Origin of the sequence: Bacteroides bouchesdurhonensis (assembly GCF_900155865.1) — a bacterium.
Lineage (GTDB): Bacteria > Bacteroidota > Bacteroidia > Bacteroidales > Bacteroidaceae > Bacteroides > Bacteroides bouchesdurhonensis.
Window position 1 is genome coordinate 5,024,494 of sequence record NZ_LT707006.1, and the last position, 57,671, is coordinate 5,082,164.

Annotated in this window: 48 protein-coding genes and 2 pseudogenes (2 of these 50 only partly in view); 31 read left to right on the top strand and 19 right to left on the bottom strand. The window is 38.5% G+C overall.

The features are described 5' to 3' along the window. The 3 genes from CZ225_RS21615 to radC all read right to left on the bottom strand — a co-directional run. Window positions 1-602: the 5' portion of a UDP-2,3-diacylglucosamine diphosphatase gene (locus tag CZ225_RS21615; RefSeq protein WP_073349188.1), read on the bottom strand. It extends 163 nt beyond the left edge of the window; 602 of the gene's 765 nt are visible here — the first part of the coding sequence; its start codon is at window positions 600-602; the stop codon falls past the left edge of the window. A gap of 94 nt (window positions 603-696) precedes the next feature. Next, the gene (locus CZ225_RS21620) at window positions 697-1,008 is read right to left on the bottom strand and encodes an iron-sulfur cluster assembly protein (RefSeq protein ID WP_025073955.1); all 312 of its coding nucleotides are present in this window, start codon (window positions 1,006-1,008) and stop codon (window positions 697-699) included. A 44-nt stretch (window positions 1,009-1,052) separates the two neighbouring features. After that, complete coding sequence (radC, locus tag CZ225_RS21625; RefSeq protein WP_025073956.1) at window positions 1,053-1,748, bottom strand: RadC family protein; 696 nt, start codon at window positions 1,746-1,748, stop codon at window positions 1,053-1,055. 221 nt (window positions 1,749-1,969) lie between these two features. Between radC and CZ225_RS21630 the strand changes: the two genes are divergently transcribed. Then, complete coding sequence (locus CZ225_RS21630; protein ID WP_129585845.1) at window positions 1,970-4,312, top strand: beta-N-acetylhexosaminidase; 2,343 nt, start codon at window positions 1,970-1,972, stop codon at window positions 4,310-4,312. Window positions 4,313-4,594: 282 nt separating this feature from the next. On the opposite strand, the gene CZ225_RS21635 is transcribed toward CZ225_RS21630, so the two are convergent. The 5 genes from CZ225_RS21635 to CZ225_RS21655 form a co-directional block, all read right to left on the bottom strand. Further along, window positions 4,595-5,584: a glycosyltransferase family 2 protein gene (locus CZ225_RS21635; RefSeq protein WP_077155454.1), complete on the bottom strand. Its 990-nt coding sequence runs from the start codon at window positions 5,582-5,584 to the stop codon at window positions 4,595-4,597. Window positions 5,585-5,707: 123 nt separating this feature from the next. Beyond that, window positions 5,708-7,828: an endonuclease/exonuclease/phosphatase family protein gene (locus CZ225_RS24915; RefSeq protein WP_077155455.1), complete on the bottom strand. Its 2,121-nt coding sequence runs from the start codon at window positions 7,826-7,828 to the stop codon at window positions 5,708-5,710. Window positions 7,829-7,831: 3 nt separating this feature from the next. Then, entirely contained in the window at window positions 7,832-8,662 is an 831-nt protein-coding gene (locus CZ225_RS21645; protein WP_129585931.1) for an HAD-IIA family hydrolase, read from the bottom strand. Between the two features lie 25 nt (window positions 8,663-8,687). Then, window positions 8,688-9,965, bottom strand: coding sequence for an MFS transporter (locus tag CZ225_RS21650; protein WP_077155456.1), 1,278 nt, complete (start codon window positions 9,963-9,965; stop codon window positions 8,688-8,690). A gap of 11 nt (window positions 9,966-9,976) precedes the next feature. Next, window positions 9,977-11,317, bottom strand: coding sequence for a sn-glycerol-1-phosphate dehydrogenase (locus CZ225_RS21655; RefSeq protein WP_077155941.1), 1,341 nt, complete (start codon window positions 11,315-11,317; stop codon window positions 9,977-9,979). A 335-nt stretch (window positions 11,318-11,652) separates the two neighbouring features. Between CZ225_RS21655 and CZ225_RS21660 the strand changes: the two genes are divergently transcribed. The 4 genes and pseudogenes from CZ225_RS21660 to CZ225_RS24920 form a co-directional block, all read left to right on the top strand. Next, window positions 11,653-12,417: a DeoR/GlpR family DNA-binding transcription regulator gene (locus tag CZ225_RS21660; protein WP_077155457.1), complete on the top strand. Its 765-nt coding sequence runs from the start codon at window positions 11,653-11,655 to the stop codon at window positions 12,415-12,417. A 27-nt stretch (window positions 12,418-12,444) separates the two neighbouring features. Next, on the top strand, window positions 12,445-14,352 hold the full coding sequence (locus tag CZ225_RS21665; protein WP_077155458.1) for a CocE/NonD family hydrolase: 1,908 nt from the start codon (window positions 12,445-12,447) through the stop codon (window positions 14,350-14,352). Between the two features lie 113 nt (window positions 14,353-14,465). After that, window positions 14,466-15,395, top strand: coding sequence for a sugar phosphate isomerase/epimerase family protein (locus CZ225_RS21670; protein WP_077155459.1), 930 nt, complete (start codon window positions 14,466-14,468; stop codon window positions 15,393-15,395). Window positions 15,396-15,564: 169 nt separating this feature from the next. Next, window positions 15,565-15,729: pseudogene (locus CZ225_RS24920) on the top strand (IS3 family transposase); the annotation flags it as partial. Window positions 15,730-15,765: 36 nt separating this feature from the next. Here CZ225_RS24920 and CZ225_RS21680 read toward each other — a convergent pair. Then, complete coding sequence (locus CZ225_RS21680; RefSeq protein WP_077155460.1) at window positions 15,766-16,965, bottom strand: acetate kinase; 1,200 nt, start codon at window positions 16,963-16,965, stop codon at window positions 15,766-15,768. A 24-nt stretch (window positions 16,966-16,989) separates the two neighbouring features. Next, window positions 16,990-18,009, bottom strand: coding sequence for a phosphate acetyltransferase (gene pta / locus CZ225_RS21685; protein WP_077155461.1), 1,020 nt, complete (start codon window positions 18,007-18,009; stop codon window positions 16,990-16,992). Window positions 18,010-18,199: 190 nt separating this feature from the next. Here pta and CZ225_RS21690 point away from each other — a divergent pair, with 190 nt between their 5' ends. The 3 genes from CZ225_RS21690 to CZ225_RS21700 are packed head-to-tail and all read left to right on the top strand — an operon-like array spanning window position 18,200 to window position 20,226. Then, window positions 18,200-18,562 (top strand): CidA/LrgA family protein, encoded by a 363-nt coding sequence (locus CZ225_RS21690; RefSeq protein WP_077155462.1) that lies wholly within the window; start codon window positions 18,200-18,202, stop codon window positions 18,560-18,562. After that, window positions 18,559-19,254: an LrgB family protein gene (locus CZ225_RS21695; RefSeq protein WP_077155463.1), complete on the top strand. Its 696-nt coding sequence runs from the start codon at window positions 18,559-18,561 to the stop codon at window positions 19,252-19,254. Before CZ225_RS21690 ends, CZ225_RS21695 begins: the two co-directional genes overlap by 4 nt. A gap of 54 nt (window positions 19,255-19,308) precedes the next feature. Then, entirely contained in the window at window positions 19,309-20,226 is a 918-nt protein-coding gene (locus CZ225_RS21700; protein ID WP_077155464.1) for a DUF2156 domain-containing protein, read from the top strand. A 75-nt stretch (window positions 20,227-20,301) separates the two neighbouring features. Here CZ225_RS21700 and CZ225_RS21705 read toward each other — a convergent pair whose 3' ends face one another. Further along, window positions 20,302-21,153 (bottom strand): TonB family protein, encoded by an 852-nt coding sequence (locus CZ225_RS21705; RefSeq protein WP_077155465.1) that lies wholly within the window; start codon window positions 21,151-21,153, stop codon window positions 20,302-20,304. A 178-nt stretch (window positions 21,154-21,331) separates the two neighbouring features. Here CZ225_RS21705 and CZ225_RS21710 point away from each other — a divergent pair, with 178 nt between their 5' ends. Continuing rightward, window positions 21,332-22,342, top strand: a complete 1,011-nt coding sequence (locus CZ225_RS21710) for a GNAT family N-acetyltransferase (RefSeq protein ID WP_077155466.1) — start codon at window positions 21,332-21,334, stop codon at window positions 22,340-22,342. Window positions 22,343-22,565: 223 nt separating this feature from the next. Here the strand turns inward: CZ225_RS21710 and CZ225_RS21715 are convergent, their stop codons facing one another. The 4 genes from CZ225_RS21715 to folP all read right to left on the bottom strand — a co-directional run bounded on the left by CZ225_RS21715 (window position 22,566) and on the right by folP (window position 26,820). Further along, the gene (locus CZ225_RS21715) at window positions 22,566-23,924 is read right to left on the bottom strand and encodes a transposase (RefSeq protein ID WP_077155210.1); all 1,359 of its coding nucleotides are present in this window, start codon (window positions 23,922-23,924) and stop codon (window positions 22,566-22,568) included. Window positions 23,925-24,156: 232 nt separating this feature from the next. Beyond that, the gene (locus CZ225_RS21720) at window positions 24,157-25,038 is read right to left on the bottom strand and encodes an endonuclease/exonuclease/phosphatase family protein (RefSeq protein ID WP_159441796.1); all 882 of its coding nucleotides are present in this window, start codon (window positions 25,036-25,038) and stop codon (window positions 24,157-24,159) included. 147 nt (window positions 25,039-25,185) lie between these two features. Further along, a complete protein-coding gene (gene cdaA, locus CZ225_RS21725; RefSeq protein ID WP_077155467.1) occupies window positions 25,186-25,950 on the bottom strand; it encodes a diadenylate cyclase CdaA in 765 nt (254 codons plus the stop codon). Window positions 25,951-25,968: 18 nt separating this feature from the next. Next, complete coding sequence (gene folP / locus CZ225_RS21730) at window positions 25,969-26,820, bottom strand: dihydropteroate synthase (RefSeq protein WP_200800558.1); 852 nt, start codon at window positions 26,818-26,820, stop codon at window positions 25,969-25,971. Window positions 26,821-26,941: 121 nt separating this feature from the next. Here folP and CZ225_RS21735 point away from each other — a divergent pair, with 121 nt between their 5' ends. Beyond that, window positions 26,942-28,240: a UDP-N-acetylmuramoyl-tripeptide--D-alanyl-D-alanine ligase gene (locus CZ225_RS21735; RefSeq protein WP_077155468.1), complete on the top strand. Its 1,299-nt coding sequence runs from the start codon at window positions 26,942-26,944 to the stop codon at window positions 28,238-28,240. A gap of 9 nt (window positions 28,241-28,249) precedes the next feature. Here CZ225_RS21735 and CZ225_RS21740 read toward each other — a convergent pair whose 3' ends face one another. Further along, window positions 28,250-28,639 carry a VanZ family protein gene (locus tag CZ225_RS21740; RefSeq protein ID WP_077155469.1) on the bottom strand — a complete coding sequence of 130 codons (390 nt, stop codon included), beginning with the start codon at window positions 28,637-28,639 and terminating at the stop codon, window positions 28,250-28,252. Between the two features lie 103 nt (window positions 28,640-28,742). Between CZ225_RS21740 and CZ225_RS21745 the strand changes: the two genes are divergently transcribed. Then, window positions 28,743-30,113 carry a sodium-dependent transporter gene (locus CZ225_RS21745; RefSeq protein ID WP_077155470.1) on the top strand — a complete coding sequence of 457 codons (1,371 nt, stop codon included), beginning with the start codon at window positions 28,743-28,745 and terminating at the stop codon, window positions 30,111-30,113. 2 nt (window positions 30,114-30,115) lie between these two features. Then, window positions 30,116-31,027 carry a ComEA family DNA-binding protein gene (locus CZ225_RS21750; protein WP_077155471.1) on the top strand — a complete coding sequence of 304 codons (912 nt, stop codon included), beginning with the start codon at window positions 30,116-30,118 and terminating at the stop codon, window positions 31,025-31,027. 181 nt (window positions 31,028-31,208) lie between these two features. Here CZ225_RS21750 and CZ225_RS21755 read toward each other — a convergent pair whose 3' ends face one another. Genes CZ225_RS21755 through CZ225_RS21765 form a run of 3 tightly spaced genes read right to left on the bottom strand, consistent with a single transcriptional unit; the run spans window position 31,209 to window position 34,720 of the window. Further along, on the bottom strand, window positions 31,209-31,865 hold the full coding sequence (locus CZ225_RS21755; protein WP_077155472.1) for an ABC transporter ATP-binding protein: 657 nt from the start codon (window positions 31,863-31,865) through the stop codon (window positions 31,209-31,211). A 9-nt stretch (window positions 31,866-31,874) separates the two neighbouring features. Next, window positions 31,875-32,606, bottom strand: a complete 732-nt coding sequence (locus CZ225_RS21760) for a tRNA threonylcarbamoyladenosine dehydratase (protein WP_077155473.1) — start codon at window positions 32,604-32,606, stop codon at window positions 31,875-31,877. After that, window positions 32,588-34,720 carry a cation:proton antiporter domain-containing protein gene (locus CZ225_RS21765; RefSeq protein WP_077155474.1) on the bottom strand — a complete coding sequence of 711 codons (2,133 nt, stop codon included), beginning with the start codon at window positions 34,718-34,720 and terminating at the stop codon, window positions 32,588-32,590. Before CZ225_RS21765 ends, CZ225_RS21760 begins: the two co-directional genes overlap by 19 nt. A gap of 199 nt (window positions 34,721-34,919) precedes the next feature. On the opposite strand from CZ225_RS21765, the gene CZ225_RS21770 reads away from it, so the two are divergent. The 19 genes and pseudogenes from CZ225_RS21770 to CZ225_RS21865 all read left to right on the top strand — a co-directional run. Continuing rightward, entirely contained in the window at window positions 34,920-35,927 is a 1,008-nt protein-coding gene (locus tag CZ225_RS21770) for an aspartate-semialdehyde dehydrogenase (RefSeq protein ID WP_077155475.1), read from the top strand. 404 nt (window positions 35,928-36,331) lie between these two features. Next, the gene (locus CZ225_RS21775) at window positions 36,332-37,060 is read left to right on the top strand and encodes a glycosyltransferase family 32 protein (RefSeq protein WP_077155476.1); all 729 of its coding nucleotides are present in this window, start codon (window positions 36,332-36,334) and stop codon (window positions 37,058-37,060) included. Between the two features lie 105 nt (window positions 37,061-37,165). Next, complete coding sequence (locus CZ225_RS21780; RefSeq protein WP_234983105.1) at window positions 37,166-37,372, top strand: TIGR04149 family rSAM-modified RiPP; 207 nt, start codon at window positions 37,166-37,168, stop codon at window positions 37,370-37,372. 85 nt (window positions 37,373-37,457) lie between these two features. Continuing rightward, entirely contained in the window at window positions 37,458-38,333 is an 876-nt protein-coding gene (locus CZ225_RS21785; protein ID WP_077155944.1) for a GLPGLI family protein, read from the top strand. Between the two features lie 244 nt (window positions 38,334-38,577). Further along, the gene (locus tag CZ225_RS21790; protein WP_077155478.1) at window positions 38,578-39,831 is read left to right on the top strand and encodes a radical SAM peptide maturase; all 1,254 of its coding nucleotides are present in this window, start codon (window positions 38,578-38,580) and stop codon (window positions 39,829-39,831) included. Further along, window positions 39,828-42,470: a peptidase associated/transthyretin-like domain-containing protein gene (locus tag CZ225_RS21795; RefSeq protein ID WP_077155479.1), complete on the top strand. Its 2,643-nt coding sequence runs from the start codon at window positions 39,828-39,830 to the stop codon at window positions 42,468-42,470. The genes CZ225_RS21790 and CZ225_RS21795 overlap by 4 nt, the downstream gene beginning before the upstream one ends. Before the next feature lie 12 nt (window positions 42,471-42,482). Next, window positions 42,483-43,724: a TIGR04150 pseudo-rSAM protein gene (locus tag CZ225_RS21800; RefSeq protein WP_077155480.1), complete on the top strand. Its 1,242-nt coding sequence runs from the start codon at window positions 42,483-42,485 to the stop codon at window positions 43,722-43,724. A gap of 289 nt (window positions 43,725-44,013) precedes the next feature. Then, a complete protein-coding gene (locus CZ225_RS21805) occupies window positions 44,014-44,235 on the top strand; it encodes a glycosyltransferase family 32 protein (RefSeq protein WP_077155481.1) in 222 nt (73 codons plus the stop codon). A 45-nt stretch (window positions 44,236-44,280) separates the two neighbouring features. Then, window positions 44,281-44,964 (top strand): annotated as a pseudogene (locus CZ225_RS23515) (cysteine peptidase family C39 domain-containing protein); the annotation flags it as partial. Between the two features lie 424 nt (window positions 44,965-45,388). After that, entirely contained in the window at window positions 45,389-45,622 is a 234-nt protein-coding gene (locus tag CZ225_RS21820; protein WP_129585846.1) for a hypothetical protein, read from the top strand. Window positions 45,623-45,798: 176 nt separating this feature from the next. Then, window positions 45,799-47,460 (top strand): IS1182 family transposase, encoded by a 1,662-nt coding sequence (locus CZ225_RS21825; RefSeq protein ID WP_077152662.1) that lies wholly within the window; start codon window positions 45,799-45,801, stop codon window positions 47,458-47,460. Window positions 47,461-47,649: 189 nt separating this feature from the next. Further along, window positions 47,650-48,054 (top strand): 6-bladed beta-propeller, encoded by a 405-nt coding sequence (locus CZ225_RS21830; RefSeq protein WP_077155485.1) that lies wholly within the window; start codon window positions 47,650-47,652, stop codon window positions 48,052-48,054. Then, entirely contained in the window at window positions 48,026-48,835 is an 810-nt protein-coding gene (locus tag CZ225_RS21835; protein WP_077155486.1) for a 6-bladed beta-propeller, read from the top strand. The genes CZ225_RS21830 and CZ225_RS21835 overlap by 29 nt, the downstream gene beginning before the upstream one ends. Window positions 48,836-48,839: 4 nt before the next feature. Beyond that, window positions 48,840-50,093: a radical SAM peptide maturase gene (locus CZ225_RS21840; RefSeq protein WP_077155487.1), complete on the top strand. Its 1,254-nt coding sequence runs from the start codon at window positions 48,840-48,842 to the stop codon at window positions 50,091-50,093. Window positions 50,094-50,100: 7 nt separating this feature from the next. Further along, a complete protein-coding gene (locus CZ225_RS21845; RefSeq protein ID WP_077155488.1) occupies window positions 50,101-51,330 on the top strand; it encodes a TIGR04150 pseudo-rSAM protein in 1,230 nt (409 codons plus the stop codon). Window positions 51,331-52,307: 977 nt separating this feature from the next. Then, complete coding sequence (locus CZ225_RS21850) at window positions 52,308-53,612, top strand: lamin tail domain-containing protein (protein WP_077155489.1); 1,305 nt, start codon at window positions 52,308-52,310, stop codon at window positions 53,610-53,612. A gap of 56 nt (window positions 53,613-53,668) precedes the next feature. Then, entirely contained in the window at window positions 53,669-55,150 is a 1,482-nt protein-coding gene (locus tag CZ225_RS21855; protein WP_077155490.1) for a sodium:solute symporter, read from the top strand. A 9-nt stretch (window positions 55,151-55,159) separates the two neighbouring features. After that, a complete protein-coding gene (locus tag CZ225_RS21860; RefSeq protein ID WP_077155491.1) occupies window positions 55,160-57,625 on the top strand; it encodes a DUF4922 domain-containing protein in 2,466 nt (821 codons plus the stop codon). Further along, window positions 57,622-57,671 carry the 5' end (the start) of a SpoIID/LytB domain-containing protein gene (locus CZ225_RS21865; RefSeq protein WP_077155492.1) on the top strand. It continues 1,261 nt past the right edge of the window, so only the first 50 of its 1,311 coding nucleotides appear in the window; its start codon is at window positions 57,622-57,624; the stop codon falls past the right edge of the window. The genes CZ225_RS21860 and CZ225_RS21865 overlap by 4 nt, the downstream gene beginning before the upstream one ends.

The following is a 57,671-nucleotide window of genomic DNA, read 5'->3' on the forward strand; positions in this document are numbered from 1 at the left end:
TTGATATTAGGATGACCTTTCAGATATTCTTTCGTGTAGAGCACCAAGAATTCCTTATTCTCTCCCATATATTCAGGCTCTTTCCCATCGATTCGTTTCTCACGACTATGTTTTGCCCAGTTCAATCCTAGTTCAACACTCCATCGAGGATGAATAGCGGAGAATAATGTTTGCAACGTTTGGCTGTGGAACATCCTGCGAAGGATTTTAAACTTCTTATCCGGATCGCCCAGACCATCGCCATGAGCCAGATAAAACTCTTTCCCATGAATTTCAGTAGTCAATGGTTCACGATGAATAATGACTCCACATTCTTTGGTTAAATAGTCACCACACCAGATATCATGATTACCAATAAAGTAGTGCACTTCCACACCCATATCTGTAAGTTCGGAGATTTTTCCAAGAAAACGGGTATATCCTTTGGGAACAACCAACTTGAACTCATACCAGAAATCGAACATATCTCCTAATAGATAGACAGCAGAAGCTTTATGCTTTATACTATCAAGAAAATTCACCAGACGTCGTTCCTGGGTGCGTCCATGAGCTATTGCCCGCGAACCAAGATGAGCATCGGAAAGGAAATAAACGTTCTTCATCAATTTTACAAATTACTAGTTACTAAACATCTAGAAGCTGCCGCTTCCTTATTACAATCAGCAAAAGGGATTACTCCTCAAAGATAATACTTATTTAGAGGAACCCAAGTTCCAATTTGGCTTCTTCACTCATCATGTCTTTATCCCATTCCGGTTCAAACACCAAATTAATGGTTGCAGAACGTACTCCTTCCACCGATTCCACCTTCTGACGGATATCTTCCATTATAAAATCAGCAGCCGGACAATTAGGAGCAGTCAGAGTCATATCAATTACAGTATCTTTGTCATCGGTTACATCAATTTTATAAATAAGACCGAGATCGTATACATTTACCGGAATCTCCGGGTCATATACAGTCTTCAGCATAGCCACGATCTTTTCTTCTATTTCAAATTTTTCCATAGGGCTTTCTTTTTAACACATTGCAAATATAAGAATAAATTTATTCAGAGCAGTCCTTCGTCAGCAAAACTATAGAACTTATCTTCACAAACAATAACATGGTCTATCAATCGAATGTTCATTGTATCGGCTGCCTTATGGATATATTCCGTCAAGGTTTTATCCGCTTGGCTTGGACGGGAATTGCCCGAAGGATGATTATGTACAACTGCTATTTGTGTAGCTCTTTGCAAAATAGCTTCCCGAAGAATAGTACGCACGTCCGCATAAGTTCCGTCGATCCCCCCTGTGCTAATACGTACCTTATCTATCACTTTGGTAGCCTGATTTAATAATAAAACCCAGAACTCTTCTTGCTCCAGGTCACACATGATAGGTTGAAAAATAGCATAAATGTCTTTTGAGCAGGTTATTCGAGTCCGCTCTTTGATATTCTGCAACTTCCGCCGTTTACCGAGCTCAAGAGCTGCCATTAAGGTCACACTCTTTGCCGGTCCCATCCCCTTAAAAAGTGAATAATCCTTCACTTCCCACTTTGCAAGCGAGTTCAGATTGTTATCACAAGAAAGCAACATTCGGCGCATCAGTTCGACAGCACTTTCATCAGTATTTCCGGAGCCTATCAATATAGCAAGTAGCTCGGCATCACTTAAGGCAGCTGCTCCCTTTTCCATCATTTTCTCGCGTGGGCGGTCCTCCAGTGCCCACTGATTGATGGATAGTTTGTGTTTAACTTCCATTCTTATAAAATTAAGTCTGCAAAGATAACCTTTATTATAGGAATATGTACTATAAAAGAAGAGTTGATACATAACTTTTTATTCTCTTTCGTTTAACGAATATAATACTATCCAAAAAGAAAAATAAAAGAGAATAATGTTTCATATTATTTTCTTTTTAGTATATTTGTGGCATAAACAGAAAGGAAACAAAATAAATACAATCATTAAAAGTTTAATATATGAAAAGTATAAGCAGGAAAAGTATACTATTATTTGTAATGTATTACTTATTGATCACTCCCTATGCCAATGCGCAAACCAAAGATAATCCGCTTCTCATCCCGGAATTGATGGATTTCACTTTAATGAGGTGTGACTTTAATACTAAAATAAAAGACAAGCAACAGATAGAAGATGCACTTCAAGCAGGTTTCAATGCTATCTATACTGCCAACAACCGTACATTGGTTGAGCAAGCAAACGATAAAGGGATAATCCCCCTGAGCAACTATACATTATCAAAATACAAATCAATCGTTCCCTATAAAAATCATCCAATCACTACCTTCGTATTTGCTCGTGAACGCAGCGATGGCTATACCCGCAACGCCATTATTGACCAATGCTTTGTTGAGTATGCCTGCGACACGCTTTATGGTAGTCCTCAATGGATAAAAAAGCTCATTGATAATTCTTTGGAAATACACTCCAGACTGATCAGCAACAATCATAAATTGATGGTCAGCATCACCAATAAAAGCAGTCTTCCATATACACTTTCCATCGAAAAAACAGACGGATTGCAAACCGAACAAAACACCCTGTCTTTGGACGGGAAGAAAGAAACAATCATCTACTTTACAGGAAATCCAATCGACCAATATGAATATTTGATTTCTACAAAAGTACAGAATACACGACTTACGGACGGCAAACAACTAACATACACTTTCCGGATACCCGGTACTCTTTATCTGGAAGGTACTATTCCTACAAATAGATTATCCATTATCCCCCAACCTAACTCAATTACCCCCATTAAAAATGAAGAATGGTTCACCATCGACAAACAAACACGTATTATCGTAAGAACCCCCAAAGCCAAAGAACCTCTTCATTTCCTCACTGACCGATTAGGAACAGTTGCCAACTTAACACTCCCCGTTGCCAAAACCACCAAAGATGATAATAATACCATCATCTTCAGTCGGACCAATGACCCCGGTCTTGGCAAAGAAGGTTATTCGCTTCGCGCTACCAAACGGAATATACAAATTGAAGCGAATGAACCATCCGGTTTTTTCTATGCCGTCCAAACCTTATTACAACTTCTCCCCAGTCAAATTTACTCTTCTCAACGGGAAGAGTGTAGTACCTGGGATGTTCCGGCCGTAGAGATTAAGGATGTACCCAGATTTGAATATCGCGGACTTCATTTGGATGTTGGTCGTCATCTGTATCCGGTAGAGTTTATCAAAAAGTATATTGATTTGCTTTCCATGCAGAAAATGAATCGTTTCCATTGGCATCTAACTGATGATCAGGGGTGGAGAATCGAAATAAAAAAATATCCTAAACTAACGGAAATCGGTTCGATAAGAAAAGAAACGATAAAGAACCGTTATACAGCTCAGGGTCCCCTCCTATTCGACAATACACCTTATGGAGGTTTCTATACCCAAAAGGAAATAAAAGAAATCGTTCAATACGCTAAAGAAAGGTATGTAACTGTTATTCCTGAGATCGATCTTCCGGGTCATATGCTTGCTGCACTGGCCACATACCCTGAATTGGGTTGTACAGGAGGTCCATACGAAGTAGGAACCCGATGGGGTATTTATGATGATGTTCTTTGTGCCGGAAACGAAAAGATATATCCGTTTATTGAGGATATATTAAAAGAGGTATTCGAACTGTTCCCTTGCGAGTATGTACATATCGGAGGCGATGAGTGCCCTAAAACCCGTTGGAAGGCATGCCCAAAATGTCAGGCTAAGATGAAAACGGAAAATTTGAAGGATGAACATGAACTGCAAAGTTATGTAATCAGAAGAGTGGAAAAATTCCTCAATGATAACGGAAAGAAACTGATTGGCTGGGACGAAATCTTAGAAGGTGGAATAGCACCGAATGCTACCCTGATGTCGTGGCGCGGCGTTGCAGCCGGTATCACAGCAGCCAAATCGGGTCATCCTGTGATAATGACTCCCAATACGCATGTATATCTGGATCATTATCAGACAAATATGGATATAGCTCCTTTAGGTAACGGCCGGGTAGCTTCTTTAGAATGGACATATAGTTACGACCCTATTCCGAATGAACTGACTCTTGAAGAGGCTTTACATATTAAAGGCATACAAGCCAATGTTTGGAGTGAATATCTCCGCACTACGGAGATGGTAGAATACATGACTTATCCTCGCGCCAATGCAGTGGCCGAGATTGGATGGACTTTCTTAGAAAACAGAAGTTGGGAAGATTATACCAAAAGGTTGCAACAACAGTTCGAAAGATGGAGATATTATAATCTGAATTATGCACCCCATTATAAACAACCGATTGGCGTTCATCATAAATAATATCCAATAGTATTAATAAGATAGAATTTCTCATTAACGGAAGAGGGGCACGTGAGGTGTCTCTCTTTTTTTAGGCACGTAGAACAAATAAACCGCTTATAGTATCGGTTTCATATAGTGAAACTTATAGTTTCAACCTATGGAACTATTAGTTTCAATAGAATGAAACTACTGGTTTCAAGGCATGAAACTATTGGTTTCACTATATAGAACACTTTGTTTCAAAGGATGAAACAAAAGGTTCCACAGTATGAAACTATCTTCAGATAGAAACAGTTGAACTTATTTGTAGAAGTTCTTACGGAAAGCCTCAACTTCATTTTTTCCTCGAATGCAACGCTGCCACCATGCATACCAAAATCCAGTGCCATAACCTATCAGCTGAATAAAGGCAGCAGCTATAGAGTATAGACCGATTTTAAAACTCTTGTTTTGAATGGTAGAGTCGACGCATACTAAGAATGCATAAAGCATAATCGGGGTAAAACTAAACAGACAAAAAGGAGTACCAAGCAATAATAGAGCCACACCTAATGTAAACACAGCCGGCAACAAATGCACTAGTTTCAGTGAATCAGGATATTTTTTATAAAGATTAATGCGGGCAATCCCTGAGTTGTAGACTTGCTTAAAGAATTTCTTCAGATCAGTACGACGTTTATGATATACCCAAGCATCGGGAAAGAGACGGCAAATGTATCCTCCTCGAAAGATTCGAATACTAAAGTCAATATCTTCACCAAAACGCATCTTAGAAAAGCCACCCAAAGTTTCGTACACTTCACGACGAACACCCATATTGAAACTACGAGGATAAAACTTATCCATTTTCTTTTTTCCACCACGAATACCACCCGTCGTGAAGAAAGAGGTCATCGAATAATTAATCGCTTTTTGAATATCCGTAAATGAATCGTGCGCACGATCGGGACCGCCAAACGCATCGGCAGGAGAAGTCTGGAGTTCCTTCTCCACTGCTTCGAAATACCCTTCAGGTAAAATAACGTCCGAATCTAATATAATAAGATAATCGCCTTCACTATGCCCCGCACCATAGTTGCGCGTCTGCCCCGGTCCAGAATTAGATTTAAAGAAGTAACTAATCTTCAATCGGTCTGCGTAACGCTCTACTACCTCTTTACAAGGGATGGAAGATCCGTCTTCTACAATCAGCACTTCAAAATCTTTAAAATGCTGTCTGGTAAGACTTTCAAGTAATTCATCCACCTCATCAGGACGATTGTAAACAGGAACAATAACAGAATAACGCATAACGATTTGCCTCACTTTAGATTCAGATTGCAAATTAAAATAAAAAAAACGGGATAGAAGAAAGTTATACAAGCAAAATCCCTCAAATCATATTGCATGATGATCTGAGAGGCATTTCTTTAGTCAGTCATTGGTGTATCTCAAAACATTAGCCAAACGCTCGTCCGACTTACCATTCATTTTTCTAGAAGCAAAACCTATATACATCACATCTCCTTTAATCTTGATTCCTTCTGCCTCCATGTAGCCTCTATCTGCAAGACCTAGTTCTTTGAGTTTATTCACATCTGCGATAGCTGCCACTTTCCTCTGTCCACACAACTGCCCGTTTTTATCATAAACCCTCACACAAGCTCTTGAAGGAGTATCCACTTTATTATCATTACCTATACCTTCATAATAATAAACAAACTGATCGTCTATATCATATCCTTGAAAATAAAGTTCTCCATCGGGCACAGAAATCTCATATAAGGGTTGAAGTTGAGACAACTCTTTAGCTCTGACAGTTAATTCCATCGAAGTTTCAGGTACATCTCCCGAAAGCTCTCCTCCATATTTCAAGGAACTCAGTTTAACATCTGTCAAAGGTAGTTTCATTGCTTCACTCAACCGGTATATCACAAAGAAACGTGTATTAACCCCCGATATATTTTTAGAGTATTGCACACCTAACAAATCTTTTCCGGGATTCACAGCAGGATGTATGTTACGTGTTCCTTTCAAATGAAAGATATCGCCGCCTGCCAATTGTACTTTCTTCCCCGGTTCATATTTTACACGAGAAACAGTTTGAGAACCTCCATATGCCCCATCCTTTCCCTTATTCCCATGACTTCCTATCCAAACATAGGTTTCTCCGTCCGTTTCTTCAATAGCCATATTGGTTCCATGTCCGAAATATTCTAGCACCATATAGTTCGTCGGTTTTGTTACATTAGGAGCAGCTTTCAGTACATTCAGCTGATGTTCGTCTGTTCCGGCAATCTGTACATAATAAATTTCTCCGTTTGTAGCCACATCCATACACTGAATAATTCTATTCCGCTTTAAGTACACCGCTTTGCTATAAAGCAATCCATTGGAAAGAGGAGCAGATAACTTATCGAAATAGTTAGCTTTAAAAGTAGTAGCCCCTGCTGTAAGAGGTTTAGTTTTTGTTTTCTCTTTGCCGGCATTCAAATCCGGTTTCAACTTAAAAGAAACCATTACCGCTTTATGATCGGTCGGCCACCTACCCTTCGGACGAAGAAAACGGTCACGAGTTTTCTCTTTCCTGATCTCACTCTTTATTACAGAATATTCAGGTCCAACTACCCAAGCTTTTTCAGGAGTCATAAAAGTGGTAGGATAATAATAAATAAAATCGATCCGGTCACGTTCGTCCGCTTCAGGAGCCCATGTCAGTTTATCCACCGAGACAGCTTTATTACCGGCTGGAAATGTAAAACCCGGATGAGTAACAGGATTAGGATGAACCACCCGATAGGCATCTTTAAATCCTCCCTCATAAAGCAATCTGGAACAATCCCAATTCACTACGGCTCCATTATGGTCCCATAAGTCTTTCGTATCGTTTTGCCAATCCAGATGAGAAGGTTCGTTAAAGTCCCCTCCTAGCAATACAGCATAACCTTGTTCGATATCCGGCTGTACTTTTTGCAGAAAATCAGCAATTGTTTCTTCACGATAAGCTTTTCGGTTCATCTCCAAAACAGTTGCTTCATCGGTCACCGGAGCATCCATCTTTTTCCATGTGCTCCCGTTATAACCACGAGGCATATAACAAGCGTAATGACGATAATCTAAGTGTGTAGCATAGGCAGCTACTTTTCTCCCGGCAACTGATAATAGTACACGCACAACGGCTCCATTGCTTCCCTTTCCGGGAGGACAAACAATCCGTTGTTCTTCAATCGGATAACGAGTTAATATACCTACAGACAATGATGTCTCCGTTCCATAAAACGTATGTCCACGTTGCTTCAACTCTTTTATCATATGAAGAATAAAATTCTCGCCCTTGTAATCACTCAATTCATTGAGAAATACAACGTCTGCACTCGAATGAATGATTTCATCCGCAATCATATCAACAGCACCTTCCACTCCGGAACCTCCCTTCCAGATATTCATCTGCAAAGCTTTCAAAAAAACTGTTGCGGACGACTTTGTCGCCCGCAACATGCTACCTTCACCACTACCAAGTAAAAATAGCAGGACACAAATAATTAACTTTCGCATTCACTAACTTATATTTTGAGCAAATATAATTAATTCCTGAAGTTCAGCCAAATCCCGTAGGATTAAATCCGGACCGGGCTGAACAGATATGGCTGTATCGTAAGTTGTCTCTCCCGACAATACCAATACACCAAGAGCCTGGGCATTCTGAGCCATTAAAATATCTGTATAAATACGGTCTCCTACCATAGCAATCTGTTCGGCACACAATCCATGACGTTCCATAATTCCATGTAACATACGCGGATCAGGTTTGCCTACTATCACATCCGGTTTACGACCTGTAGCATATTCCAATGCAGAGCAAATGGAACCGCAATCTACCAGTACCACCGGTTTATCCGTAGGACAAACCCGGTCGGGATTGGTTGCTATATAAAACTTTTTCCGACTCACCCACCAGGCCGCACGACACAATCTTGAATACACCAATGACATATCGAAACTAGCTACCACTGCATCCGGTTCATCTTCAGCATCATCGGATGTAGAAATAAAGCCCGCTTCTTCAAACTCCCGGATCATACTTGGAGTACCCAGCAAAAAGAGTCTCTTATACTCCGGATGATGCGTGTGTATATAATCAATAGTCGCTTGCGCAGAAGTATAAAACTCATCAACCGTCGCCTCAATTCCCATTTCTTTCAGGTGATACAAATAATCAGCAGTACTGCGCGAAGGATTATTGGTCAGAAATGAATAACCAATTCCCAATTCCTTCATCTTATTCAAAAAGGTGACAGTAAAAGGAAATAGCGTACTTCCATTATAGATTGTGCCATCCATATCCAGCGCAATATGTTTTATTTGTTTTAAACGTGTTGCCATTTCCATACTCAATGGCTCTTCTACCTTATTTTCAATCGTTATCATACCCATTTGCTTTTGCTGACCATGCAGCTAAAAATATCAAAGTTCCCATAATAGCAATCAAAATTAATCCTCCGATTGCATAATCCCAACCGTAATGTTGTGCCAGAAGTCCTAATCCCCAGCCAGAAACCAGCGTACTGGCATATCCGAACAATCCGGTAAATCCGACAGCGGTTGCCGCCGCTTTTTTCGTTGCAATATTAGCCGCAGCAATACCGACCAACGCCTGTGGACCGTAAATACAGAATCCGGCTGCTCCCAGCAACAAAGCAGCTAACCACATCGGAGGATGAGGTACTCCCCAAAACAAACCAATGAAGACCGTAGCTAATGCCATGCAAATGACACATACCCGCGGACCACGTCCACCGAAGAAACGGTCGGTTGCCCATCCGGCTACAAGCATTCCTACAATTCCGGAGATTTCAAAAGCTGCAACCATCCATCCGGCGTGCTGGATAGAAATTCCTTTCCATTCTCCCAACAAGGTCGGTCCCCAATCGAGTACTGCATAACGCACTGTATATACAAAGAAGTTAGCAATGGCCAATACCCAAATAGCAGGATTACCAAAAACTTTCTTGCGTACAAATCGTTTAAACTCGGCAGAAGTATCCTCTTTCTCATCACCTGACGTTTTCTGATTTAACTCCGGCAAACCTACCGAACGTGGAGTATCGCGTAAAGCAAACCATAATCCGGCAGCACCTACCAAAGCTATAATAGAAGGAATCCAGAAACACCAACGCCATCCCATGCTAACAATATAGCCACAGACAATTACCACCAGCCCAGCACCGATGGAGTGCGAAGTGTTCCATACGGACATTTTGGTAGCCAGTTGTGTAGGAGGAATCCAATGTGTCAGCAAGCGGGCACAAGGAGGAAAACCCATTCCCTGAAACCAACCATTCAACATCCACACGATTCCAAACATTAGCACTGCCGAACTAAATCCGAACAGGATATTACAGGCAGCGGAAAGTACCAGACCGGTCACCATAAAATAACGGGCATTCACTCGGTCACCTATAAAACCATTTGCAAACTTAGACACACCATACAACAGGCCATGCAATGTTAAAAATAGCCCCAGATCTCCTTTTGTAATACCCAAATCCTCCTGCATAGCAGGCATGGCAATACTAAGATTCTTGCGAACAAAATAGAATAATGCATATCCTATCATACTCGCAATAATGGTCCGCGTCTGCCAATACTTAAATTTCTTTGCCACTTCAGGCACCATTCCTTGTAGTTCCATCTTTTTCGTATTTAGTCTGTTATTTCCCAGATTTTACCTTTACTAAATAGTCCTTCCAGCCAGTCTTCCATATAACCTGTACGTACAGCAAGATCAAGAACAGTAAACCTGCGACGAATAAATTGTGCACGAATAAATGTCTCACGCAAACGCTTTCTTGTTATACCAATCTCTTCCGGCTCTGTCGGAGCTCCCGCCAGTTGAAGTCTCTGTTTAACCTCACTATAAGGAATGAGTTGTCCGGACAAACGCTCTTTTATCTTCGGCCAGTTTTCTTTCAATTGTAAAAGCTGAACTTTTAACTGTTCGCGATTCACATATTTTGCTTTTGTTTCTTGCAAACCGATATTCGGGAAGTCAGTACCCACAAACATATCAAGGGCTGTTTTATCTGCTATTTCAGGTTCCGGCCAAGCTGCGCAGCAAGCATCTACATCCAACTGTTCGAATGAAGTCTGCAATACTTGTTCATAAAACGCTGTAATAGCTAACATACCTATACTCACTTGAAAGCCATGAGAAATATGCTCGCCATTATTCAGATGATGCTCCATATTCCAAAGATGACTGAACTGATGTTCGGCTCCTGAAGCCGGACGACTCGATTTCGACCATTGCATAGCAAAACCACCTAACATCAACCCTTCAATCAGTTGGGAAATCGCTGTTTCTTCCCCTTCAGCCGCCTCTTTAGGAGAGGATAAAGCATCATGCAAACCATCCTGAACGATAGACCATGCCTTTTTATCAATAGCTTCCACTCCTAACGCGTCTGCCAAAATCCAGTCTGCACCGGCAGTAACCTTTGCAAATAAGTCCGCATATCCGGAAGCTGTCATAGGACCGGGTGCCTTACTTATAATCGATGTATCCGCCAAAACAGCCTGCGGTGCAGGACAGCTGAAGGTCTGCTTCGCACCATCTGCCGTTATAGATGCACCAAAAGCAGTATATCCATCCATGGATGCAGCTGTTGCCACACACATATATCTTCTTCCCGTAAGATGAGATGATAACTTTGTCAAATCATTAATTGTACCGGAACCTACAGCTACTGGAATAGCAGCATGTTGTTTCAATGAATCCACCAACTGATCTATATATGAATACTCTGCATATAAATCAGAATCCGTAAAGATAAAGGAAGGAAGAGTTTCTATTTCTGCATGTTTCAATTCTTCTTCCACCCTTTTACCGGCAATTCGATAGGTTGTTTCATCGGCTACTACAACCGCTTTCTTTCCCGGAAACTGTTCTTTAAATAACTCGGCAACTTCTCCTAATATTCCATCACCTATGCGAAGGGCACGTGTCTCATTCGCAGCCTTCAAAGCTTCTTCTACTCTTGACATTTCCACAGTATTAAAAATTACTTGCCCGATTGTAAAACCTCCCATACCTCAGTTGGTATATCAGATTTCATAATATCCGGTCGTTTATTAATCTTTTTAAAGACAACAAGCATATCCTTGCTATTTGTTTTTCGTTTTCTTTTTCTTTGGTGCTACATACCGCCACAAAAATACATAAAAAGAAATACAACACAATAAAATACGCAAATATTTTTTCTTTTTCAAGATATTACCTTAATTAAAATAACTATTTTCATTATACAATGAAACTTTTCCGACTTTCATTTGCCACATATTAATATTTAATTTATCTTTGTAAGAAAAAATATGAGAGTATGACAAGTATAGCAGAAAGACACAAGTATATTCTTGAAAGTTTAGCCAAGAATGGATTCATAAAGGTGATTGATATCGCTAAAGAGCTAGATGTTACTCCGGTTACGATCCGTAAGGATTTAAAATATCTGGAAGAGAAGAAGCTATTGTACCGCACCCACGGAAGTGCAAGTCCTATTAACCCGCTGACTTCTGACATAGATGTTCAGGAAAAAGAGAAACTACGGAAAGACGAAAAGAAAAGAATCGCAATTGAAGCAGCTAAATTAGTCGAAGAAAATGATTCTATCATTATCGCTTCGGGATCTACAGTACATATGTTCGCTGAACAAATTGTACCGACTAGCCATTTGACAGTAGTGACAGCTTCCCTTAAAACGGCATTATTATTAAACGCCGTCAATAATATCGAAGTCATACAGCTAGGAGGAACTGTTCGAAAAAACTCATTCTCCGTTATAGGTGATTATACTTCACAATTCTTTGAGCAAATCACTTGTTCCAAACTTTTCCTGGGAGTAGACGGCATTGATCTGGAATATGGTATCACCAATTCAAACATAGAAGAAGCAATTCTTAATAAAAAAATGATCGAAGCTTCTCTCCGTACAATCATTCTTGCAGATTCCTCCAAATTCGGGCGTAGAGGTTTCGGTAAGATCTGTAATCTGGACCGGATAGACGTTATTATAACTGACTCCGGTATATCTAAGACTATGGCCCAATCCATTGAAGAAATGGGTATAGAACTGATTATCGTATAATTTTTAACTTTCTATCTGAAAAACACAATGACTTATTATATCAATAAGTGGAGCAAAGTTTTCTGCTTTGTTCCACTTCTTTATTTCTTTCTTACAGGGGATTGTTTGTCTGCACAGGAGATAAATGAAGCATGGATAAAAGAAAACTACACTAAAAGAGAGGAAATGATACCGATGCGGGATGGTATACATCTATATACTGCAATTTACGAACCTGTTCATCAAGAAAAGCCATCTCCCATTTTGATCACCCGCACTCCGTACAAAGCTTCTCCTTATGGAAAGAAAATGAACAGCCGCCTCTGGGGCTCTTGGCAGAATTATGCACGGGAGAAATATATCTTTGTTATTCAAGATGTACGTGGACGCTGGAAAAGTGAAGGAGAATTCGTAAATGTACGTCCTTTTATTGCCAATAAGAAAAAGAAAAAAGACATTGATGAAGCGAGTGATGTATACGACACCACTGAATGGCTTTTGCAACATACAAAAAAGAATAACGGAAAGGTCGGAATCATCGGTTCATCCTATTCTGGTTTCTATTCAATAATGGGAGCTTTGAGCGCACATCCTGCGATCAAAGCTGCTGTCCCACAAGCACCGGTCACAGACTGGTTTTTAGGGGATGACTACCATCACAATGGTGCTTTCATGCTTTGTGACGGTTTTCGATTTGCTGCTTCTATGAATCGTCCTCGCCCCGTACCAACTGAAGAAAGTACTCCGGCAAAACCTTATTATCAAACAGATGAATATTCTTTCTTCCTGAAAGCAGGCGCATTGAAAAATCTCACTCGTCTTTTAGGCGATAGTATTGCTTATTGGAATGACTTAATGGCCCATCCTAATTATGACAGCTGGTGGCAACAAAGAGACACACGTCGTTCCTGTTACAATATTCGACCGGCTATATTAGTTGTAGGAGGATTGTTTGATGCTGAAGATTGCTACGGTGCTTGGGAATTATACAAAGCTATTCACAAACAAAGCCCGGACACTGACTTGCATTTAATTGTAGGTCCATGGTATCATGGTGCCTGGGGAGGGAACGACGGTAGTTATCTAGGTAATGTCCGCTTCGGTTCAAAAAATGTACCTTATTATCAGGAACAGATAGAATATCCTTTTCTACAATATTATTTGAATGGGAAAGGGACTCCAATAACCGATTCACGCAAAGTTAACATATTCTTCTCCGGAGAAAATCAATGGAAAGAATTTGAATCCTGGCCAGACAAAAAAGCACAGGCAGTATCTTATTATTTAGATGAAAAAGGAACACTTAGTACCAATATTCCCAACAAAACGATTTCTTATTCGGAATACGTTTCCGATCCTGCGAAACCCGTCCCTTATACGGACAAAACAACATACGCCCGGGCTAAAGAGTATATGACCGACGACCAACGTTTTGCCGAACGTCGTCCTGACGTACTCTGTTTCAAAACTGAAACATTGGAACAGCCTCTGACAGTTGGTGGTGAAGTGGAAGTAGAACTAGAAGTAACTGTAACTACAACAGATGCAGACTTTGTCGTCAAAGTCATCGACGAATTTCCTGAAGATTTTGCATACAACGATCAAAAGGATGGAAAAGGAAGCGGATACCGTTATTTGATGAACGGTTACCAAATGTTAGTACGCGGAGAAGTCATGCGTGGAAGATACAGAAACAGCTTTGAACATCCGGAAGCCTTTGTTCCGGGACAACCTACTAAGGTGCGTTTCACAATGCCGGATATTGCCCATACATTCCAAAAGGGACATCGACTTGTCGTACAAATACAAAGTACTTGGTTTCCTCTCATAGATCGTAATCCACAACAGTTTGTGAATATATATACATGCGAAGACGTTGATTTTATCAAATCTACCATACATATTCTTCACCAAAAGGATAATCCTTCTAAAATTACATTTAGACGACTCTCATAGTCGTCTAAATGTGAAACCAACAGATGGTAGACTTGTAACTTTTTAATAAAACAATAATTATGAATAGTCGATTTTTCCTTTCGTCCATATTGTATAAACAAATCAATATAACTATGAAACAAAAGATTTATTTGCAAACATTGCTATTATTCTGTTTACTTTTAATATCCGAAAGTACTCAGTCCAAATCAAAACAAGTTCCTCAACCTTTAAAAGTCGGTTACTCCATAGGAATCAACGGTATCACGGCTGAAAAAATGAAATATGCAAAAGCTGTCGGTATTACTTGTATTGAGACATCACTCAATGCTATAGTAGAAAAAGGGAAATATAGCGAAGAAGAAATCATCCGTCGTGTCAAAGCAGCCAAAGCAATCGCCGATGAAGCCGGCATTCAAATATGGTCCATCCACATGCCTTTCGGAAATGATGTGGATTTGTCTAAGGCAGATGAGAATGAACGAAAGAGTGTTGTTGAATACCATAAGTCTGTCTTAAAATATTGCCGGATCTTAAAGCCTAAAATTATTCTTTTTCACCCTAGCTTTTACCTTGGACTGAACGAAAGGGATGTCAGAATGAATCAAATGATCCAATCTGCCATCGAGCTGAATAAGGAAGTCAAAAAGATCGGAGCTAAAATGGTAATAGAGAATATGTTAGGATACGAACTTTTAAGAGACAAGAACCGGGAACGTCCACTTTGCAGAACAGTAGACGAAATGATGACAATTATGAATCGCCTTCCTAAAAACATTTATGCGGCTGTTGATATGAATCACATCAAGAACCCGGAAAAACTGATTCGCGCTTTAGGGAAACGATTAAAGTCCGTACACGTCTCGGATGGCGACGGAAAGAAAGAATGCCATTATTTTCCCTGTTCGGGTAAAGGAGAAAATAATTGGGTAGACATACTTTCTGCACTAAATGAGGTCAATTATAAAGGTCCATTCATGTACGAATCCCAATATCCGGATGTTAAGGATCTGGTTAGTTGTTACCAGACATTATACGAGCAATATATTTCAACTATTAAATAATAAATTTGACTTATCACAAGTATCATCTGCGGCTGTCTGCTATTCCCCCTTAAACTTCTTTTCAGAATTTTATAGCAGTAGCCTGCGGATGATAACCATATTTCACGATTATAAGAGAGAACTGTTCTTTTATAAATAAAATCCGAGCTACTTTACAGGGAGATTCGATTCGGCCGAAAAATTCATAAAAGCATCAGAAAAGCATATTAAATATTATAACAATAACAGAATCAAGCTCCGGTTAAAAGAAAAGAGTCCGGAACAATACCGAACCCTTTCTCAAATAAAACTATCGTTTACTGTCCAACTTTTAGGATACAGTTTAGAATTTTAACACATCTTTTTCTTGATGACAAACAGTATGTAGCAGTTATCTATCCAGAATAGCAACTGTATCTGATGCAATCAACAATTCTTCGTCTGTGGGAATAACTACGACTTTTACTTTTGAATTGGAAGTAGAAATTACAGCTTCTTCGCCATGGACTTGAGCATTTACAGTCTTATCTATTTCAATACCCATAAATTCCAAATTCTCGCAAACAGCTTCGCGACATTGTGATTGGTTTTCACCAACACCTCCTGTAAACAATATGATATCTACACCACCCAATGCAGCAGCATACGCGCCAATGTATTTCTTAATACGGTAATAGTACATCTTTTCAGCCAAAATAGCTCTGGAGTTTCCCGCTTTACAAGCAGCATCCAATTCACGCATATCACTTGAAACTCCCGATACTCCTAACACACCGCTCTTCTTGTTCAACAAGTTTGAAACGCCAGTTGTATTCAGCCCTTCCTTATCCATAATGAAAGTAACAGCACCGGCATCAATATCACCGCTACGAGTCCCCATCATCAGACCTTCCAACGGAGTTAATCCCATCGTAGTATCTATACATTTTCCGTCTTTTATCGCAGCGATAGAACCACCGTTACCAATGTGGCAAGTAATGATTTTCAATCCATCCGGTTTAACTCCCAGAAATTCACATACCCGTTGAGAAACGTAACGGTGAGAAGTTCCGTGGAAACCATAACGGCGTACACCATATTTCTCGTATAATTCGTATGGAATTGCATACAGATAAGCATAGTCAGGCATTGTCTGATGGAAAGCTGTATCAAAGACACCAATCTGCGGTATATTCGGCAAGATAGCAGCCACAGCATTCACACCCTTCAGGTTGGCGGGATTATGCAATGGAGCCAAATCATTACAAGCAGCAAATGCATCCAGCACTTCTTTTGTCAGTAACACAGACTCGCTGAAACGCTCACCTCCATGTACCATACGGTGACCTACTGCATTGATCTCATCCAACGATTTGATAGCACCATATTCAGGATTAATCAACGTATTCAGGATAAACTCTACGCCTACAGTATGTTCCGGAATGTCCTTCTCCAGAATTTTCTTTTCACCATTCGGTAAAGTCAATTTCAGGAAAGATCCTTTCAAACCTATTTTTTCGATACCACCTTGAGCGATAACCTCTTTAGTGGTCATATCAAATAACTTGTATTTAATAGATGAACTACCACAGTTCAATACCAGGATTTTCATTTTTTCGTTGATTTATGATTAAGATTATTTGTTAGCTTTTGCAGCAATAGCCTGATTAGCCGTAATTGCAATCATACGATATACATCCTCGATAGAGCAACCACGAGACAAATCGTTCACCGGACGAGCAATACCCTGAAGAATCGGTCCGATAGCATCCGCATGTCCCAAACGTTGAACCAACTTATACGAAATATTACCGACTTCCAAACTAGGTACTATCAATACATTTGCCTCTCCGGCAACCGATGATCCGGGAGCTTTGCTTACAGCCACTTCCGGTACTAAAGCAGCATCTGCCTGCATCTCACCATCCAATTCTAATGTAGGAGCCATTTCCTTAGCAAGCCTGGTCGCTTCTATCACTTTGTCTACTACTTCATGTTTCGCAGAACCCTTCGTAGAGAAACTTAATAAAGCTACTTTAGGAACTTCTATACCAGCCACTGCTTTAGCAGTCTGAGCTGTACAGATAGCAATCTGAGCCAATTGATTTGCATCAGGAACTGGGGTTACAGCAACATCTCCCATTACCAGAATGCCGTTCTTTCCACATTCAGGAGCATGAGTCAGGAGCAACATAGCACCCGAAACACATGTAATGCCCGGAGCTGTCTTAATAATCTGCAAAGCCGGACGCAATACATTACCAGTTGTGTTACGTGCACCTGCTAATTGCCCATCTGCATCACCATTTTTAATCATCAAACATCCATAAAACAGAGGATCACTCGTCAATTTACGAGCCTCTTCTATAGTCATCCCTTTCTTCTTGCGAAGTTCACACAGCAATTGTGCATACTCTTCATGTTTTGGAGAAGTCTCCGGATCAATAATGGTAGCTTTATTGATATTTCCCAATCCCCATTTTAGAGCCAACTCATTGATTTCGTCTGGCTTGCCCAATAAAATAAGATCAGCAACTTCATCTGTCAAAATCTGATTGGCAGCTTTTAGTGTACGTTCTTCTGTTCCTTCCGGAAGGACGATACGTTGGCGGTTGGCTTTCGCACGCGCCACAATTTGGTTGATTAAATTAAGCATTTATATATCTAATATGTTTTGAACTTTCGAGTTGTTTGCCTTTAGCGTCGCAAAAGTACTCAATTTTGCAACATCCACATTACAATTCAGCCTTATTTTCACCCCCAAGCCTAAATTATTATAATATTTAACACTGTACTTCTATTTTTCCTACCTTTGCACCGTTTTCAATAATCAATAGGTAATTAGTATGATACGTCAGTGCGCCATTTTATTTGGCTGTTTGGCTTTAGGTGAGTTACTCATTTATTTTACAGGCATTAAACTCCCTTCCAGCATCATAGGCATGCTGCTGCTCACCCTCTTTTTAAAATTAGGTTGGATCAAGTTGCAATGGGTACAGGGATTATCCGACTTCCTAGTCGCAAATTTAGGATTCTTTTTCGTCCCCCCCGGAGTTGCATTAATGTTGTATTTTGATGTGATTGCAGCAGAGTTTTGGCCGATAGTGGTAGCCACTATCGTTAGTACGATTCTTGTTCTTTCCATCACAGGATGGGTTCACCAAATTGTCAGGAAATCAAAAAACCACTTAACACATAAAAATCAATGAGCTTTTTAGAAAATGAGTTTTTCCTGTTGGCTATTACCTTCGGAATATTCTTCTTAGCCAAAATACTCCAGAAGAAAACAGGAATATTATTATTAAACCCTATATTACTTACCATTGCGATTCTTATCATCTTTCTAAAGATGACGAATGTGTCTTATGAAACATACAACAAAGGAGGACATCTCATTGAGTTTTGGTTACGCCCTGCCGTTGTTGCTTTAGGTGTTCCTTTATATCTTCAATTAGAAATGATAAAAAAGCAATTATTACCTATTCTCCTCTCACAACTGGCAGGTTGTATTGTCGGAGTAGTTTCCGTTGTATTAATTGCCCAATTAATGGGAGCTTCTCAAGAGGTGATTCTTTCTTTAGCTCCCAAGTCCGTAACCACTCCTATTGCAATGGAAGTAACCAAAACAATTGGTGGCATTCCTTCATTAACTGCTGCCGTCGTAGTAGCAGTGGGATTGCTTGGAGCCATATGCGGTTTCAAAACAATGAAAATCATGCATGTTGGTAGCCCGATTGCTCAAGGGCTATCGATGGGAACAGCCGCTCATGCCGTCGGAACTTCCACCGCTATGGATATCAGTAGCAAATATGGAGCTTATGCGAGTTTAGGACTCACATTAAATGGAATATTTACAGCTTTATTAACACCAACGATTCTTCATTTATTAGGAATCCTGTAAAACAAAATCGTTCCATTTTCCGTTATATTAAAGTTAAACTCAAAAAACGACCTCATGATTGCATTTAAAGACATCACGCTAGCTGATAAAGACACAATTACCGCATTCACGATGAACAGCAATCGCCGGAACTGCGATCTCTCTTTCTCCAATCTTTGTAGTTGGAGATTCTTATATGACACCCAATTTGCAGTGGTGGATAACTTTCTGGTTTTTAAATTCTGGGCCGAAGGACAACTGGCTTATATGATGCCCGTAGGAACAGGGGATTTGAAAGCTGTTCTCCGAAAATTAATAGAGGATGCACAAGAAGAAAAACAACAATTCTGCATGTTGGGAGTTTGCAGTTGTACGCGAGCTGACCTTGAAGAAATCCTACCCGGACAGTTCATCTTTACGGAAGATCGGGACTACGCCGATTATATCTATTTGAGAAGTGATCTTGCCACATTGAAAGGCAAGAAGTTCCAGGCTAAAAGAAATCACATCAACCGATTCCGCAATACTTATCCCAATTATGAATATGCGCCAATCACTCCGAACCGTATTCAAGAATGTTTAGATTTGGAAGCTGAATGGTGTAAAACGAATAATTGTGACCAACAGGAAGGAACCGGCAACGAACGCCGGGCTCTTATCTATGCGCTCCATAATTTTGAAGCCTTAGGCCTGACCGGTGGCATTCTACATGTAGATGGCAAAATAGTTGCTTTCACCTTTGGTATGCCGATCAATCACGAAACATTCGGAGTACATGTAGAAAAGGCAGATACCAATATTGATGGTGCATATGCAATGATCAATTACGAATTTGCCAATCGTATTCCCGAACAATATATTTATATCAATCGGGAAGAAGATTTAGGAATTGAAGGGTTACGCAAAGCAAAGCTGTCTTATCAGCCGGTTACTATTCTCGAAAAGTACATGGCTTGTCTGCAAGAGCACCCAATGGATATGGTGAAGTGGTAGATACTTAATAATACAAAATGCATATGTGGGACGACCCGACATATGCATTTTGTATACTTCCGATTTATATTTAAATTATTCCGCCATCAACTTTATCTCAGGAAGAGGAACTCTACACCAATATTCTTCCCACAGCGCATCTTTTCCGGGAATTACAAACGTGAACTTCACCAGATTATCATTCAGAAAATTAAACGTAATTGCATTTTTTGAACCTTCTTTAAAAAGGTTTATCGCTGACTTCTCTAACGATTCCACATAAGTATCATCCGATTCCTTGTTATAAGTTCCTTGAGCTGAAATCATTGCACCAACTTTATTATCACCTGTAAAAATATTCATGAATACACCATCAGAGGACAATATTTTCAATACGGGTTCCAGTCTTACATGATATTTATCATCCACTATTTTCAGCGAACATGACTGCCACACTCCTTCCAATGCTGTATTCTTCACTTCCTGTCCCACAGGAAACACTAATTCCGGTTTTGGTTTGGGAGCAGAACGCCCTTCTATTATACGAAAGAAAATAGGAATATTACAACGGACTTTCACCGGTTCTCCTTTTTCCATTCCCGGTGACCATTTAGGCATTTGTCTCACTACACGGAGTGCTTCGGCATCTAATGACTCTTCTACCCCCCTTACTACCTTCTCCTGAGTTATACTCCCGTCTTCCATCACTATAAACTGAACAATCACACGACCACCAATTCCGTTCTTTTGAGCTTCAGCAGGATACTGGACATTCATACTCAGATATTTCATTAGTGCATCTTGTCCACCCGGAAACTCGGGCATTTTCTCGGCTACGAAGTAGACTCCGTTCTCATCAACCTTCGGCATAGATCTTCTGTGCTGTTGTGCAGAAACGGGCAAACAACCACATAGAATTAAAATCAGGCAAAATAATTTCGTTTTCATAATATATTGATTTTAGCAAGGTGTTTCACCATGGATGCTTCAAGTATCACAAATATAACATTTTAATATCAGTAATAAAAATATAAACGCTACATAATTACTTATTGACCACAAATTATTTAGGCAACATGAAAACGAATATTTATCTTTGTTTGTTTAAACAGTAAAACGGAGCATTATGAGAGAAAAAGTAAAGGCATTATGGAAACTATGTTTCAATGATAGTGCAGCATTTATTGATATGTACTTTCAATTACGTTACACCGATGAAATAAATGTTGCCATTCAAAAAGATACGGAGGTAATCTCCGCCTTACAAATGCTTCCTTACCCGATGACTTTTTGTGGGCATATTGTGCAAACCTCTTATATTTCAGGAGCTTGCACCCATCCGGATTTACGTGGAAAAGGTACTATGCGGGAACTTCTCAGACGGGCTTTCGACCGAATGTTTCAAAATGACATTTCTTTCAGTACACTAATTCCGGCTGAACCTTGGTTATTCAATTATTACGCCCAAATGGGATATGCCCCTGTTTTCCAACGTTCGGTAGAAGAAATTCCATTGCCTTCCAATATTCCTTCTTCTGAAATAAAAATGGACTCCATATCTGATTATCAGGAAGAAGTATATCAATACCTAAATAAAAAATTGTCTGAACGGTCTTGCTGTATACAGCATACCTCTGATGATTTTCGAGTGATTATGGCCGATTTGGGTATTAGCAAAGGAATTCTGGTTATTGCCAAAAAGAAGAACGCAATCAACGGATTAGCTATTGCATATAACGCGAAAGAGAGTCTGATTATTAATGAACTATTTGCCGAAACAAATGAGATAGAAAACAGCCTATTATATTATTTGAAACAACATAGCGTTTGCAACCAGATAATCAGATTGCTGCCTCTCAATCATGAACAGCCTCAGCAATCATTCGGTATGGCAAGGATCATCAATGCCAAAGAGATTTTAAGATTATATGCTACAGCTTTTCCAAAAGAAGAAATGCAAATTGAATTAACAGACGATCAATTGTCTATAAATAACGGTTACTATCGCATACATAAAGGAAGATGTGATTATAGCTGTGAACCTTTATCCGGCATATCTATTCAAATGAATGTAAGTGAATTAACAAAGCAAATACTTCAACCATTACACCCGTTCATGAGTTTAATGTTAGATTAGGGATATTCAGTAAATGTCCCTCTTTCTTATAAATTAAGAGAACAGTTTTACTTTACGTGAGCTTTTCTCTTAATTTTTTTGTGTAAAGTCTCAAGTCTTGTATCTTTTTAATAGAATATTATTTACATATTCTTATTCTTTCTTCCCAACGGTACATTATGTATATGTCTTTTTAGGGGAAGTTAAAAACCTCTCCTCTTTTCTTCTTCTTCTTTTAGTCTGATTATGCAGCCGTTCTTTTTTTCTTTTCGACCTTTTCTATCATAGATACCGCATTGGCCGTATGTATTCCAAAGAAAATCCAAAGTATTTCCGTTTTCCTGTTTCTGGCTTTTATTCTGGCCAGTGAGTAATGTTGTTTCTGCGTTCCAAAACTTCCTTCCAGGCGGGTAGCCCTTTCACGGCTGAGTTCCGACCGTAAGATTTTCCGAAGTGGCTCATCTTTGGCAGCTCTTCCCTTACGCTTAAAGGAAGTACTTATATGATATTTAGTACAAAATTTCCGGTTGGCATTATTAGCATAGATTGAATCCGCTGCAAGCGCCTTAACCCTGACCTTGGTCAGTTGTTGTTGCAAATGAATACAGTCTTTCAAACGTACTCCTTCGTTAAAAGCCTTAAAGGAGATATGTTCTATGAAGGAGATTCCATCTATCTGTATATTGTTGACCTTGGCTCCGAACTCAACGGATTTGGTTTCCTTGCCCCTGACAATGGGGCGAAGGTAATGCCGGTCGATACTCACGATACGGTTGGACACTTTTTTGCCTGCAAATAAATTCTTCCCTTGCTCAAGGACCGTCTGTATGACCGAGAAACGCCTTTGGTAATCAGAGGATAGTGTAAGCCTGTGCCTGTAGGATGAATGAAGCTGCTCCAGCTGGTCCAGTAGCTTTTCCAATAACTGAAGTAGCCTGCGTTTAATCATACGGGTCTGTGATTTCCTGCGTTTACGCAGTTTACTGTAAGCAAGGTAGGCACGGCTTACATCAAGATACTTGTTACGGGGACGTTGTATGTGCAATGTACGGCAATGTTTGCACAGATGGCGATGAAGCCATACAATACCTTCCCATAAGAGTTTGACATCAGTAGGAAAGCGCAAATGACTTTCATAACAGGTGGCATCGGTCATACAGACATGAAGGTTCTCAAGATAAGGTTTCCAATGCTCAGCCAGAATAAGCTGGAGGGACTCAATATCAAGGCGGTCCGCTACTTCCTGACGAATCGCACTGACGATTTTAGGATTGGTCAGTGGATGAAGAGGATCAATCTGAACACCACAAAATAACTGGTAATGAATATTACCGTTTAAATGCTCAATCAGTTGTGCATCGGAAAAGTTGGTATAGGACTTCAGGACCATCAAGGCTATTTTACCTTCGGGAGAAAAATAACTTTTACGACCCAAAGCAGAGGACTTCAAATGCATTTGCCGGGCCAGTTCCGAGAAAGGAAACAGAGCATGGAGGCGACCTAATTCGCTCGTTGCAAAACTTTGACGATATTTTTTTAGCATATCGAACTCGGTAAAACCTAAACAAGGTTCGATTTCGGATATTTTTTGTATCTTTACCATGTCTTTTTAGTTTAGATTACCCCCGTTTTGGCCGTCAAACCGTTTTTTGGGGGGAATGCTTAAAGATACAAAAAAGGCAACTAACTCGCAATGAATTAGTTGCCTTAAATTTTATTATTTTACGAATATCCCTAGATTAGTCATTCAAGCAACATTTTACTACTGATTGTAATACATTTCGCTTGCGAAGTAGTACCAGAAATCGGATTTTAGCATATTCTATGGAAAAGAATTACTCAGCTATCTTTATTGCCACTCTGCTTGTCACAGGAAAATGATCAGAAGGGTAACGTCCCTGATTATATGAATCATCTAAAGCTTTGTAATCCAGCACACGAAAGTGAGAACTAATAAAAATATAATCTATACGGCTCACTGCCTTTCCTTCGAATACTCCCCCTGGGAATCCAGTTTCTACCGGACCGACTGGTGCCGTTTTCGTAACACGATAAGCATCCTTCAAAAGAGTCAGAATCTTTTGTATTTGTGTAGTAGAATCAGTTGAATTATAATCTCCGGTACAAATCACAGGAGAATCTCCGGCTATTTCCCGTATCTTATTTACCAACACAGTACCTGAATTTGCCTTGGCAGTGACATACCGCCAATAGAAATGAGAATTAAAGAAATAAAACTCTTTTCCTGTTGTTTTCTCTCTAAACTTAATCCAGTTACAAATTCGTTGATCCGTAGCATCCCATCCGATACTGGGGACATCAGGAGTTTCACTATACCAAAACGTGCCACTGTCCAACACATCAAACATAGAAAACTTATAGAATGTAGCACAATTGTGCAAATTCCCATCACGTCCTCCATAAGGATGAGCTACATACGAATATGTAGATAACAAGGTATCTAGATCGCTCAACTGAGAAGCATTTCCTTCCTGTGTTCCTACAATATCAAAATCATGGGATTTGATTAATTCTGAGAGTGGCTTCTTACGAATATCCCAACCATTTCCTATTTTTTCATCATTAGCAGCTGCATAACGGATATTATAAGAGGCTACACGAAATTTTAACCATTTTTCATTCTTATCTTTTCGAAAAACGGAGGATTTGGATGTTTGAGTACAACCATTCTTTACAGCAAATACTTTCTCAGTCACTATACTACACGTAATAAAACAAAAAGAAAAAATAAAAACCTGTACATTTTTTAATAGTTTCATTGTAATCATAATATCCCTTTATATTCTTAATTTTCTACTTTATTACAAGATTTCTTCCAGCAATGTTATCTTCAAAGAGCAACTTCAACTTTCTTTTGTAAGCAGACTCTCCAATTCCTCTGCATTCAAACGAAGATAGAACTGCCCCCGATAAGCAACGGAAATAGCCCCTGTTTCTTCAGAAACAATAATAGCATGTGCATCCGATTGCTGAGAAATCCCCATAGCCGCACGATGGCGTAATCCTAATTCTTTAGGAATATTCAAATCATGGGATACCGGCAAAATACATCCGGCTGCTTTAATGCGTTTTTTACTGATCACCATTGCCCCATCATGCAAAGGGCTATTCTTGAAGAATATATTTTCAATCAGACGTTGATTAATTGCTGTATCAATAATTTCGCCCGTACGAATAACCTCATCTAAAGGGGTATTATGTTCAATTACAATCAATGCCCCCTCTTTTTGTTTTCCCATACTGAGGCAAGCCATCACCACAGGCATAATATCATCATGTTGCAACGCTTCCTTTTTAGAACCACTGAAAAAACGAGCCAAAGCACTGACATGCCGATGAGAACCTAAAGTCAATAAGAATCGACGTATTTCATCTTGAAAGAGAACAATCAAAGCGATTACCCCCACGTTCATTAACGTATCGAAAATAGAGCCCAGTAGTTTCATCTCCAAGACCTGAGTCACTACCAACCAAATCAAGATAAAAACCAAAATACCGGTAAAAATCTTGATGGAACCGGACGCTTTCATCAATTTGTATGTATAATACAACAAGAGAGCAACCAGAAAAATATCAATAAAATCTTTTATACTAAACTCTAACACTATAACTACAAGTATTATAAATTACCAATTCTTCAACTTTCCCACAATCCGGACAGTTTCTACTGCTTCACGAACATCATGCACCCGCAAAATGTTTGCTCCCTTCATCAATGCAACCGTATCCAATACAGTAGTACCATTCAATGAATCCTGAGGAGTACCCCCCAATAATTTGTATATCATTGACTTCCGGGAAATTCCTACCAACAAAGGTAACTCAAAAATACGGAATTCTTCGAGATGTGCCATCAATTCATAATTATGTTCCAATGTTTTTCCGAAACCGAATCCCGGATCAAGTATGATATCTTTCATACCCAAATCCCGGAGTTGCTGCACTTTACGGGCAAAATACATAAAAACATCTTTAATCAGATTCTCATAATGAGGCTCCTTCTGCATGTTTTGCGGAGTACCCTGCATATGCATCATCACATAAGGGACTCCCAGACGGGCTACAGTCTCAAACATTCGCTCGTCCAACTCACCGGCGGATATATCATTCACAATAGCCACGCCAAACTCTTTTACACATTGCTCTGCAACGTCCGCACGAAAAGTATCTACAGAGATGATTGCATCCGGATAAATTCGGTTGATAATTTCCAACCCGGTGCGAAGCCGTCTCATTTCTTCTTCTGCCGAAATATGTTCAGCTTTGGAACGCGATGAATAAGCTCCAATATCAATAATAGATGCACCTTCATCAATGATCTGACGGGCTCTGGCTGTTATTTCTTCTTCTGTTTGCATCCGGCTCCCGGAATAAAAAGAATCGGGAGTCACATTCAAAATCCCCATCACTTGCGGGGTAGCCAGGTCTAGCAAATGTCCATTTACATTTATATAAATAGGAGAAGTAGGATTCATCATCGATTGTATTCCAATTAGATCGTTGCAAATGTATAGAAAAAAAGCAAGTATTCACATTAAAATTGAGAAATAAATCCGAAAGAATAGTCTATCTTTGCAGCATTTAAAAAAGGATCAGGATATGAAGCTTTCTGCGCTTTACCAGATTTTTCTGGATTGTCAATCTGTGACCACCGACAGCCGAAACTGTCCGAAAGGGTCATTGTTTATCGCCTTGAAAGGTGAATCATTCAACGGAAATGCTTTTGCCGGAAAAGCTTTGGAAACCGGATGTGCGTTTGCCGTTATCGACGAAGACGAATTTGTCGTGAAAGATGATGAACGATATATACTTGTAGATGACTGTTTACAAACTCTGCAACAACTCGCCAATTACCACCGCCGCCAATTAGGTACGCGGGTAATCGGAATTACCGGGACCAACGGCAAGACTACTACTAAAGAATTAATTTCTGCGGTACTGTCTCAATCATACAAGATACTGTATACGCTGGGGAATCTGAACAACCATATCGGCGTCCCCCTTACATTGCTTCGTCTGAAAGCCGAGCATGACCTCGCTGTTATTGAAATGGGTGCCAGCCATCCCGGAGATATCAAAGAGTTAGTTGATATTGCGGAGCCGGATTATGGTCTCATCACCAATGTCGGGAAAGCCCATTTGGAAGGATTCGGTTCTTTCGAAGGAGTCATTAAAACCAAAGGTGAATTATATGATTTCTTACGTGAAAAAGAAGCTTCTACTATTTTCATTCATCATGATAATCCCTATTTAATGAAGATTGCTTACGGATTAAAGCAAATAACATACGGCAGTCAGGAAGGTTTATACGTGAATGGACATGTGACCGGAAATTCTCCATATCTTGCTTTTGAGTGGAAAGCCGGGCAAGAAGGTGTACGACACGAAGTAGAAACCCAACTTATCGGCGAATATAACTTCCCCAATGCGTTAGCTGCTATTACTATCGGTTATTTCTTTGGAGTAGAACCCGAGAAGATTGACAAAGCCTTAACCGAATATACGCCTCAAAACAATCGGTCGCAACTAAAGAAAACAGAAAATAATACCCTTATTATAGATGCCTACAATGCCAATCCAACTAGTATGATGGCTGCTTTGGAAAATTTCCGGAACATGACTGTCTCCCATAAAATGCTTATATTAGGAGATATGCGTGAATTGGGGGCTGAAGGTCCGGCAGAACACCAAAGGATAGTGGATTACATCAAAGAATGTAATTTTGAAAAAGTATGGCTTGTAGGAGATCAGTTTGCAGCCGCACAACACTCTTTTAAAACTTATGCAAATGCAGGGGAAGTAATAGAAGAAATAAAAAATAAGGAACCTAATGGATATACCATCCTAATCAAAGGATCTAATGGAATTAAACTTAATACAGTGGTGGATTATTTATAATCCACCATTTTATTTTCTCATCATCCTCGGTCTGACTACAAAATACGCAATCAAACTGGCCAACACAGCTCCAGTGGTATTAGCGGCAAAATCCAACCAATCCCCTCCTCTATAATCGGTACAATATTCCTGAAGTAATTCTACACAGCCACTAAAAAGTACAGGACACAGGAATGCGCCAACCCATGCGTGCCACAATGGAGTATTATCCCTACGATGTGCGCGCAGAAACTCTAGCCACAACATCCCGGACATACCGAAGTACATACAAAGATGCACTAGCTTATCAAGATTAGGAATCTCGTTCAAATCCGTCTGAGGAGGTTTAAAGAACGACAGATAAATCACTGCCAGAATAATAACAAGAGAAATTGGATATTTCTTAATATAAGATAGCATATCTAAATAAAATTACAGATTTCGTGCAAATATACGTATCATTTTCTATATTTGCATTCTATAATGTGTATTTTATAACGATTTGTAAGATAAAACAAGATTTATGGCAAAAAATGATAGAGCGAACTTCGGCAGTAAATTAGGTGTCATACTCGCTTCCGCGGGATCGGCAGTAGGATTAGGTAACATCTGGCGATTCCCTTACGAAACAGGAAATCATGGAGGAGCTGCTTTTATTCTGATCTATTTGGGATGTATCCTGCTTCTGGGACTTCCCATCATGATCGCTGAGTTCCTTATCGGAAGACGTTCAAGAGCCAATACAGCCCGAGCCTATCAAAAATTAGCACCCGGTACCCGGTGGCGTTGGGTAGGTCGTATGGGAGTTCTGGCAGGATTTCTGATTCTTAGTTACTATTCTGTAGTAGCCGGATGGACACTTGAATATATCTTCGAAGCCGCAACCAACGGATTCTCCGGAAAAACGTCGAGTGAATTTATCTCTTCGTTCGAGCAGTTTTCCAGCAATCCATGGAGACCTGTTTTATGGTTGGTTCTCTTTTTATTGGCAACTCATTTTATCATTGTAAAAGGCGTGGAAAAAGGGATTGAGAAATCATCTAAAATTATGATGCCTACCCTGTTCATCATTATATTAATATTAGTGATCTGTTCCGTAACCCTTCCTGGAGCAGGTGCAGGTATAGAATTTCTGTTGAAACCCGACTTTAGTAAGGTAAATGGAAATGTATTTTTAGGAGCTATGGGACAGGCTTTCTTTTCCCTCAGCCTGGGAATGGGTTGTCTTTGTACTTATGCCTCTTATTTCAGTAAAGAAACAAACCTTACCAAAACAGCTTTCAGCGTCGGAATCATTGATACATTTGTAGCCATATTAGCCGGATTCATTATTTTCCCTGCCGCTTTTTCTGTTGGCATACAACCCGATTCAGGTCCGAGCCTCATCTTTATTACACTTCCTAATGTATTCCAGCAGGCATTTAGTGGGATACCGGTACTAGCTTATATATTCTCTGTCATGTTCTATGTATTACTTGCGATGGCAGCATTGACCTCTACAATCTCTTTGCATGAAGTAGTAACTGCCTATCTGCATGAGGAGTTCAAATTTAGTCGTGGAAAAGCAGCCAGATTTGTAACCGGAGGATGTATCTGTCTCGGAGTTATCTGTTCATTGTCGCTCGGAGTCATGAAAGGATTCACCATCTTCGGATTAAATATGTTCAACCTCTTCGACTTTGTTACAGCTAAGATCATGTTACCTCTCGGTGGTTTCTTCATCTCTCTCTTTACCGGTTGGTATCTGGACAAGAAAATCGTGTGGTCGGAGATTACAAATGATGGTACTCTTAAAGTCCCAATCTATAAACTGATTATCTTTATACTTAAATATATTGCTCCGATCGCCATATCACTGATATTTATCAATGAACTGGGATTGATCAAACTATAATAATGTGGAAAGACTTTTTTTATTTTACTAAAACAGAACGACAAGGCATTATCGTCCTTGTCGTTCTTATTATTGGGGTATTTGCCATTCCCCAACTCTATCAATTATTTTCTCCCGCTGAAGAGTACCATCCGGAAGAAGAAAAATTTGAAAAGGAATATGATGAATTTATAGCTTCGCTCAAAGAAGTAAGGCGCAGTATTAAGTACACTAAAAAGCCTACTCTTCCCTATCCCAAAAGAGAAATCAAACTTTCGGTATTTGATCCCAATACCGCAGACTCTATCACTTTCTTAACTCTCGGTCTACCATCGTGGATGACTAAGAACATTTTACATTATCGGGAAAGGCAAGGTAAGTTCCGTCGTCCCGAAGATTTTCGAAAAATATATGGGCTGACAGAAGAACAGTATCAAACACTTCTTCCCTATATCCAGATTACTGAAAAGGTGATTCCCAAAGATACCACTCAACTACTCACAATACAAAAGGTACAAAGAGACACATTATTCAAATACCAGTCGGGGACAATCATCGACCTTAATCAGGCAGACACCACCGAACTCAAGAAAATTCCGGGAATTGGGAGCAGTATTGCCCGGATGATTGTAAACTATCGCAATCGTTTAGGTTTTTTCTACCGGATAGAGCAATTGCAGGATATTCACCTGAAAGTAGAGAGGCTCCGTCCGTGGTTCTCCATCGATACAGCCTATATACACCGCATCAATATCAATAAAGCGAGTGTAGAACAGCTGATGCACCATCCATATATCAATTACTACCAAGCCAAAGCCATCGCTGAACACAGAAAGAAAAAAGGAACTTTAAAAAGTTTGAAAGAACTAGCATTATATGAAGAGTTCACTCCGGCAGATTTTGAGCGGCTTTCCCCTTATATTTGTCTGAATTAATAAAAAAAAGATGCATTCTCATCACACCAGATAAGAATGCATCACACACAAACAAAACAAACACTCTACTATCATCTTCACAGACTTCCGTAGAGAAGCGATATAAAGATATAGCTAAAAGATAAAACAGCCATCATCCTCTAGCCATTTGGTATAGCTTTTTAGAAGTTTGGTTCTTTAATTAAACTTTTTTAATTATGCCATCCACCATATTGACCGTTCTGTCGGTGATCTTCGACAGATTTTCATCATGAGTAACAATCACAAAAGTTTGTCCTAAACGTTCCCTCAAGTCGAAAAACAACTGGTGTAATTCTTCTTTATTATGAGTATCCAGACTTCCCGAAGGTTCATCGGCCAGAATCACCGCAGGATGATTAATCAAAGCCCTTGCCACAGCTACCCGTTGTTTCTCTCCACCAGACAATTCATTCGGTTTATGAGAAGCACGCTCAGTCAGTCCCATGAACTCTAATATTTCCAAAGCACGTTCATTGGCCTCTTTAGACGAAACGCCTGCTATGAAAGCCGGAATCATCACATTCTCCAAAGCCGTAAACTCCGGCAAAAGCTGATGGAACTGAAATACAAAACCGATATTCTTATTACGGAAAGCAGAGAGTTCCTTCTCTTTCATCCGGCTCACTACCGTACCATCAAATTCAACAGTACCCGCATCCGGCTCATCCAGCGTTCCCATAATTTGCAATAAAGTCGTCTTACCGGCTCCACTAGGTCCTACAATACTGACAATCTCCCCTTTATTAATCTCAAGGTCGATTCCTTTTAATACTTGTAACGAACCAAAACTTTTGGTTATTCCTTCTAATCTTATCATAATAACCTTCTATAATCGTTTAATAACATATTCTGCCAGATAACATCCAAATACCGCCGGCATATAACTCACCGTCCCACAGGTGGACTTCTTATTCTGCTCGTCATCCGTCAGCCATACAGCTTTCGGATCCGCCTGTTCCGTACTGAATACTACAGGTAATTTACGTTTCATTCCCATTTTCTGCAATCTTTTTCGAACGGCTTTGCTCAATCCACAATGATAAGTCTCCCAAAGATCGGCAAAACGGACCTGTGTAATATCGCTTTTTGCTCCGGCACCCATGCTCGAAACAATTTTAATACGACGTTTCATTGCCTCAAATATCAGAAAACATTTCGGGCTAATAGTATCGATTGCATCAACAATAAAATCAAACTTTGTAGAATCCAACAGTTCCGGAATATTTTCATCTTTCAGATATACAGGCATTACCACCAACTCTATCTCCGGATTAATATCTTTATACCTTGTTGCAAGCACCTCCGCTTTCGACATACCCAATGTAGAGTGCATGGCAGGTAATTGGCGATTCATATTAGTCGGCTGTACAGTATCCGCATCCACAATCGTCATCCGTCCCACTCCCGCACGACAAAGCATTTCAGCAGCATAAGCCCCTACTCCACCCAAGCCTACGACCAACACATGCGACTCCCGGATGCGTCTCATTTTATCTTCTCCCAACAGGAGTTCTGTCCGTTGTTGCCAGTTCTCTTCCATCAACTTTTCTTTAACCATTTATAGAACCATTTGCCTACCTTATCATAATGTTGTGATTCATTATATCCGCGCGGATCAGAGAACGAAACAATCTCCTGCGGTTCTCCAAACTGATCCGGATACAAGATAATCAAACTATTATTGGCGAAATATTTCCCAAGTTGTCCCGGCAGACGTTCAAAAGAAGGATCATAAGAAATGGAACCGCGACGAGCACTAATTACAACCAACAAATGATCATAATTCACCTGTCCTGTCAATAACAGCAGGTCATCCCATTCTTCCAATATCGAAAATTCAGTCGGCGTGCCGTTATGTCTCTTTTTCACCAATTGCTGCAAACGCATTAAAGTATGTTCATTGGCAAAGAAATGTACCCGACATCCCAGCATACTTCCCATCCGGCAGAAATGTTCTACCCATTTCTGAAATCCGGTTTCATATTCCGCTTTCGGCGGTACTGCAATATTGATACGGCGAAGTGTATTCACCGGCATCAAGAACTTTGCAATCATCACTTCCCGATGCGTACCTTTCAACAGATTCTCCGCCAGATTTCCAAAGAAGGAATCGACTATATTAGCTTTCCGGTGCAGCCCGATAACAACATCGGTAGCTTCATATTCTTTTATAGTATGTATAATTCCCGAAGCAATATTTAAATCATAGCGGCTCACCATCGTCACCGGTACGTCTGCTGCCGCAGCAATCATAGCCGCTTTTTCAAGATTACGTTTTCCTTGCAATTCTTTATTCTCGGAACTGTTATTGTCATTAATCACATTCAGTGCTATCAGTCCATTTTTTTGTTTGGCATCCTTTATAACTAAAGCCAAGTTTATCAGGTCCTCAATCGTTTCAGGATTGGCAACCGGAATAAGAATCTGTTCCTGCAATTTCTTTTCGCTTTCTTCTTCCTGAGCACTTTCATCAATGGCAAAACGACGGGCGGCACGTTCGGTTACCAGAGAACTGATAATGCATGTAAATAATATCATAACAACCGTACCGTTCAGCACATCATCATTCAGCAGCCGTTCCCCGTTCTCCATAATAATTTCATGTCCAATCAGTACCGCAGCCAATGTAGCCGCCGCTTGTGCATTGCTCAGTCCGAACATCATGCTCCGTTCGTTAGGTTGCATATGATAAATCTTCTGAGTAAGCCATGCAGCCAACCATTTACTAATGGTAGCAACAATTGTCATAACTAACGCTACTTTCAATGCTTCTCCTCCCATAAAAAGGCTACGGATATCGATAATCATTCCCACTCCAATCAGAAAATAAGGAATAAATAAGGCGTTTCCTACAAACTCCAACCGGTTCATCAGCGGAGAGACATGTGGAATCAAGCGGTTCAGGACAAGACCAGCCAGGAATGCTCCGAGAATCCCTTCCATTCCCACAAACTCCATCAGACCGCCTCCCAGAAAGACCATTGCCAGCACAAACACAAATTGCATCACACTGTCATCATACTTCCGGAAAAACCAGCGGCCGATACGTGGGAAGAAAAATATAATCAAGAAACCCAGAAAGGCAACTTTCACCACCAACAGCACCCAAAACATACCGTCAATGGTACCTTTATACATTCCACCGATCACAGCAAGAATTATCAAAGCAAGTGTAACGGTCACAGCAGTACCACCAATCGTAATATTGACACAGCGAAGTCGGGAAAGCCCGTATCTACTAATAATAGGATAAGCAATCAACGTATGGGAAGCATACATACTAGCCAATAAAACGGCTGTAGTAAAGCCATAACCGAGAAAACTCATGCTACTCCATACGCCAAGCAGCATCGGGATAACGAAAGTAAACAAACCGAAGACAACACCTTTCGTCCGGTTTTTCTTGAAATCTTCCATATCCATTTCCAATCCGGCAAGAAACATGATATAATAGAGTCCCACTTTTCCAAACAGTTCGAAACTACTATCACGATCCAAGATATGGAAACCATGTTCGCCAATCAAGACACCAGCCAAAATCATTCCGATAATATGAGGAATATGCAGACGTCCCAGAATCATTGGCGCAAAAAGAATGATTATTAATACAAGGAAAAACACCCAGGTCGGGTCAGTGATCGGTATGGTTAAATCAAAATCAAATAGATTCATACGTCCATGGTTTTAGGATTTTACTGCAAAGGAACAAAAAAGTTCGCACACCTCCAATTCATACAGAAAGAGAATACATAATAATTCTTTAAATAAAATGCCGTTTATATGGCAAAATGTTATAATTTTGCAGCCAATTCTTTACTATTCGGCAGAATAGGGAGATAATCCGATTATTCACATTTAACAAAAGAAAAAGATGAAAGTAGCTATTGTTGGCGTAAGCGGAGCCGTAGGACAGGAATTCCTGCGCGTGCTCGATGAAAGAAACTTCCCGTTGGACGAGTTAGTTTTGTTCGGTTCTAAACGTAGTGCCAGAACAACTTATACTTTCCGCGGTAAACAGATCGAGGTCAAACTCTTACAACACAACGATGACTTTAAAGGTGTAGACATTGCTTTCACTTCCGCCGGTGCAGGAACATCCAAAGAGTTCGAAAAGACCATCACCCAATACGGTGCCGTGATGATTGATAACTCTAGTGCTTTCCGTATGGACGCCGATGTACCTTTGGTAGTGCCTGAAGTGAATGCCGCCGACGCATTGGAGCGTCCACGTGGCGTCATTGCCAACCCGAACTGTACAACTATCCAAATGGTAGTTGCACTGAAAGCCATCGAACAGCTTTCCCATATAAAAACGGTACACGTTTCTACTTACCAGGCTGCCAGCGGTGCAGGTGCCGCTGCCATGGACGAACTGTACGAACAATATCGTCAGGTATTGGCTAACGAACCTGTTACTGTAGAGAAATTCGCCTATCAACTGGCCTTCAACCTGATCCCTCAGATTGATGTGTTTACTGAAAACGGTTATACCAAAGAAGAGATGAAGATGTTTAACGAAACTCGTAAGATTATGCACTCTGATATCAGAGTCAGTGCTACTTGCGTTCGCGTCCCGGCATTACGTGCTCACTCCGAAAGTATCTGGGTGGAAACTGAACGTCCGGTCTCTGTAGAAGAAGCTCGTGAAGCATTCGCAAAAGGTGAAGGTTTGGTTCTTCAGGATAATCCGGCTGAGAAAGAATATCCGATGCCTTTATTCCTTGCAGGTAAAGATCCTGTTTATGTAGGACGTATCCGCCAAGATCTGACTAACGAAAACGGATTGACTTTCTGGATTGTAGGTGACCAGATTAAGAAAGGTGCCGCACTGAATGCGGTACAGATTGCCGAGTACCTGATTAAAGTGAAGAACGTATAATAGAAGAAACCTAAGACTTAAATAATTTGTCGGCTTGCATTGTGAAATTATTTACAATGTAAGCCGATTTTGATTTTGGGACATAAAAAAAAGAGTGACGGTATATGCACTCAACAAATTACCCATAATACCTTCTTATTTTACTGTAGAAACGCCTGTCAAATTCCCCAAAAATGAAAAATAAATAGGAGTAATTCAAAAAAAACTTCGATGAAATGGGCTATTTTTAGCAAAAAACGATGTTGGTCCGAAATGACCAGCCATTTTATTTGCTTTAATTACCCAAACTCCTTATCTTGCGGCATCGAAACACACAAATATTCTTGTATCTTTCGGATGGCTCAATTTTATAAATTACTTTATCTAATATAAAAACACCATTTTTACAAAGCAACTTTGTTAATATGAAAAAGCCCGACACACCAAACAACATTCCGAGAATAATCCACCAGTTATGGTCAGGAGAGGAAAAGCCCTTACCCGAAGATCTTAAAATATTAAGTGAAACCTGGAAAGAATATCATCCCGACTGGAGTTATGAATTATGGGACAATAATCGAATCAATTCTTTTATTAAACAGTATTATCCCAACTATTGGAATATCTATAGTAGATTTCCGTACAACGTACAACGTTGGAATGCTGTGCGCTATCTCATCTTGGACAAAATGGGCGGCATGTACATTGACGTTGATTATAAGTCCCTTTCACCTATCGATGATCTGATTGAGAACAAAACCTATTGCTTTGCTGAAAAAACAGAGTCTCATTGCAAAGTATTTAAAAGAACTATCAATCAAGTATTTAATAATGCCATGATGCTAAGCATACCGGAGCACCCATTTATACGTAAAGTCATAAAAACAGTTTTTAGGGAAGAAACGTTAAGGTACAATGCTTCTAAAGAGCTTTGTGTCTACAATACCACAGGTCCTTGGATGCTTATTGACCTATATTGTGACTTAACAGAAGAAGGGAAAGAAGAAATTTATCTTATCCCATCTCAATATGTCACTCCCTTTGATGTTTCTCAAGCTCATAGAGCCATCAAGGGAGTAGAAAGTGAAGAATTGGAACAATGCCTGGAAAATACTTATGCATTACATTATTTCTGGGGTGGTTGGAGACAATAAAGAGGTACCTTGGATTTAGTAAAATTCAAAGTTTTAACAGACTTCGGCTTTTAAATAATACTAAATCAAAACTTGACAAAAGAAGTCTTAATTAAAAAAAAGATTATGAGATTAAAAAAACTGAAACTAAACGCTTTGTCTGAATCCACCTTAAAAGACAAAGAGATGAATGCATTAAGAGGTGGGAATTGCTGTACTTGTCGAATTATCAACAAGACACAGAATCCGTACATGGTTGTAATCAATATTCCAATTGTGATGGCTATGACAATGAATATTGGCCAGAAGCTGAACATGCATAGTATTAACTAGCAATGTAAAAGTCGGTAGTTCTTGCTTCTTAAAATTAAGAACAAGTACTCCGACTTCCATTGATGTCTTATTGAATTACATACATATGAAAAATATAAAATTTATATTACTACTATCAAGCTTACTTGCATTTATTCCAATTGTGAAGGCACAGCAAATGCAAGGAAAAGTATTTCGTCCCTCCTGGTTAAAAGATAGAAACGGAATACAAATTGTAGATTTAGCAAATATTAGAATTTGGTATGCATTAAATGCAGAAGATATTAAAAATCCGAGCAGTTATATTGATTTACAACGTTTAGAAATAGGTGAAAAACTATCCAAATATTATAGCTTTTTTGTTTCTAATTCTGATTCCCTTTGTGCTGATTGGATAATAAAGAATCCTCAAGCACAATCAATCCCACGTAAATTTGGTATAACTGGAAAGTTTCCAGATTATTGGTCAGAATATCAATTTTCCGTATATTTCAAAAAACATGAGACAAACCAATTCATAGAGTACGCCAGAATGCCTTATTCATTAAAAAGATACAACAGCCAATACAGTGAAGAAATCCCAAAACAAGATTGGACAATATTAAGTGACACCTTGACAATAAATAAATATTTATGCCAAAAAGCGACATGTCATTTTAGAGGTAGAAGTTATATTGCATGGTTTACAATGGATATTCCCATCAGCAATGGACCTTGGAAATTTGGAGGATTGCCAGGACTAATATTGAAAATATATGATACCAACAATTTATACACCTTTGAATGTGTAAAAATAGAAAAAGGCAAATTTCCAATAGAAAAACATGACTATAGTAACTATAAAACTATAAACAGATTAAAATTACTCAAATACCAAAAAGATATTAATGAGAACTTTAAAAAAGTTGCAGGGGTCATTTCCAGAAATAATAAAAAAGTACAATATGTTTCAGTTTCTTATGAGCCTTTAGAGTTAGAGTAGAGATTTTCAATCAAAACAATCTTAATACAAATAAATGAGACCCTTACAAATTAGTTAAAATAAAAGATTATAGTTATAGCAAAAACCACCATAATATCCTTGTAAAAAACGACAACAAAAGCACTTTGTAGCATCGATTTTCATTTTTAAGGATAAAAGAGAAGTAGAGTAATTGATCAGATTTTAGAGCTATAATAACATTCTTTTCAAAAATTCAGAGTTTAAACTTTCAAAACTATAAAGTATGAATAATAAAAAATATATAACTTCCGACCATGTAGTATCTGCATTGGCAAATTTGCCACAACTAGTATTCGAAGTAACCGATTCTTGTAACCTTCGTTGTAAATATTGTGCCTATGGTGAGTTCTATGAAGATTATGACAATAGAGAGGAAAAAATGTTATCCACTGAGAAAGCTATCCGATTAATAAATCATCTATCTAGCTTCTGGAACTCTAATCTTAATTATTCAGCAAACAATAACCTGACAATATCATTTTACGGAGGAGAACCTTTAGTCAATTTTCCATTTATCAAAACAATTGTTGACTATATTAACAACAAGCTATATTGTCCGCATCGTCACTTCTCTTTTTCGATGACAACCAATGCAATTCTACTTCACAAACATATGGACTTCTTACAAGAAAACAAGTTTCACCTATTAATAAGTTTAGATGGCAACAAAGATAACACAGCTTATCGCGTAGATAAAGTTGGGAAAAATTCTTTTGATCGTATCTGCACAAATGTTGATAAATTAAGAGAGACATATCCTGATTATTTTCATAATTACGTCAATTTCAATGCAGTTCTGCATAATAAGAATTCAGTAGAAAGTATATATAAATTCTTTAAGGAGAAATATAATAAAATTCCTCGTATAGGAGAATTAAACAATGTAGGTATCCGTAAAAACAAACAAGAAGAATTCAATAAAACGTATAAAAACACACAAGAAAGCTTACACCAGGCCGAACACTATGAAGAAATAGAACGAGAAATGTTCATGGGAAGTGGAAACTATCGCAATCTAACCTTATTCTTACATCAATATAGTGGATTTGTATATAGGGATTATACAGACTTATTATTCGATAAGGAACACACAAACTACTTACCAACAGGAACTTGTTTACCATTCTCAAAAAAGATGTTTGTAACAGTAAATGGAAAGATACTTCCATGCGAACGTATCGGACATCAATTTTCTTTAGGTAATATCACAGATTATGCAATTGAGATCAATCCAGAATGGATTGCAGACAAATATAATCACTATTATGCGAAAGTAGAATCATTATGTAAAAGTTGCAAAAACAACAAAGCTTGTATTCAATGTTTATTTAACATGAAAGACATTGAAGATAAACCTGTATGTTATGGACATATGAATGAAAAGGCCTTTCAAAATTATGTAAACAATCAAATGTATTTTTTAGAAAAACACCCAGAAGCTTATAAAGAAATAATGGAAAAAGTATTCGTTCTATGAGAACAATGATATTTATGCTAATTATTATGCTAACAGCCTTTTCTATGTCAGCACAATCGATCTTTACCGGTAATATAGAAAATGAATCCGGTGAGCCTATTGTAGCCAACATTACTGTACAAATCAAGGGAAGTCCTATTGTCTCTGCATTCAGTACAAGTAATTCAGAAGGTAAATATAGTATAACGTTCAAAGGAACAGCTGATAGCATAACAATAACAGTCTCTAATATGTTAATAGGAAAACATGATCAAACCGTGTCAAACCGGTCTCAACAAGTAGATTTCATCATTCATGAGAAGCCATTAACATTAAAAGAAGTAACCATAAACGCATTCAAAATAGAACGTAATAAAGATACTTTAAACTACATGGTAGGTGCTTTTAGCAATCAAAATGATCGAGTAATAGGAGATGTTTTAAAAAAAATGCCAGGAATAGAGGTTGCAGAAAGTGGGAAGATCACTTTTAATGGACAGAATATAAGCAAATTCTATGTAGAGAATTTGGATTTACTTCATGGAAAGTACGGTCTTGCAACAAACAATATTCCTGCAAAAGCTGTATCAGTGGTACAAGTTCTAGAAAATCATCAACCTATAAAAACACTAGTTGGTAAACTTCCGACCAATGACGTAGCTATCAATCTCAGATTAAAAGAAAACGCCAAAGGTACACTAACCATCAACGGTCTATTAGGTGGAGGTTATCAACCAATTCTTTGGAACACAGAGTTTACGGCTATGTATTTTAGTAAACAAATGCAAGATATGAGTATTTATAAAGGAAATAACTCAGGAGATAATGTAGCCTCTGAATTCCGTACTCATTATGATTATGAGCGCATTTATATGGCGCCTGGTAGCCTTTTGGAGATACAGATACCTAACACTCCTCCAATTCCAAGCAAACGATATAATAAGAATTGTTCACATGCAGTAACAACTAACCATTTAATAAAGCCCAATATAAACACAGAACTGACAACAGCTGTATTATACTATAATGACCGTATAGAGAAAGAAGGATACTCCCTTTATGAACAATACCTACCCTCTGCAGAGAATATTATCATTGAAGAGCGAATACAATCTGTTAGTCATATTCACAACGCGGAATTGGCATCCCGATTAAATATAAATGCAGATAGTTATTACCTCAACAATGCATTAAATATAAATGCTAATTGGAATAAAGATATTGGTACAGGAAATACATACAGTAATAAAGAACAAAGCAATTCAAGAATCACGCAACAACTCAACCAGCCTTTCATCTCTATAGACAACACACTTAATATCATAAAAACAATTAAACAGAACAGCTACAACGTATATTGTTCGATTGGCTATGGACATAAACCCCACAATCTGACTATCTCTCCAATAACATATTGGGAAAATGAAAGGTTTTCTTCTCTTTCACAAGAAGTATTAGCTAGAAATATATCCTCCATCCTTAGAATGTCATATAGTCGTAATATTAAGAAATTCCGACTCAACTATGCCATATGGGGACGAGCAGACATTCGAAACATGAATACCGAATTAAGTGGACAATCAAAAATTAATTCAATATACCTATCAGACGATTCACTACGAAACAACCTATGGTATAATACCTATCAAGGTGGGGTGTCTCAAAGTTATGATTACAACGGTGATAACTTCAAAGCAACTTTAAATTTACCATTCACTTATCATTTACTAACGAACAATGACAAAATTTTCAATATTAATGATTCGTATAATCACCCAATGCTATCCCCATCACTTACTTTAAAATACGAGTATAATGATTTTGTATTTTATACACAAAACGGCATAAGTAAAAATTTTGGTGATATGAATTCGAGTTACAAAGGGTTTATTATGCACAACTACCGAAGCCTGTTACGTAACACAATGAATGAACTACTAGAATCACGGTCTATTAATAGCAACGCATCAATTAGTTACAAAAACGCATTCAAAGCTTTATTTATTAATATTTCAGGAAATTACAAGTATGCATGGAAAAACCTTCTCTACGGTTATAATTATCGAGACATTATAAAAATGAGGCATACAATAAATCATCCTGCGACAACAGATAATTATGATATTAATATAAAAGGAAGCAAAGGTTTAAACTTTTGGTCATCTACTCTAAGAATATTTAGTAATTACCAATATGAAAAGAGGGAACAACTTATTCAAAACGAGATACTTAATTCACGATTACAAAGTTATGGAGCCGGTGGGAATCTAGACACAAATCCAACCAGTTTTTTAAGTATAGGTTATTCCATCGTCTGGAATCATAGCAAAAGTTATGTAAAAGAGCAATCGTCTGATTTTACCCCAATCAAACGTACATCACAAGAAATAAACATTCATATTTTTCCGACTAAAACTGTTACTGTCAATTTCAACCTTGAACATCAATATAATAGCATTGCAAGTAGCCGTTATACTACATTTGCTGATGCAGAAGTAAAATGGAAGAACAAATATATTGATATAGAATTGGAAGTAAATAACCTATTTAATACTCGACAGTATATATCTGCTTCTTACAGCGATGTGAGTACCTATTACTACCGCTATGAACTTCGTCCAGTCAGTGCTTTATTAAAAATCAGATTTAAATTAAAATAAAAATAGAAGATTATGAAATTAAAAAATTATTGGTTCTCTTTAAAATCATATGTATACATAGAGTTTAAAATAAAGAAAATATTACTTTATGATACTAAATCAGGATATAGTATAGAAACTACATTAAATGATGCTATCAAATTAGTTTCACAATTATATGAACCCGCTAATCTAGGAGTTGTAATGGTATGTCATGAATTGGAAAACCACAATCCACCTCTTTGGGCTTTTATCCAAGAAATTATTGAAAAGAATATGGGAGATATAACAAGTGTAGAGTTACTCCCTAAGAAGCCAGTTCGATTAATACCTATATTAAACTTACAGAAAGACGTAGATAAACATAAAAACAACATAAGCAATGTCACTTTCTTAGGAAAAAATATTAGTCGTTACATTTTAGAAGTCAATATTTACGTCAACAATGTTTGCAACAAAAAATGCGAACACTGCCAATCGTATAGCAAACAAATGCACTGTTGTACTTCTTCAAAAGAAGGCAATTTAGAGTTGTCCATAGATAATTTACAAACAATATTCGGACAACTCCGGTATACATCAGTAGGAACAATAAACATCTTAGGTGGAAATATCCTCCAATACAATCATCTTAAAAATCTACAAGATTTATCATCTTATTTACCAAACGATATATTACATTTCTATATACATTATACAAATTATCAGAGACATGAATTTATTGATTCTAATCAATTAGACTTAATCATAAGTTTCCCTCTTGATAAAAAGATCTTCCATCATGTATGGTCGTCAATAAATATCAAGAACACTAAAGTTCATTTCATAATTGAAAACGAGCAGCAGTATAATGAAGCTGAAAATTTAACAATTAATTATCATATAGAAAGGTTTGATTTCACCCCATTCTTTACAGGCAAGAACATAGCATTCTTTGATGAAAATATTTTTATATACAAAAGTGATTTATTTTCCACTACACTTTCAATGAGAGAAATTTTTAGAAATCAGAAACTGAATGCCAATTTCTTCGGGGGCTTATACATCTTACCTGACGGAACAATTAAAGCCAATATGAACACCTCTTCATTAGGGAATATAAACACAGATGAGATTCTAAATATAGCATATAAAGAACTCATCGAGAATACAGCATGGAGAACTGTAAGAAATTCGGAGCCATGTAGTAAATGCATCTATCAATTTATTTGTCCGCCTCCTTCTGATTACGAAAGAATTATTAAAAGACATAATTTGTGCCATATAAATCCATAAAAATTACCCATAATACATTCTTATTTTACTATAGAAACGCCTGTCAAATTCCCCAAAAGTGAAAAATAAATAGGAGTAATTCAAAAAAAACCTCGATGAAATAGGCTATTTTTAGCAAAAAGCGATGTTGGTCCGAAATGGCCAGCCATTTTATTTGCTTTAATTACCCAAACTCCTTATCTTGCGGCATCGAAACACACAAATATTCTTGTATCTTTCGGATGGCTCAATTTTATAAATTACTTTACCTAATATAAAAACACCATTTTTACAAAGCAACTTTGTTAATATGAAAAAGCCAGACACACCAAACAACATTCCGAAAATAATCCACCAGTTATGGTCAGGAGAGGAAAAGCCCTTACCCGAAGATCTTAAAATATTAAGTGAAACCTGGAAAGAATACCATCCCGACAGGGATACGAATCCGAAGAGTTGGAAAACAAATTGGAAGAAGCATATTCTATTCATTATTTCTTCAATGCTTGGGTATAATGATAAAAACATTTAGCGTTAAACTATTTTAGAATAGCCAATAAACAAAACAGTAAAAGTAATGATTAAACCCTTTCCTCATTATCAGCAACTCGACTCCATGGATTGTGGCCCATCCTGTTTACGCATGGTTGCCAAATACTATGGTCGTAGTTATTCCTTACAGAATTTGAGGGAAAGGAGCTTTATTACCCGGCAAGGAGTTTCCATGTTAGGTATTAGCGACGCTGCCGAAAGTATCGGTTTCAGGACGCAAGGGGTAAGAATCAGCTTGGAGCAACTTATCGAAGATGTACCTTTACCCTGTATCCTACACTGGAACCAGAATCATTTTGTGGTACTGTATGACATCAAAAAGAGAAAGTCAGGAGCTACTTTCAAAATCTCAGATCCGGGCAAAGGCAAGTATGATATGGACCTATCCGGAATACAGAAATGTTGGATCAGCACCCGGAAGGATGGAAAAGATTCAGGCACTGCTTTGGTATTAACTCCAACACCCGATTTCTACGAACGGATCGATGACTAGGAGCAACAGAAAAGGAATTTGTCTTTTTATCTCCGCTATCTCTTTCCTTACAGGTCACAGCTCTTCCAGCTTGTAGTCGGGATGCTATTGGGAAGTGTATTTTCACTCATCCTCCCCTTTCTTACGCAAGCAATGGTCGATCAAGGAATCGGAAACCGCAATCTCAAAATTGACGTTGATGCATTGTCTGCTAAAATGATACAACTGATTGAGCAACCCGATTATGCTAAGGTTTTAGCAGTAAACGCCCGAAAAAGATTTCTCGAGAAATATGATCTGACGATTTTCCGACAAAAGATATTGAATCTTTATCGGGAAATTTAACTCTCGCTGCTGACAATATGTCGGTGATATGTAAAAAACAATTTCTTTTATAACTTTACTATTGATATTTAGTTGATGCTTTCACAATTACCGCACTGTGCGTGCATTATTGACAACTAATTATGTATTAGTATTTATCAATTAACTCATCTGTTTTTTGCTGAAAAGACATTGATAAATATCAGGAAGTGAGAAATGAGAGATATTGTATCATGACTGTTTTTTATTATTAATCTTTTAAAACTAATTAAAGATGAAGAATTTAAAAAGTTTGAACTTGCATCGTCTTGGCTAGGCCGAGATGACAAGAAAGGAAATGAATGCTCTAACGGGTGGTCAAGGTGGTGATGATTACACTTATGGACCTTATGACATACCCGAAGTCTATGTTTGTGGTTGCCGTTGCTCAAATGCGACTTGCGGATGCAAATACGAAGGTCCGCAAGAGGGACCTGATGATTCGTATTATGGTGGTTCTAGCACTACTAACAATAATAGTGCGAATCAAAACAGCCCCGATGCAAGTACGCACGCTTCAATTAGTGCATAAAGCAACAAAGCTTATGACCTCTTGTGATAAATAAATAGGAAATAAACGCTTTGCAATTGGAGGTTGTGTCAAAACGCTGGCCCAACCTTTTTTTATGCACAAAGCCCAGACTTTCCCAAGCCCGGGCTTTGTTATTACCCAAAGTTTTTGTATCTTTAGGCATAAAGTTTTTCGTTATGGCAAAGTTACATTTTCGTCCTTACATTCCCAACCAAACAGTTCTTTTTCCCCAAAGAATTGATGAAAACATAGCAGCGAACGATCCGGTTCGCATAGTTAATACTGTTGTTGATAATCTCAATCTTGACAATTTCAAGAAGCTTTATAAAGCAACCGGTCGTTGTCCTTATCATCCTAAAATGATGCTCAAGGTGATTATTTACGCCTACATGAACAATATCTATTCGTGCCGCAAAATAGAGAAGCTTCTCCTACGTGACATTCATTATATCTGGCTTTCCGGTAATGAACATCCGGATTTTATTACCATCAACCGTTTCCGTAACCGTGTCAAGGAGGAAATCAACAACGTCTTCACGCAGTTGGTCCTTGTCCTTGCCGACAAAGGTTTCATCAGCCTTGACGTAGAGTATATCGACGGTACCAAGATTGAGTCCAGGGCCAACAAATATACTTTTGTCTGGCGCAAGACAGTCGAAAAGAACCGTACAAAGCTGATGGATAAGATCCGCATTCTCCTGGAGCAGGTGGATGAAGCCATAGCCCAAGAGAACTCCGTCAAAGACACCCCCGTAGAGTTCACTCCCGCCATGCTCTCAGATATAGTGGATGAACTTAAAGAGGTACTGGAACACCAACCTGTAACAAAGGACAAGGAACAAAAGAAAGTCATCCGGGAAAAGAAGAAACAGGTCCGGGAACTTGAGGAGTACCGTGACAAGTTGATGGAATACGACAACCATCTTGATACTCTTGGAGAACGCAACTCCTATTCCAAGACCGATCCTGATGCCACCTTCATGCGCATGAAAGAAGACGCCATGAGAAACGGGCAGACAAAGCCCGGATATAATCTGCAAATAGGTACCGAGAACCAATTCCTCATAGACTTCCGACTGTTTCCAAACCCAACCGATACACTGACCCTCATACCTTTCTTCCACTCCTTTGAGCAACGCTATAACCGCTTACCAACTGTCGGTGTGGCAGACTCCGGTTACGGCTCGGAAGAAAATTACCGGTTCATGCAAGATAATGGGATAGAAGCCTTTGTCAAGTACAACTACTTCCATAAAGAACGGCGTCCCCGTTATACCCCCAATCCATTCCATACGGAGAGTCTCCATTACAATGCGGAAGAGGATTATTACGTTTGTCCTATGGGGCAGCACATGAACCGTATAGGAACCAGATGTGACAAGACTGCGAGCGGATACATCACCGAAAGTGCCCGGTATAAAGCACAAAGATGTGAAGGGTGCCCTTTGCGTGGCAGTTGCTTTAAAGCCCGGGGGAACCGTATTATAGAAGTAAACCACCGGTTAAACCAATACAAACGGCAGGCACGGGAAAGGTTGCTCTCGGAAGAAGGCATCAGGCATAGGGGAAGGCGATGTATAGAACCGGAAGCAGTTTTTGGACAAATGAAACACAACATGGCATACAGAAGGTTCCGGCATGTGGGACAAGACAAGGTTACAATGGACTTTGCCTTCTTTGCTATAGCATTTAATATCAAAAAAATGTGTGCAAAACTGCTAAAAGCGAGAAAGGGAAAGAATGTACACGCTATATTTATCGCTCTCAGACCATGTGTGGCTCAAAATGCGGGGAATGTAACGACTTATCGTTTAATGAGGCAAAAAATAGCCGCATAGACAAAAAAGGAAAATGAATGTTTTAGATCAAAAAAAGGAGATGTGCCTGAGTTTTGACACACCTCCTCTCTAATTCTTATTTATTTTTTAATGAATCCACTTAAGAGTACGTTTCTCAGATGCATACTCACCAGATGCATTTATGTGGTATTAATTACTTTATTATTGAACTTAATTATATAAAATAATATGAAATATTTAATTGTTATTGTTTGTATACTAGCAGGTTGTTCCACTAAACCTACATCATCCAGTACTACTGAGACTACAAACGATTCAGTAAAGGATGTTAGAATAGATCCAATAGTTATTGATATGACCAAAACTCCTAAAAAGGTACTAATTTTGGAAGACATCGCAAATATAGAATATATCCCGTTAGAAACAAATGATAGTACTTTAGTTAATCGCCCTCGTCCAAATGTCGTTTCAGACCATTATATTATATATCAGAATGACAATGGTCAGATTCATGTATTTAACCGGAAAGGGAAGAGTCTATATTCTTTCAACCGCAGTGGAGGAGGACCGGAAGAATATTTCAAAATATATGACATTGTTCTAGATGAAAAAAAAGGAAGAATTATTTGTTGAAGATATTCATAAAGAAAAAATTTTCGTTTATTCAATCGATGGAAAATTTAAACGCGAACTAGCTTTACCTAGAAAATTTTTTCCTGAATGTTTAATGAATTATGATAAAGATTATCTATTTTGCTATAACGTTTACTTTCTGGATCACGCGGATGAGTCAAATCAGGAAGATTGCAGAAAAAGAGATAATCCTTATTTCTTTATTTCGAAACAGACAGGAGAAATAACTCCTTTGAATTATTGCATACCTAACAGAACGGGTAACAAAGCCAAGGAAATGAAAAATGGGAAAAGAACAGCAATTCTATCTATAGGTATATTCCCTTTGTCTCAAAACACTCCAGATATTATGATTACAGAACATGTAGACGATACTATTTATTCTCTGAAAGAGAGAAAGCTAACACCTATAATGATAAAGAATCCATCAACACATAAAATGGATCCCCCAATGTTGGTAGGAGTTGATTTTTTTACCGATAGATATATCTCTTTCTTAGCATGTAAGATGAAATTCGAGGAGCGCATATCGTCTATTAATATGATTTACGACAAACAGTCTGACGAATTCTATCGGCTCGCTACGCGTCTTCCTATTTCCTTCCCAATGAAAGGCGGCAAAATAAATTTACCTAAAAACACAGCTCTTTGTCGTATAACTCCCGAAAGACTACTTAAAGATTATAACGACGGTAAATTGGAGGGAGAATTGAAAGAGATTGCTTCTAAACTTAAAGAAGATGACAATCCGGTATTAATGTTGATCAAATTTAAAGAATAACACAATGGATAAGTTTAGAAAAATATCCCCGATGGAGATAGAATATAATCTAATGAACTTAAAGCAGTTGATCTTTGAAGTAACTGATGCCTGCAATTTACGTTGCAAATATTGCGGGTATGCAGATTTATATGAAGGATACGACCAAAGAGAAAATTTAAAATTTCCTTTTCAAAAAGCAAAGTTAATTATTGATTATCTTTATGAATATTGGAAGAAGCAATATTGTGCTGATGTTAATAATCCGATCTCAATAAGTTTTTACGGTGGAGAGCCATTATTGAATGTACCCTTTATCAAGCAGGTAATTGATTATTTGGAAAGCTTAAACCCTATCGGCAAAAAGTTTCATTATAATATGACTACTAACGCAATGCTGCTCGATAAATATATGGACTTTTTGGTTGAAAAAGAATTCCGTTTACTAATCAGTTTGGATGGAGATGAAAAAGGACAAAGTTATCGTGTAGATGCCAAAGGACAAAACTCTTTCAATAAGGTTTTTTCCAATGTGCAGTTATTACGTTCCAAGTATCCTACGTATTTCAAGCATTTTGTAATGTTCAATTCCGTTTTACACAATCGAAATGGAGTCGAATCGGCTTATCGCTTTATTAAAGATGAATTTGGCAAAGAAACTGCTATCTCTCCATTGAATAACTCCGGAATTCGTAAAGATAAGGTAGAAGAGTTTTATCAGACTTATCAGAATATGTCTGAGAGTATACAAAAAGCTACTAATTGTGAAGCATTGAAAAAAGAATTGTTCATTAAAGGTCCAGAAACTGGTATGCTTCTTAATTATATCCACTATCAAACAGGGAATGTATTCAATAATTACAATGAATTATTATTGGGTAGAGTAGGACTTCCATTCCCACCATCCGGTACATGTCCTCCTTTTGCAAAGAAAATGTTTGTAACAGTAAAAGGACGTATTCTTCAATGTGAAAAAATAAATCATGAGTTTGCATTAGGACAGATTACAGATGAGAAAGTGGAACTTGATTTGGAACAAGCCGCCCAACAGCATAATGAATATATATTCCGTTATGTCAACCAATGTAAGACTTGCGCAGTCAGACATACTTGTGCACAATGTGTATATCAGATAGACGATATACATGATAAGACATCCAAATGTCACAGTTATTGGTCAGCTAAGCAACTTGAAAAACAAAAAGAATACAGCATGGACTATTTGGACCAACATCCGAAGCTTTATAACAAAATCTTAAAAAATGTCATAATAAGATAATAGTGGAATGAAAAAATATTGGTTGATTTTATATCCGGATACTTTCCTATGGGTAAAGCAAAATAGAGGATGTATCTATAATGCAAAAAATTACAAGAAAATCTACTTTGAAAACAAAGGAGAACTGTCGGATTTGGCTGAAACTTTACTTGATATTGATCAGCTATACCGAGTTGATTTGTCGGAAGAACTTCTACAAAAGCCACAAATAAAGGAATGGGTAGATGAAATTATATCTTCGGAGAGCGGTCAGTTGGTTTTAGATGACGGATTAAATAAAAGACCGGTATCAATGAAACCGGAACTTAAAGTGCAAGATGACGTGAAATATTACGAGTGGGAACATAAACGCGGCATTGATGGCAATGTTATTAATAACCTTCATAAAATAATTATCCACATTAATGGAAGTAATTACGGGAATATTGCTTATACCAAACAAACAGTATACCATCCGGTTCAAACAAGTTCGGTACTCGATCATGGAAGTATTTTATCATTTGTTAAGAATGCCCGTGCATGCAGTTATCTGAGAGAAATGGCATTAGTGGGGGATGTAGCATCATACCCTAACTTTAAAGGGTTATTATCAGACATTCTGGATTTTGGATTTAGAAGAATATCAGTCTATTGTCTGGATAATGATTTCTTAAAATACATAGAAACGAATCAGGATTGGGAGAATAAGGCGATTTCATATACAGTACTTGTATCCGATTATTCAGTGATAGAAAAATTAATGAAAGCCATTAAGCAGTTACCTCTTGTTTCTTTTATTTTTCTTATCCGTTCTGAAGAAGAATATAAGAATGCAAACTCTTGTATAGAAAAGAATGAACTATCAAAAGTAGAAATAGTACCTATATATACCGAAGAGAATTTATCTTTCTTTGAAAACAATCTCTATATAGATTCAGAAAGTATTTCAGAGATCGAACTATCTAAACGTCAGGTTTTTATTCAACAAAAACTAAATATTTTCTCGTTTGGCAACTTAATTGTTTTACCAGATGGTAAAATATACGCAAATCTGAATGATCCTTCCATCGGAACGATCAATGATACACCACATAGCGTCGTTTATCGGGAATTAACCGAAGGAAAATCATGGCTCAAAATCCGTAATCAGGAACCTTGCTGTAATTGCATCTTTCAATGGCTTTGCCCCTCACCCTCCAATTATGAGACAGTGATAGGAAAACCCAATTTATGTTTGATGGAAAATACATCCAATTAGTTATTGCCAAAGAGTTAAAGGAAACTTTGCAAAAAGCAATGCAGTTATTTTCTTAAGTACATCTTTCGTGTATATTAAGAAAAGAACTGCTTGTTTTATCATACTAGATTTGTTAATCTATTACAAATCTCAGCCTACATATAACAGACATATCAGAATTCATACTATATTTAACAAAAATGCAACCTTGAACTGAAACACAAATAAAAATATTATGAATTACATCCCCCTAACAATTTACTTAATATAGCCCAGATAGTTGAACCATTTAATCATGAATTTCTTTCATTAGATGATATTTATGACCAAGTTCTTAAATAATACCATATTTAAAATCAAGCTATTGATTGAATAAAATTAAGCGGTCAATTATAACAAATGATACGGTCCGTTTAAACTATGAGAAGTTTGTTTTTGTTTATTCAAATGTTTTTTTCCATCATTGGGGTATTTAAAAAAACATTGAAGTCTTTTTTCCGGTATATTACCCGTTTTTTCAGCAAATGAAAAGATGTTAGGTTCATGTCATATTTACTCATACCGTCCTATCAATCAGCAACATATAATGAAGAAACATTTTTGTTACTACTATGCTTATTTAGCGGCATTGTTTTAATGGAAATCCAAACATAGAAATGTTATCATAAAAGATGCTTCATCATAATCTATTAGAGCATAGCTAGTTATTCAAAAATATAACTATGAAGGAAAGTGATTCTACATACTAAAAGCATCTCCCTATAAGGCTGTCTTTGATAGATGAAAACCAAAGATGGCGAGTTTTTTCCTGTAAATAGAATTGGTGTAGCTCGTTAAATTTCTATCTCTAAACGGTACGTGAACCATATTTTTTCTTTTTGGGACAAAAAGAATTGACTCCATAGGCATATTCCAAAAGTTCTACTGTATCTTTGTGGTATTAAAGCCGAAATCGAGAAAAGCCCATACGGCCCTAAACAACGAATAAAATTGACCGTATGAAGTTCTATCAACTATTCAGCATGATATGCTGCCTCATCTTCGGCAGCTGCGCACTAAACATTGAAGATGAAGAAAAGGAAGAAGAGGGAAATGATGATTCTGTAACTCAACTTGCCTGGTCGGGAGAAACCGACAAATTTACAATTACCTCAAAAGAGGGAGTACGACTGGATGATCCGCAAGAAGCTGCCGGAACAGCTTATCTCGCTTTTCCTTCTTCCACGGTAAGAAACACCCGTTGGGAGCTCGGGGTGAAACTGACTTTTAATCCTTCTGCTAATAATTATGCCCGCTTTTATCTTAGCTCTTCCACAGCAACTTTATCCAATACTCTACAGGGTTATTATCTCCAAATTGGAGGAGCCAAAGATAATGTCGCCCTTTATCGTCAGAATGAGAATGTATCTGTATTACTCGCTTCAGGAAGGGAATTAATGAAAGGGAACAACTCTCCTAAACTGTATATCAAAGTAGAATGTGATGACAATGGCTACTGGACTTTCTGGACGCGACTGGAATCAGAAAATGAATATACGAAAGAAAAACAGATAAGAGATACAAGTATTCAAAGTTCTGAATATTGCGGCATATACTGTGTTTATACCAAAAGCCGTTGCAGCGGATTTACATTTCATCACATTCAACTCTCAGGTGATGTGGAAACAACCACTGATCCGGACGGATCGGAAGAGGTTCCCGGCAATCCGGATACTCCCGACGAACCGGATACTCCGGAAGATCCTGATGTACCTAGTTATCCGGAAGATGTGAGAAATCTGTTAGTATTCAATGAGGTCATGTATGACAACGCAACAGATGGCGCAGAATATATAGAGCTTTACAATCCTTCGGATCAGATGGTTTCTATTCCACCATTCAAATTATTAAGATATGTCTCTGATGAATCCGGTACGACGCAAACCACTACAACAGCGGTGTTAGAGCCATCTGACGGTAGCCAAGTCATAAACGTTCCGTCTCATGGATACGTTTGTTTCACCAAATCGGTAAGTACTTTGATTAAAAAGCATAAAGTAAGTGGGGAAACAATGATAGAAACGACGAAATTCCCACGAATAAACAATCAAGGAGGTCATCTTGCTATAGTCACCAATGAAGAACAGCCCCGACTTATTGATAAATGCGGCTATTCCGACCAGATACATACCGACAAGAAAAGGAAACAAGGTGTATCCCTGGAGAAAAAATCACCGGAGCTAGCTTCTGCTTTCAGCAAGAACTGGACCTCCTCAAAAAATGCAACCGGCGGCACCCCCGGAATAAAAAACGCTCAAGAATAAGTGTATCTATGAGATTTTATCTACTTTTGTAGGAAAGAAATGAAAAATAACACAAAATGAGTCCGATTGCCGTAACCATCACCATCATTGCCTATTTTGCATTATTGTTCACCGTTTCATACATTGCGGGACGGAAAGCGGACAACGAAGGATTCTTTGTAGGCAACCGAAAGTCCAGTTGGTATGTAGTAGCTTTTGCAATGATAGGTTCTACTATTTCTGGAGTTACTTTTGTATCTGTGCCGGGCATGGTAGGAAGCAGTTGTTTCTCCTATCTTCAAATGGTACTTGGATTTATTGTCGGACAGTTTATCATTGCGTTCATACTCGTCCCTCTGTTTTATCGAATGAACTTGGTGTCCATCTACGAATATCTGGAAAATCGGTTTGGAACTTCATCATACCGGACAGGGGCTTGGTTCTTTTTTATCTCTAAGATGTTGGGAGCAGCCGTCCGCCTTTTCTTGGTATGCCTTACTCTTCAATTGCTTGTATTCGAACCTTTCCATCTTCCGTTTATCCTGAATGTAGCTATTACTGTAGCTTTGGTTTGGCTTTATACCTTCCGCGGAGGAGTGAAATCGCTGATCTGGACAGATTCTCTGAAAACCTTTTGCCTGGTTGTTTCGGTTGTGCTGTGTATTTATTATATCGCTTCGGATTTGAAACTTAATTTCGGAGGATTAGTAAATACGATCTCAGATAGTGACCTTTCACGTATATTCTTTTTTAACGATATCAACGACAAACGATATTTCTTCAAACAATTTCTGGCAGGTGTCTTCACTGTCATCGCAATGAATGGTTTAGACCAGGATATGATGCAACGCAATCTGAGTTGCAAAAACTTCCGGGATTCTCAGAAGAATATGATCACCAGCAGTATCTCACAATTCTTTGTCATCTTACTTTTTCTGATGTTAGGTGTATTACTTTATACATTCGTTGCACAGCAAGGGCTTACTGCTCCGTCAAAGAGTGACGAGCTCTTTCCTATGATAGCAACCAGTAGTTATTTCCCCGGTATCGTCGGTATTTTGTTTATTATAGGGTTAGTCTCATCCGCCTATTCCGCTGCCGGATCAGCATTAACAGCTCTGACTACCTCTTTTACAGTAGACATATTGCACGCTAAAAGCAAAGAAGAAGCAACCTTGAGCAAACTTCGTAAACGGGTTCACATCAGCATGGCAGTTGTGATGGGGATAGTCATATTTGTATTCGGTTTGCTCAATAACACCAGTGTTATCGATGCTGTATATACTTTAGCCAGCTATACATACGGACCGATTCTCGGTCTGTTCGCTTTCGGCATTTTCACCAAGAAACAGATAAACGATAAATATATTCCATTCGTAGCCATTCTCTCTCCTATACTTTGCTACATCCTTCAAAGTAATTCGGAAGCATGGTTCAATGGATATCAAATCAGTTACGAGCTACTGATACTTAACGCATTCTTTACTTTTTTAGGACTTTGTCTACTCATCAAAAGAAACGAGAAGCATGTAGTATCTGCCACCCGTACCATAAAATAGCAAATAAAAATGAAAGCAACAATCAACTGTTTTCTTCCTTTTAGCAGACTAAAAGAAAGTATGCAAACAGTAAAAGAATTACGCGCATCGGAGTTAGTAAACAAAATTTATTTAATGACACCGGAAATTACCAGTGTCTGTATTCCGGGCTGTGAACTGATCTCTGTCAATAACTTCCAGTCTACACAAGCAATGAAAGCTATTGCAGCACATTCCGATGTTCCGTACACCTTATTATATACTAAGCCCACAGAATTGAAACTCGGGCAATTTGCTCTCGAACGAATGGTGCAAGTTATGGAAATGACTCAGGCAGGTATGACTTATGCCGATCATTTTCAGCAGATAGATGGAACACAGAAAGCAGCTCCTGTCATCGATTATCAATTGGGCAGTTTGCGTGATGATTTTGATTTCGGTTCGGTATTATTGTTTCAATCCGATGTTTTCAAAAAAGCGGTAAAGAGTTCCAAAGAGAACTACCAATATGCAGGTATCTATGATCTGCGACTCAAGATTTCTCAGAAAAGCAAGTTGGAACATATCAACGAATATCTATATACGGAAATAGAAAATGACCATCGGAAAAGCGGAGAAAAACAATTTGACTATGTTAATCCGAAGAACCGGGAAGTGCAGATTGAAATGGAAAAGGCATGTACTAATCATCTGAAAGTTATTGGCGGATACCTAGCTCCCGATTTTCAGCCGATTAATTTTTCATCTTCTACTTTCGATGTGGAGGCTTCCGTCATTATTCCCGTACGCAACCGTATCCGTACTATCAAAGATGCAGTCCGTTCCGCTTTGTGCCAACAAACATCTTTTCCGTTTAATGTTATTGTTATCGACAATCATTCTACAGACGGAACTACCGAAGCACTTCGTGAACTCAGTGCAGACAAACGACTGATTCATGTAATTCCTGAAAAAGAGGATCTTGGTATCGGAGGTTGTTGGAATGTAGGTGTTCATCACGAAAAATGCGGTAAGTTTTCCATTCAGCTCGATAGCGATGACGTGTATAAAGACGAACATACGCTACAAATCATGGTAGACGCATTCTATCAACAGAACTGCGCTATGGTAATTGGTACCTACATGATGACAGACTTTAATATGAATGAAATTGCTCCCGGTATCATAGACCACAAAGAATGGACACCCGAAAACGGACGAAATAATGCATTACGCATCAATGGACTTGGAGCTCCCCGCGCATTCTTCACTCCGCTGCTTCGTGAAATCAATGTTCCAAACACAAGCTACGGTGAAGACTATGCTCTCGGACTAAGAATCTCACGGGATTATCAGATAGGACGAGTATATGATGTAGTCTATCTGTGCCGCCGTTGGGAAGGAAATTCGGATGCGGCACTTCCTATTGAAAAAGTCAATCAGAATAATATCTATAAAGACCGCCTACGTAGCTGGGAATTGCAAAAGAGAATTCTGCAACAGAAAGGTATTCAGAATCTTTCTAAAGAGGTAGAACAACTGTTTACAGAACAAATTCACTCTTGGGAACTAGCTAAGGAGAATTATCACGCACTTAGAGGTTATCGCAGACAATCGAAATCAATCAAACAGTACAAAGAGGGCTGGTCGATATACGCGGATGCATTCCCAAATCCCAAACGAATCCTCTCCACAGCTGCCCAAACAGACGCTTCTTCTATTCAAGCTCGCCCCTGCTTTCTTTGTCAGGAAAACCGCCCGGCAGAACAAAAGGCTGTTAATTATAAAAATTATCAGATATTAGTCAACCCTTATCCTATATTCGAAGAGCACCTGACAATAGCTGCAATTAATCATACACCCCAATCTATCGCCACCCGCTTTGAAGATTTAATAGAACTGACAGAAAACCTGAAAGAATATCTATTCATGTATAATGGTCCGGAATGTGGAGCCTCTGCCCCTGATCATGCTCATTTCCAAGCTGCTGTTAAAGGAGAGGATCTATCAGCTTTGATATGGAACGACTGGCATGTAAGCGAGTTATTTGAAACTGGCAGCAAAGCTCTGTTTTATACTGATGACCCGGTCAGTGCTCTTTACCTCAAAACAAAAAACAAAAAGGAGATGTCTCACCTATTCAAAGTCATCTACGATATCCTTGCGGCTGAAAATAATGGCAAGGAGCCCCTGATGAACATTCTCGCTTGGTATGGACTGGAAAAAAATAAAGACTTCTATCGTGACTATAAAGAAGAAATGCATGACCTGACGCTTCGTTATAGCTGTATCCTCTTTTTACGTAGCAAACACCGACCGGACTGCTACTATGCAGAAGGTGATGAGCAAATACTTATCAGCCCGGCTATTGCCGAGATGAGCGGACTATTCCCGATTGCACGCGAAGAAGATATTCCTAAATTAACTCCGGAAAAGATACATGCTATCTGCCGTGAAGTCTCTATGCCCAAAGAAAAGTTGGAACAAGTTATCAACCGTATTCAAACAGCTTTATGAAAGAACCTCTAATAACAGTCGGAATCCTTTCCGGAAAAGAGATCGA

Excerpts from the sequence above, each read along its gene's own strand:
- CZ225_RS21750 (WP_077155471.1), top strand. The coding sequence starts at position 30,116 with ATGTGGAAAGACTTTTTTTATTTTACTAAAACAGAACGACAAGGCATT.
- CZ225_RS21665 (WP_077155458.1), top strand. The coding sequence starts at position 12,445 with ATGACTTATTATATCAATAAGTGGAGCAAAGTTTTCTGCTTTGTTCCA.
- CZ225_RS21630 (WP_129585845.1), top strand. The coding sequence starts at position 1,970 with ATGAAAAGTATAAGCAGGAAAAGTATACTATTATTTGTAATGTATTAC.
- CZ225_RS21645 (WP_129585931.1), bottom strand. The coding sequence starts at position 8,662 with ATGGAAATGGCAACACGTTTAAAACAAATAAAACATATTGCGCTGGAT.
- CZ225_RS21845 (WP_077155488.1), top strand. The coding sequence starts at position 50,101 with ATGAAAAAATATTGGTTGATTTTATATCCGGATACTTTCCTATGGGTA.
- CZ225_RS21850 (WP_077155489.1), top strand. The coding sequence starts at position 52,308 with ATGAAGTTCTATCAACTATTCAGCATGATATGCTGCCTCATCTTCGGC.
- CZ225_RS21855 (WP_077155490.1), top strand. The coding sequence starts at position 53,669 with ATGAGTCCGATTGCCGTAACCATCACCATCATTGCCTATTTTGCATTA.
- CZ225_RS21755 (WP_077155472.1), bottom strand. The coding sequence starts at position 31,865 with ATGATAAGATTAGAAGGAATAACCAAAAGTTTTGGTTCGTTACAAGTA.
- CZ225_RS21715 (WP_077155210.1), bottom strand. The coding sequence starts at position 23,924 with ATGGTAAAGATACAAAAAATATCCGAAATCGAACCTTGTTTAGGTTTT.
- CZ225_RS24915 (WP_077155455.1), bottom strand. The coding sequence starts at position 7,828 with ATGCGAAAGTTAATTATTTGTGTCCTGCTATTTTTACTTGGTAGTGGT.
- folP (WP_200800558.1), bottom strand. The coding sequence starts at position 26,820 with ATGATGAATCCTACTTCTCCTATTTATATAAATGTAAATGGACATTTG.
- CZ225_RS21690 (WP_077155462.1), top strand. The coding sequence starts at position 18,200 with ATGATACGTCAGTGCGCCATTTTATTTGGCTGTTTGGCTTTAGGTGAG.
- CZ225_RS21785 (WP_077155944.1), top strand. The coding sequence starts at position 37,458 with ATGAAAAATATAAAATTTATATTACTACTATCAAGCTTACTTGCATTT.
- CZ225_RS21660 (WP_077155457.1), top strand. The coding sequence starts at position 11,653 with ATGACAAGTATAGCAGAAAGACACAAGTATATTCTTGAAAGTTTAGCC.
- CZ225_RS21775 (WP_077155476.1), top strand. The coding sequence starts at position 36,332 with ATGAAAAAGCCCGACACACCAAACAACATTCCGAGAATAATCCACCAG.
- CZ225_RS21770 (WP_077155475.1), top strand. The coding sequence starts at position 34,920 with ATGAAAGTAGCTATTGTTGGCGTAAGCGGAGCCGTAGGACAGGAATTC.
- CZ225_RS21860 (WP_077155491.1), top strand. The coding sequence starts at position 55,160 with ATGAAAGCAACAATCAACTGTTTTCTTCCTTTTAGCAGACTAAAAGAA.
- CZ225_RS21765 (WP_077155474.1), bottom strand. The coding sequence starts at position 34,720 with ATGAATCTATTTGATTTTGATTTAACCATACCGATCACTGACCCGACC.
- CZ225_RS21695 (WP_077155463.1), top strand. The coding sequence starts at position 18,559 with ATGAGCTTTTTAGAAAATGAGTTTTTCCTGTTGGCTATTACCTTCGGA.
- CZ225_RS21790 (WP_077155478.1), top strand. The coding sequence starts at position 38,578 with ATGAATAATAAAAAATATATAACTTCCGACCATGTAGTATCTGCATTG.
- radC (WP_025073956.1), bottom strand. The coding sequence starts at position 1,748 with ATGGAAGTTAAACACAAACTATCCATCAATCAGTGGGCACTGGAGGAC.
- CZ225_RS21655 (WP_077155941.1), bottom strand. The coding sequence starts at position 11,317 with ATGTCAAGAGTAGAAGAAGCTTTGAAGGCTGCGAATGAGACACGTGCC.
- CZ225_RS21780 (WP_234983105.1), top strand. The coding sequence starts at position 37,166 with ATGAGATTAAAAAAACTGAAACTAAACGCTTTGTCTGAATCCACCTTA.
- CZ225_RS21735 (WP_077155468.1), top strand. The coding sequence starts at position 26,942 with ATGAAGCTTTCTGCGCTTTACCAGATTTTTCTGGATTGTCAATCTGTG.
- CZ225_RS21620 (WP_025073955.1), bottom strand. The coding sequence starts at position 1,008 with ATGGAAAAATTTGAAATAGAAGAAAAGATCGTGGCTATGCTGAAGACT.
- pta (WP_077155461.1), bottom strand. The coding sequence starts at position 18,009 with ATGCTTAATTTAATCAACCAAATTGTGGCGCGTGCGAAAGCCAACCGC.
- CZ225_RS21805 (WP_077155481.1), top strand. The coding sequence starts at position 44,014 with ATGAAAAAGCCAGACACACCAAACAACATTCCGAAAATAATCCACCAG.
- CZ225_RS21745 (WP_077155470.1), top strand. The coding sequence starts at position 28,743 with ATGGCAAAAAATGATAGAGCGAACTTCGGCAGTAAATTAGGTGTCATA.
- CZ225_RS21705 (WP_077155465.1), bottom strand. The coding sequence starts at position 21,153 with ATGAAAACGAAATTATTTTGCCTGATTTTAATTCTATGTGGTTGTTTG.
- CZ225_RS21635 (WP_077155454.1), bottom strand. The coding sequence starts at position 5,584 with ATGCGTTATTCTGTTATTGTTCCTGTTTACAATCGTCCTGATGAGGTG.
- CZ225_RS21680 (WP_077155460.1), bottom strand. The coding sequence starts at position 16,965 with ATGAAAATCCTGGTATTGAACTGTGGTAGTTCATCTATTAAATACAAG.
- CZ225_RS21800 (WP_077155480.1), top strand. The coding sequence starts at position 42,483 with ATGAAATTAAAAAATTATTGGTTCTCTTTAAAATCATATGTATACATA.
- CZ225_RS21710 (WP_077155466.1), top strand. The coding sequence starts at position 21,332 with ATGAGAGAAAAAGTAAAGGCATTATGGAAACTATGTTTCAATGATAGT.
- CZ225_RS21650 (WP_077155456.1), bottom strand. The coding sequence starts at position 9,965 with ATGGAACTACAAGGAATGGTGCCTGAAGTGGCAAAGAAATTTAAGTAT.
- CZ225_RS21700 (WP_077155464.1), top strand. The coding sequence starts at position 19,309 with ATGATTGCATTTAAAGACATCACGCTAGCTGATAAAGACACAATTACC.
- CZ225_RS21840 (WP_077155487.1), top strand. The coding sequence starts at position 48,840 with ATGGATAAGTTTAGAAAAATATCCCCGATGGAGATAGAATATAATCTA.
- CZ225_RS21740 (WP_077155469.1), bottom strand. The coding sequence starts at position 28,639 with ATGCTATCTTATATTAAGAAATATCCAATTTCTCTTGTTATTATTCTG.
- CZ225_RS21670 (WP_077155459.1), top strand. The coding sequence starts at position 14,466 with ATGAAACAAAAGATTTATTTGCAAACATTGCTATTATTCTGTTTACTT.
- CZ225_RS21825 (WP_077152662.1), top strand. The coding sequence starts at position 45,799 with ATGGCAAAGTTACATTTTCGTCCTTACATTCCCAACCAAACAGTTCTT.
- CZ225_RS21830 (WP_077155485.1), top strand. The coding sequence starts at position 47,650 with ATGAAATATTTAATTGTTATTGTTTGTATACTAGCAGGTTGTTCCACT.
- CZ225_RS21795 (WP_077155479.1), top strand. The coding sequence starts at position 39,828 with ATGAGAACAATGATATTTATGCTAATTATTATGCTAACAGCCTTTTCT.
- CZ225_RS21835 (WP_077155486.1), top strand. The coding sequence starts at position 48,026 with ATGAAAAAAAAGGAAGAATTATTTGTTGAAGATATTCATAAAGAAAAA.
- CZ225_RS21820 (WP_129585846.1), top strand. The coding sequence starts at position 45,389 with ATGAATGCTCTAACGGGTGGTCAAGGTGGTGATGATTACACTTATGGA.
- CZ225_RS21760 (WP_077155473.1), bottom strand. The coding sequence starts at position 32,606 with ATGGTTAAAGAAAAGTTGATGGAAGAGAACTGGCAACAACGGACAGAA.